The 42074-nt window shown below is 67.9% G+C and carries 80 protein-coding genes (1 of these 80 cut by a window edge); 77 read left to right on the top strand and 3 right to left on the bottom strand.

Going from position 1 to position 42074, the window contains the following annotated elements; genetic code table 11:
• Positions 1 to 1117 precede the first annotated feature (1117 nt).
• From AB0F72_RS09510 to AB0F72_RS09500, 3 genes are read left to right on the top strand one after another with little or no spacing between them, the layout of a single operon-like run.
• Positions 1118 to 1531, top strand: coding sequence for a hypothetical protein (locus AB0F72_RS09510; RefSeq protein WP_360427932.1), 414 nt, complete (start codon positions 1118 to 1120; stop codon positions 1529 to 1531).
• A gap of 33 nt (positions 1532 to 1564) precedes the next feature.
• Positions 1565 to 2464 carry an oligopeptide:H+ symporter gene (locus tag AB0F72_RS09505; RefSeq protein WP_360427930.1) on the top strand — a complete coding sequence of 300 codons (900 nt, stop codon included), beginning with the start codon at positions 1565 to 1567 and terminating at the stop codon, positions 2462 to 2464.
• Positions 2465 to 2496: 32 nt separating this feature from the next.
• Positions 2497 to 4023 carry a recombinase family protein gene (locus AB0F72_RS09500; protein ID WP_360427927.1) on the top strand — a complete coding sequence of 509 codons (1527 nt, stop codon included), beginning with the start codon at positions 2497 to 2499 and terminating at the stop codon, positions 4021 to 4023.
• Here AB0F72_RS09500 and AB0F72_RS09495 read toward each other — a convergent pair.
• The gene (locus tag AB0F72_RS09495) at positions 4003 to 4413 is read right to left on the bottom strand and encodes a helix-turn-helix transcriptional regulator (RefSeq protein WP_360427924.1); all 411 of its coding nucleotides are present in this window, start codon (positions 4411 to 4413) and stop codon (positions 4003 to 4005) included. The two genes, AB0F72_RS09500 and AB0F72_RS09495, sit on opposite strands and share 21 nt — an antisense overlap.
• Before the next feature lie 218 nt (positions 4414 to 4631).
• Between AB0F72_RS09495 and AB0F72_RS09490 the strand changes: the two genes are divergently transcribed.
• From AB0F72_RS09490 to AB0F72_RS09440, 11 genes are all read left to right on the top strand, one after another.
• Complete coding sequence (locus AB0F72_RS09490) at positions 4632 to 4904, top strand: helix-turn-helix transcriptional regulator (protein ID WP_360427921.1); 273 nt, start codon at positions 4632 to 4634, stop codon at positions 4902 to 4904.
• Positions 4901 to 5077 (top strand): hypothetical protein, encoded by a 177-nt coding sequence (locus tag AB0F72_RS09485; protein WP_360427919.1) that lies wholly within the window; start codon positions 4901 to 4903, stop codon positions 5075 to 5077. The genes AB0F72_RS09490 and AB0F72_RS09485 overlap by 4 nt, the downstream gene beginning before the upstream one ends.
• Positions 5074 to 5385, top strand: a complete 312-nt coding sequence (locus AB0F72_RS09480) for a hypothetical protein (protein WP_360427916.1) — start codon at positions 5074 to 5076, stop codon at positions 5383 to 5385. The genes AB0F72_RS09485 and AB0F72_RS09480 overlap by 4 nt, the downstream gene beginning before the upstream one ends.
• Positions 5382 to 5585, top strand: coding sequence for a hypothetical protein (locus AB0F72_RS09475; RefSeq protein WP_360427913.1), 204 nt, complete (start codon positions 5382 to 5384; stop codon positions 5583 to 5585). The genes AB0F72_RS09480 and AB0F72_RS09475 overlap by 4 nt, the downstream gene beginning before the upstream one ends.
• Positions 5586 to 5863: 278 nt before the next feature.
• Entirely contained in the window at positions 5864 to 6811 is a 948-nt protein-coding gene (locus AB0F72_RS09470) for a hypothetical protein (RefSeq protein WP_360427911.1), read from the top strand.
• Positions 6808 to 6939: a hypothetical protein gene (locus AB0F72_RS09465; protein ID WP_360427908.1), complete on the top strand. Its 132-nt coding sequence runs from the start codon at positions 6808 to 6810 to the stop codon at positions 6937 to 6939. Before AB0F72_RS09470 ends, AB0F72_RS09465 begins: the two co-directional genes overlap by 4 nt.
• Positions 6936 to 7181, top strand: a complete 246-nt coding sequence (locus tag AB0F72_RS09460) for a hypothetical protein (protein ID WP_360427905.1) — start codon at positions 6936 to 6938, stop codon at positions 7179 to 7181. Before AB0F72_RS09465 ends, AB0F72_RS09460 begins: the two co-directional genes overlap by 4 nt.
• Positions 7182 to 7244: 63 nt before the next feature.
• Positions 7245 to 7454, top strand: a complete 210-nt coding sequence (locus AB0F72_RS09455; protein WP_360427903.1) for a hypothetical protein — start codon at positions 7245 to 7247, stop codon at positions 7452 to 7454.
• Positions 7451 to 7987, top strand: a complete 537-nt coding sequence (locus AB0F72_RS09450) for a hypothetical protein (RefSeq protein ID WP_360427900.1) — start codon at positions 7451 to 7453, stop codon at positions 7985 to 7987. Before AB0F72_RS09455 ends, AB0F72_RS09450 begins: the two co-directional genes overlap by 4 nt.
• A complete protein-coding gene (locus tag AB0F72_RS09445; protein WP_360427897.1) occupies positions 7980 to 8216 on the top strand; it encodes a hypothetical protein in 237 nt (78 codons plus the stop codon). The genes AB0F72_RS09450 and AB0F72_RS09445 overlap by 8 nt, the downstream gene beginning before the upstream one ends.
• Entirely contained in the window at positions 8213 to 8512 is a 300-nt protein-coding gene (locus tag AB0F72_RS09440; RefSeq protein ID WP_360427894.1) for a hypothetical protein, read from the top strand. The genes AB0F72_RS09445 and AB0F72_RS09440 overlap by 4 nt, the downstream gene beginning before the upstream one ends.
• Before the next feature lie 4 nt (positions 8513 to 8516).
• Here the strand turns inward: AB0F72_RS09440 and AB0F72_RS09435 are convergent, their stop codons facing one another.
• Positions 8517 to 8816, bottom strand: a complete 300-nt coding sequence (locus AB0F72_RS09435; protein ID WP_360427891.1) for a hypothetical protein — start codon at positions 8814 to 8816, stop codon at positions 8517 to 8519.
• A gap of 120 nt (positions 8817 to 8936) precedes the next feature.
• On the opposite strand from AB0F72_RS09435, the gene AB0F72_RS09430 reads away from it, so the two are divergent.
• The 22 genes from AB0F72_RS09430 (at position 8937) to AB0F72_RS09325 (ending at position 18376) form a co-directional block, all read left to right on the top strand.
• Positions 8937 to 9674 carry a BRO family protein gene (locus AB0F72_RS09430; RefSeq protein ID WP_360427888.1) on the top strand — a complete coding sequence of 246 codons (738 nt, stop codon included), beginning with the start codon at positions 8937 to 8939 and terminating at the stop codon, positions 9672 to 9674.
• Positions 9671 to 9886, top strand: a complete 216-nt coding sequence (locus AB0F72_RS09425) for a hypothetical protein (RefSeq protein WP_360427886.1) — start codon at positions 9671 to 9673, stop codon at positions 9884 to 9886. The genes AB0F72_RS09430 and AB0F72_RS09425 overlap by 4 nt, the downstream gene beginning before the upstream one ends.
• A complete protein-coding gene (locus tag AB0F72_RS09420) occupies positions 9883 to 10194 on the top strand; it encodes a hypothetical protein (RefSeq protein WP_360427884.1) in 312 nt (103 codons plus the stop codon). Before AB0F72_RS09425 ends, AB0F72_RS09420 begins: the two co-directional genes overlap by 4 nt.
• A complete protein-coding gene (locus AB0F72_RS09415) occupies positions 10191 to 10418 on the top strand; it encodes a hypothetical protein (RefSeq protein ID WP_360427881.1) in 228 nt (75 codons plus the stop codon). Before AB0F72_RS09420 ends, AB0F72_RS09415 begins: the two co-directional genes overlap by 4 nt.
• Entirely contained in the window at positions 10415 to 10735 is a 321-nt protein-coding gene (locus AB0F72_RS09410; protein ID WP_360427878.1) for a hypothetical protein, read from the top strand. The genes AB0F72_RS09415 and AB0F72_RS09410 overlap by 4 nt, the downstream gene beginning before the upstream one ends.
• The gene (locus AB0F72_RS09405) at positions 10732 to 10914 is read left to right on the top strand and encodes a hypothetical protein (protein WP_360427875.1); all 183 of its coding nucleotides are present in this window, start codon (positions 10732 to 10734) and stop codon (positions 10912 to 10914) included. Before AB0F72_RS09410 ends, AB0F72_RS09405 begins: the two co-directional genes overlap by 4 nt.
• 41 nt (positions 10915 to 10955) lie before the next feature.
• On the top strand, positions 10956 to 12005 hold the full coding sequence (locus AB0F72_RS09400; protein WP_360427872.1) for a hypothetical protein: 1050 nt from the start codon (positions 10956 to 10958) through the stop codon (positions 12003 to 12005).
• 8 nt (positions 12006 to 12013) lie between these two features.
• Positions 12014 to 12481 (top strand): hypothetical protein, encoded by a 468-nt coding sequence (locus AB0F72_RS09395; RefSeq protein WP_360427869.1) that lies wholly within the window; start codon positions 12014 to 12016, stop codon positions 12479 to 12481.
• Positions 12478 to 12849, top strand: coding sequence for a hypothetical protein (locus AB0F72_RS09390; RefSeq protein WP_360427866.1), 372 nt, complete (start codon positions 12478 to 12480; stop codon positions 12847 to 12849). Before AB0F72_RS09395 ends, AB0F72_RS09390 begins: the two co-directional genes overlap by 4 nt.
• A complete protein-coding gene (locus tag AB0F72_RS09385) occupies positions 12846 to 13325 on the top strand; it encodes a hypothetical protein (protein WP_360427863.1) in 480 nt (159 codons plus the stop codon). Before AB0F72_RS09390 ends, AB0F72_RS09385 begins: the two co-directional genes overlap by 4 nt.
• Positions 13322 to 13570, top strand: a complete 249-nt coding sequence (locus tag AB0F72_RS09380; protein WP_360427860.1) for a hypothetical protein — start codon at positions 13322 to 13324, stop codon at positions 13568 to 13570. The genes AB0F72_RS09385 and AB0F72_RS09380 overlap by 4 nt, the downstream gene beginning before the upstream one ends.
• A complete protein-coding gene (locus AB0F72_RS09375; RefSeq protein ID WP_360427857.1) occupies positions 13567 to 13710 on the top strand; it encodes a hypothetical protein in 144 nt (47 codons plus the stop codon). Before AB0F72_RS09380 ends, AB0F72_RS09375 begins: the two co-directional genes overlap by 4 nt.
• Before the next feature lie 196 nt (positions 13711 to 13906).
• Positions 13907 to 14203: a hypothetical protein gene (locus AB0F72_RS09370; RefSeq protein ID WP_360427854.1), complete on the top strand. Its 297-nt coding sequence runs from the start codon at positions 13907 to 13909 to the stop codon at positions 14201 to 14203.
• A 5-nt stretch (positions 14204 to 14208) separates the two neighbouring features.
• Positions 14209 to 14829: a hypothetical protein gene (locus AB0F72_RS09365; protein ID WP_360427851.1), complete on the top strand. Its 621-nt coding sequence runs from the start codon at positions 14209 to 14211 to the stop codon at positions 14827 to 14829.
• Between the two features lie 225 nt (positions 14830 to 15054).
• On the top strand, positions 15055 to 15696 hold the full coding sequence (locus AB0F72_RS09360; protein WP_360427848.1) for a helix-turn-helix domain-containing protein: 642 nt from the start codon (positions 15055 to 15057) through the stop codon (positions 15694 to 15696).
• Positions 15693 to 15890 (top strand): hypothetical protein, encoded by a 198-nt coding sequence (locus AB0F72_RS09355; RefSeq protein ID WP_360427846.1) that lies wholly within the window; start codon positions 15693 to 15695, stop codon positions 15888 to 15890. Before AB0F72_RS09360 ends, AB0F72_RS09355 begins: the two co-directional genes overlap by 4 nt.
• Complete coding sequence (locus tag AB0F72_RS09350) at positions 15890 to 16411, top strand: single-stranded DNA-binding protein (RefSeq protein ID WP_360427843.1); 522 nt, start codon at positions 15890 to 15892, stop codon at positions 16409 to 16411. Before AB0F72_RS09355 ends, AB0F72_RS09350 begins: the two co-directional genes overlap by 1 nt.
• Before the next feature lie 3 nt (positions 16412 to 16414).
• Positions 16415 to 16624 (top strand): hypothetical protein, encoded by a 210-nt coding sequence (locus AB0F72_RS09345; RefSeq protein WP_360427840.1) that lies wholly within the window; start codon positions 16415 to 16417, stop codon positions 16622 to 16624.
• A complete protein-coding gene (locus AB0F72_RS09340) occupies positions 16621 to 17124 on the top strand; it encodes a hypothetical protein (protein WP_360427837.1) in 504 nt (167 codons plus the stop codon). Before AB0F72_RS09345 ends, AB0F72_RS09340 begins: the two co-directional genes overlap by 4 nt.
• Before the next feature lie 31 nt (positions 17125 to 17155).
• The gene (locus AB0F72_RS09335; protein WP_360427834.1) at positions 17156 to 17707 is read left to right on the top strand and encodes a hypothetical protein; all 552 of its coding nucleotides are present in this window, start codon (positions 17156 to 17158) and stop codon (positions 17705 to 17707) included.
• A gap of 54 nt (positions 17708 to 17761) precedes the next feature.
• A complete protein-coding gene (locus AB0F72_RS09330; protein WP_360427831.1) occupies positions 17762 to 18019 on the top strand; it encodes a MarR family transcriptional regulator in 258 nt (85 codons plus the stop codon).
• Positions 18020 to 18073: 54 nt separating this feature from the next.
• Complete coding sequence (locus AB0F72_RS09325; protein ID WP_360427828.1) at positions 18074 to 18376, top strand: hypothetical protein; 303 nt, start codon at positions 18074 to 18076, stop codon at positions 18374 to 18376.
• Here AB0F72_RS09325 and AB0F72_RS09320 read toward each other — a convergent pair.
• Complete coding sequence (locus AB0F72_RS09320) at positions 18373 to 18618, bottom strand: hypothetical protein (RefSeq protein WP_360427825.1); 246 nt, start codon at positions 18616 to 18618, stop codon at positions 18373 to 18375. The two genes, AB0F72_RS09325 and AB0F72_RS09320, sit on opposite strands and share 4 nt — an antisense overlap.
• An 87-nt stretch (positions 18619 to 18705) precedes the next feature.
• On the opposite strand from AB0F72_RS09320, the gene AB0F72_RS09315 reads away from it, so the two are divergent.
• The 41 genes from AB0F72_RS09315 to AB0F72_RS09115 form a co-directional block, all read left to right on the top strand.
• On the top strand, positions 18706 to 19281 hold the full coding sequence (locus tag AB0F72_RS09315; RefSeq protein ID WP_360427822.1) for an endonuclease domain-containing protein: 576 nt from the start codon (positions 18706 to 18708) through the stop codon (positions 19279 to 19281).
• A gap of 16 nt (positions 19282 to 19297) precedes the next feature.
• Entirely contained in the window at positions 19298 to 19621 is a 324-nt protein-coding gene (locus AB0F72_RS09310; protein WP_360427819.1) for a hypothetical protein, read from the top strand.
• On the top strand, positions 19618 to 20139 hold the full coding sequence (locus AB0F72_RS09305) for a hypothetical protein (RefSeq protein ID WP_360427816.1): 522 nt from the start codon (positions 19618 to 19620) through the stop codon (positions 20137 to 20139). Before AB0F72_RS09310 ends, AB0F72_RS09305 begins: the two co-directional genes overlap by 4 nt.
• Positions 20139 to 21110 (top strand): phage Gp37/Gp68 family protein, encoded by a 972-nt coding sequence (locus AB0F72_RS09300; protein WP_360427813.1) that lies wholly within the window; start codon positions 20139 to 20141, stop codon positions 21108 to 21110. Before AB0F72_RS09305 ends, AB0F72_RS09300 begins: the two co-directional genes overlap by 1 nt.
• Complete coding sequence (locus AB0F72_RS09295) at positions 21107 to 21394, top strand: hypothetical protein (RefSeq protein WP_360427810.1); 288 nt, start codon at positions 21107 to 21109, stop codon at positions 21392 to 21394. The genes AB0F72_RS09300 and AB0F72_RS09295 overlap by 4 nt, the downstream gene beginning before the upstream one ends.
• Positions 21391 to 21606, top strand: coding sequence for a hypothetical protein (locus AB0F72_RS09290; protein ID WP_360427806.1), 216 nt, complete (start codon positions 21391 to 21393; stop codon positions 21604 to 21606). Before AB0F72_RS09295 ends, AB0F72_RS09290 begins: the two co-directional genes overlap by 4 nt.
• Positions 21603 to 21812, top strand: coding sequence for a hypothetical protein (locus AB0F72_RS09285; RefSeq protein WP_360427803.1), 210 nt, complete (start codon positions 21603 to 21605; stop codon positions 21810 to 21812). Before AB0F72_RS09290 ends, AB0F72_RS09285 begins: the two co-directional genes overlap by 4 nt.
• Positions 21812 to 22060, top strand: coding sequence for a hypothetical protein (locus tag AB0F72_RS09280; RefSeq protein ID WP_360427800.1), 249 nt, complete (start codon positions 21812 to 21814; stop codon positions 22058 to 22060). The genes AB0F72_RS09285 and AB0F72_RS09280 overlap by 1 nt, the downstream gene beginning before the upstream one ends.
• Positions 22057 to 22485 carry a hypothetical protein gene (locus AB0F72_RS09275; protein ID WP_360427797.1) on the top strand — a complete coding sequence of 143 codons (429 nt, stop codon included), beginning with the start codon at positions 22057 to 22059 and terminating at the stop codon, positions 22483 to 22485. Before AB0F72_RS09280 ends, AB0F72_RS09275 begins: the two co-directional genes overlap by 4 nt.
• A complete protein-coding gene (locus tag AB0F72_RS09270) occupies positions 22482 to 22892 on the top strand; it encodes a hypothetical protein (protein WP_360427794.1) in 411 nt (136 codons plus the stop codon). The genes AB0F72_RS09275 and AB0F72_RS09270 overlap by 4 nt, the downstream gene beginning before the upstream one ends.
• A complete protein-coding gene (locus AB0F72_RS09265; protein WP_360427791.1) occupies positions 22892 to 23377 on the top strand; it encodes a DUF4326 domain-containing protein in 486 nt (161 codons plus the stop codon). The genes AB0F72_RS09270 and AB0F72_RS09265 overlap by 1 nt, the downstream gene beginning before the upstream one ends.
• Positions 23374 to 23691, top strand: coding sequence for a hypothetical protein (locus AB0F72_RS09260; RefSeq protein ID WP_360427788.1), 318 nt, complete (start codon positions 23374 to 23376; stop codon positions 23689 to 23691). Before AB0F72_RS09265 ends, AB0F72_RS09260 begins: the two co-directional genes overlap by 4 nt.
• Positions 23688 to 24008 (top strand): hypothetical protein, encoded by a 321-nt coding sequence (locus AB0F72_RS09255; protein WP_360427785.1) that lies wholly within the window; start codon positions 23688 to 23690, stop codon positions 24006 to 24008. Before AB0F72_RS09260 ends, AB0F72_RS09255 begins: the two co-directional genes overlap by 4 nt.
• Positions 24005 to 24238: a helix-turn-helix transcriptional regulator gene (locus tag AB0F72_RS09250; RefSeq protein ID WP_360427782.1), complete on the top strand. Its 234-nt coding sequence runs from the start codon at positions 24005 to 24007 to the stop codon at positions 24236 to 24238. Before AB0F72_RS09255 ends, AB0F72_RS09250 begins: the two co-directional genes overlap by 4 nt.
• Positions 24235 to 24519, top strand: a complete 285-nt coding sequence (locus tag AB0F72_RS09245; protein WP_360427779.1) for a hypothetical protein — start codon at positions 24235 to 24237, stop codon at positions 24517 to 24519. The genes AB0F72_RS09250 and AB0F72_RS09245 overlap by 4 nt, the downstream gene beginning before the upstream one ends.
• Positions 24516 to 24863 (top strand): hypothetical protein, encoded by a 348-nt coding sequence (locus AB0F72_RS09240; RefSeq protein WP_360427776.1) that lies wholly within the window; start codon positions 24516 to 24518, stop codon positions 24861 to 24863. Before AB0F72_RS09245 ends, AB0F72_RS09240 begins: the two co-directional genes overlap by 4 nt.
• Entirely contained in the window at positions 24860 to 25051 is a 192-nt protein-coding gene (locus tag AB0F72_RS09235) for a hypothetical protein (RefSeq protein ID WP_360427773.1), read from the top strand. Before AB0F72_RS09240 ends, AB0F72_RS09235 begins: the two co-directional genes overlap by 4 nt.
• Positions 25052 to 25358: 307 nt before the next feature.
• Positions 25359 to 26417, top strand: coding sequence for a GIY-YIG nuclease family protein (locus tag AB0F72_RS09230; RefSeq protein WP_360427770.1), 1059 nt, complete (start codon positions 25359 to 25361; stop codon positions 26415 to 26417).
• Between the two features lie 14 nt (positions 26418 to 26431).
• Complete coding sequence (locus AB0F72_RS09225) at positions 26432 to 27430, top strand: hypothetical protein (protein WP_360427767.1); 999 nt, start codon at positions 26432 to 26434, stop codon at positions 27428 to 27430.
• Positions 27417 to 27860: a hypothetical protein gene (locus tag AB0F72_RS09220; RefSeq protein WP_360427764.1), complete on the top strand. Its 444-nt coding sequence runs from the start codon at positions 27417 to 27419 to the stop codon at positions 27858 to 27860. The genes AB0F72_RS09225 and AB0F72_RS09220 overlap by 14 nt, the downstream gene beginning before the upstream one ends.
• A complete protein-coding gene (gene dnaB, locus AB0F72_RS09215; protein ID WP_360427761.1) occupies positions 27857 to 29185 on the top strand; it encodes a replicative DNA helicase in 1329 nt (442 codons plus the stop codon). Before AB0F72_RS09220 ends, dnaB begins: the two co-directional genes overlap by 4 nt.
• A gap of 75 nt (positions 29186 to 29260) precedes the next feature.
• A complete protein-coding gene (locus tag AB0F72_RS09210; protein ID WP_360427758.1) occupies positions 29261 to 29689 on the top strand; it encodes a hypothetical protein in 429 nt (142 codons plus the stop codon).
• Entirely contained in the window at positions 29686 to 30633 is a 948-nt protein-coding gene (locus AB0F72_RS09205) for a hypothetical protein (protein WP_360427755.1), read from the top strand. Before AB0F72_RS09210 ends, AB0F72_RS09205 begins: the two co-directional genes overlap by 4 nt.
• Positions 30630 to 31034 carry a hypothetical protein gene (locus AB0F72_RS09200; RefSeq protein ID WP_360427752.1) on the top strand — a complete coding sequence of 135 codons (405 nt, stop codon included), beginning with the start codon at positions 30630 to 30632 and terminating at the stop codon, positions 31032 to 31034. The genes AB0F72_RS09205 and AB0F72_RS09200 overlap by 4 nt, the downstream gene beginning before the upstream one ends.
• Positions 31031 to 31363, top strand: a complete 333-nt coding sequence (locus tag AB0F72_RS09195) for a hypothetical protein (protein WP_360427749.1) — start codon at positions 31031 to 31033, stop codon at positions 31361 to 31363. Before AB0F72_RS09200 ends, AB0F72_RS09195 begins: the two co-directional genes overlap by 4 nt.
• Entirely contained in the window at positions 31360 to 31551 is a 192-nt protein-coding gene (locus AB0F72_RS09190) for a hypothetical protein (protein ID WP_360427746.1), read from the top strand. The genes AB0F72_RS09195 and AB0F72_RS09190 overlap by 4 nt, the downstream gene beginning before the upstream one ends.
• Complete coding sequence (locus AB0F72_RS09185) at positions 31548 to 31706, top strand: hypothetical protein (protein WP_360427743.1); 159 nt, start codon at positions 31548 to 31550, stop codon at positions 31704 to 31706. The genes AB0F72_RS09190 and AB0F72_RS09185 overlap by 4 nt, the downstream gene beginning before the upstream one ends.
• Positions 31703 to 32023 (top strand): hypothetical protein, encoded by a 321-nt coding sequence (locus AB0F72_RS09180; protein ID WP_360427740.1) that lies wholly within the window; start codon positions 31703 to 31705, stop codon positions 32021 to 32023. The genes AB0F72_RS09185 and AB0F72_RS09180 overlap by 4 nt, the downstream gene beginning before the upstream one ends.
• A complete protein-coding gene (locus AB0F72_RS09175; RefSeq protein WP_360427737.1) occupies positions 32020 to 32307 on the top strand; it encodes a hypothetical protein in 288 nt (95 codons plus the stop codon). The genes AB0F72_RS09180 and AB0F72_RS09175 overlap by 4 nt, the downstream gene beginning before the upstream one ends.
• A complete protein-coding gene (locus AB0F72_RS09170) occupies positions 32304 to 32876 on the top strand; it encodes a hypothetical protein (protein ID WP_360427734.1) in 573 nt (190 codons plus the stop codon). Before AB0F72_RS09175 ends, AB0F72_RS09170 begins: the two co-directional genes overlap by 4 nt.
• Complete coding sequence (locus tag AB0F72_RS09165) at positions 32873 to 33100, top strand: hypothetical protein (protein WP_360427731.1); 228 nt, start codon at positions 32873 to 32875, stop codon at positions 33098 to 33100. The genes AB0F72_RS09170 and AB0F72_RS09165 overlap by 4 nt, the downstream gene beginning before the upstream one ends.
• Before the next feature lie 264 nt (positions 33101 to 33364).
• Positions 33365 to 33553, top strand: coding sequence for a DUF397 domain-containing protein (locus AB0F72_RS09160; RefSeq protein ID WP_360427728.1), 189 nt, complete (start codon positions 33365 to 33367; stop codon positions 33551 to 33553).
• Positions 33554 to 33960: 407 nt separating this feature from the next.
• On the top strand, positions 33961 to 34914 hold the full coding sequence (locus tag AB0F72_RS09155) for a hypothetical protein (RefSeq protein ID WP_360427725.1): 954 nt from the start codon (positions 33961 to 33963) through the stop codon (positions 34912 to 34914).
• A 79-nt stretch (positions 34915 to 34993) separates the two neighbouring features.
• The gene (locus AB0F72_RS09150; protein ID WP_360427722.1) at positions 34994 to 35263 is read left to right on the top strand and encodes a hypothetical protein; all 270 of its coding nucleotides are present in this window, start codon (positions 34994 to 34996) and stop codon (positions 35261 to 35263) included.
• Complete coding sequence (locus AB0F72_RS09145) at positions 35263 to 35499, top strand: hypothetical protein (RefSeq protein ID WP_360427719.1); 237 nt, start codon at positions 35263 to 35265, stop codon at positions 35497 to 35499. Before AB0F72_RS09150 ends, AB0F72_RS09145 begins: the two co-directional genes overlap by 1 nt.
• A gap of 196 nt (positions 35500 to 35695) precedes the next feature.
• Positions 35696 to 35968 carry a hypothetical protein gene (locus tag AB0F72_RS09140; protein WP_360427717.1) on the top strand — a complete coding sequence of 91 codons (273 nt, stop codon included), beginning with the start codon at positions 35696 to 35698 and terminating at the stop codon, positions 35966 to 35968.
• Between the two features lie 107 nt (positions 35969 to 36075).
• A complete protein-coding gene (locus AB0F72_RS09135; RefSeq protein ID WP_360427714.1) occupies positions 36076 to 36702 on the top strand; it encodes an HIRAN domain-containing protein in 627 nt (208 codons plus the stop codon).
• Positions 36703 to 36728: 26 nt separating this feature from the next.
• Complete coding sequence (locus AB0F72_RS09130; RefSeq protein ID WP_360427711.1) at positions 36729 to 37253, top strand: hypothetical protein; 525 nt, start codon at positions 36729 to 36731, stop codon at positions 37251 to 37253.
• Positions 37253 to 38782: a phage terminase large subunit gene (terL, locus tag AB0F72_RS09125; RefSeq protein WP_360427707.1), complete on the top strand. Its 1530-nt coding sequence runs from the start codon at positions 37253 to 37255 to the stop codon at positions 38780 to 38782. The genes AB0F72_RS09130 and terL overlap by 1 nt, the downstream gene beginning before the upstream one ends.
• A gap of 18 nt (positions 38783 to 38800) precedes the next feature.
• Entirely contained in the window at positions 38801 to 40876 is a 2076-nt protein-coding gene (locus AB0F72_RS09120) for a DUF935 family protein (RefSeq protein ID WP_360427704.1), read from the top strand.
• A 42-nt stretch (positions 40877 to 40918) separates the two neighbouring features.
• On the top strand, positions 40919 to 42074 hold the 5' portion of the coding sequence (locus AB0F72_RS09115) for a head maturation protease, ClpP-related (protein ID WP_360427701.1). 167 nt of this gene lie beyond the right edge of the window; the window shows 1156 of its 1323 coding nt (coding positions 1-1156); its start codon is at positions 40919 to 40921; its stop codon lies off the right edge, out of view.

The raw sequence follows: 42074 nt of genomic DNA, 5'->3' as shown, positions 1-42074 counted from the left end.
GGCTGGTGGTCAGTGCTCCCGGACGCGTCAACGTTCCCCTGGGTCGGGTCATCGACGCTGCGGGGGCCAGCCGACGACCAGGGCCGGGCCGCCGCGTCAGCGCGAACCGTCGTCACCCAGCGTGCCGGCATCCGCGGTCAACGTCGCGCTTCTCGGAAACCCGCGGACGCCCCAGGCCCCGCAGAATGACGCAGACCCCATAGCGCTCCACGGTCACCGGCAACCGACCGTGACACGGTCGCATCGGCGCACTACCGGGCGGCGGCTCAGCCAGCAGGGTCAGCGCTGCGCCGACAGCACTGACCCTGCTGGCTGATTAAGGAAGTCGTTCACCGGCGGAAACGTGGGTGGGGCTTGATCACACGCTTGAGCTACGGCCGGGTGGCGCCGGCCGTAGGCCAGAGCGGTTACCCGGGCTTGATCACACGCTTGAGCTACGGCCGGGCGATGCCGGCCGTAGGCCAGAGCGGTTACCCGAGCTTGATCACATGTGTGGGCTACGGCCGGGGCGGCGGGTTCCAAGATCGGCAAGGCGGGAGGTGCCAGGTGCGAGGTGCCAGATCGAGGTGCCAGCCGCAGGACGCCAGCGCGGGGCCGGCGGGGCACGCGGGGGCGCGGGGCCGGCGGGGCACGCGGGGGCGCGCGGTCGAGGCCGAATACCTGCTGGTAGCGGGACTTTCCTAATTAGCCAGCGAGGTCAGCACTGACGACCAGCTGGTCCGGCCGGTCGTCAGCGCTGTAAGGAGGGTTGCCGGCAGCACTGAGCGCCAGCTCGTCCCGCTCGGCTGGCTGCCGGTGCTCGTGGGTGCCCGTTTTGTGAACACTGAGCGCCAGCCGGCGTCGCCGTTTCCACGATCCAGCACTGCGGGACGATGCGGAACCGCGGAACCGCCGGGCGGTGAGCGCACGCACATGGTCCGGCTGGTTCGCCGGAGCTGGGAGTCGTGCTGCGCAACCATGCACCCGTCGCCGTAGGCCGCGCAGCGGCCGGGAGTGGGCACCCAGGTCGCGCGGTAGCCACGGGACTCAGCGACGACCGTACAAAGAAGGGGTTTTGAAGGATGATCCGACACTCCATGATGGAAGGTGGCAGCGTCGCCCACCTCCAGGAGTGCCCGTGGATCTCGTCGACATCCGTGCCGGTGATCTTTTCGCACAGGGGTTTCCGGCTCTCGCGCAGGGGGTGACCTGCGTCGGCGTCATGGATCACGATTTCCGGGTGCGGTGGCCGGCGATGTACGACCGCTATCGGGCACGCTGCCGGGCCGGGATGCTGCGGCTCGGCGGGCTGATGTCGTGGAAGGCGCCGGACGGGCTGCTCGTCTACAACCTGGTGGTCGCCCAGCGGGCCGGCACGCCGCCGGACACGACCGCGTTGCGCAGTGCGCTGGCGGCGGCGCTGGACGACGCGGAGCGGCGGGAGATCCGGTCGATCGGGCTGCCGCAGCTCGGCGACTGGGACGAGGTCGGACCCGTGGTGCGCGAGGTGGCCGCCGGCAGCAATGTGCGCATTGTGGTGATGCGTTCCTGATTCACCGGCCGCGCAGGGGGTAGCTCTCCGGCCATGTCGTCGACGTTCTTCGGTCAGCCTCGCGCGCTCGCGAACCTCTTCGGGGTGGAGCTCTGGGAGCGGTTCTCGTTCTACGGCATGCAGGGCATCCTGCTGATCTACCTGTACTACTCGGCGGCCGACGGCGGGCTCGGCATCGATCAGGACACCGCGACGAGCATCGTCGGCGCGTACGGCGGCGCCGTCTACCTCTCCACGATCCTCGGCGCCTGGGTGGCCGACCGGCTGCTCGGCTCGGAACGGGTGCTGTTCCTCAGCGCGGTGCTGGTGATGCTCGGGCACATCGCCCTGGCCCTGCTGCCCGGACTGGCCGGCGTCGGCGTCGGCCTGGTGCTGATCGCGGTCGGCAGCGGCGGGGTGAAGGCCAACGCCACCTCGCTGGTCGGCAGCCTCTACGACGAGCACGACGAACGCCGCGACGCCGGGTTCTCCCTGTTCTACCTCGGCATCAACCTCGGCGCGCTGGCCGGGCCGCTGCTCACCGGCCTGCTGCAGACCAACGCCGGCTTCCACTGGGGGTTCGGGCTCGCCGCGGTCGGCATGGCGATCGGACTCGTGCAGTACACACTGGCCCGCAAGCGGATGCCGGCGGCCGGGCGGGAGGTGCCGAACCCGCTGCCCGCCCGCGGCCGTCCGATCGCCGCCGTGGCGTTCGCCGCGGCCGCCGCGATCGTGGTGCTGGCCGCCGTCACCGGGCTGCTCTCCGCCGACCGGCTGTCGAACGTGGTCGTCGCGCTCAGCGTCATCGCCGCGGTCGCCTACTTCGTGGTCATCCTCAGCAGCCGCCGGATCACCGGTGTGGAACGGCTGCGGGTGGTCGCGTTCATTCCGATGTTCCTGGCCAGCGCCGCGTTCTGGTCGCTCTACCAGCAGCAGTTCACGGTCGTGACTTAACACATCGCAGTGTTTGGGCTACGGTCCGAATCATGGATGCCACGCCACCGGTAGCTGACCTCTACGCGCGCAAAAGCAACAAGGACGGCGGGCGATCCGTAGCCCGCCAGGAACGTTCCTGGCGGATCGACTGCGCCCAGGAGGGCATCACGCCCGGCCGTGTCTTCGTCGACCCGCACTTCTCGGCGAGCCGATACGCCCGGAAGTCCCGGCCCGACTACAAAGAGCTGCTCGCCCACATCGAGTCCGCGAGCTGCCAGATGGTGTCGCTGTTCGAGTCGGCCCGCGGTGCCCGGCAGATGGGTGAATGGGTGTACTTCCTCGACCGGTGCCGCGACTTCGGTGTGCTGATCCGGGTGTACGGCGAGGACGAGCCGGTCACCTACGATCCGCGTCGGCAGCGCGACCGTGACGCGCTGATGAAGGACGGGATGGCGGCCGAGGGCGAGTCGGAACGCCTAAGTGTCCGCACGAGGGCCGGGATCACCCACTCCGCGCATCAGGGCCGGCCGCACGGGAAGGTCCCGGACGGGTACAAGCGGCTGTACACGGTGCCCGTCGCGGATGAGGACGACCTTGATGCGGAGTCCGGCAAGCTTCACATCGACCAGGTGATCGACGAGCCGCGCGCCGAGATCTACCGGGCCGCCGCCGAGGGGATTCTGAACGGGGTTCCCGTTGACTTCATTGCCCGGGTTCTGACCGCCTGGGAGGTTCCGACGCCGCGCGGGGGGAAACGCTGGTCCGGTGGCGCCCTGTACAACTCGCTGATCAGGCCGAGCATGGAGGGGCACCGGGAGCTCAACGGTGCGGTCATCACACGTAATGCCTGGCCGCCGATTCTGTCCAGCGACACGGTTAACCGGCTTCGCCGGCTCAGGGAGGCACCGCGGCCGTCACGCAGCCACAACGACACCCGGCTGAAATACATGCTGTCGGGGGCGGTCCTGTGTGGTCTTTGCCGGAAGCCGATGTCGGGTCTGGCGGACCGGCGCACCCGGCAGAACCGCTATGAATGTCAGGCCAGCCGCGGGGGCTGCTGCCGGGTTTCGGTGCTGCTGGATCCGGTTGACGATGTGGTGAACGCGATGATTGCGGCCCGCTTGCGGGAACCTGACGCGCTGGCCGTCTTTGAGGCGTCGTCGGTTGCCGATCAGCGGATCGTGGCGGCTCAGGCGAAGTTGGACGGGCTGAAGGATCGGCACAACGAGTTGACTGCTTCGGCTGCGCGGCCTGGTGGCCCGAGCATGTCGCTGGTGGCTGCCGCTGAGCGTGAGTTGCTGCCGCAGATTGAGGCGGCGTCGCGGCAGTTGCGGCAGTTGCGTACTCCGCCGGCACTGCAGGGTTTTGATCCGGCTGATCTGGCGCGGCGGTGGCTGGAGTATCCGGTGGGTGAGCGGCGGCTGGTGGCGAACACGTTGGCGGAGGTGGTGGTGTCGCCGGTTGGCCGGGGCGGCAAGTGGTCGCCGTGGCGTCTGGAGCAGTCGCGTTGGCGAAGCCAGGATCGCACGTGGGGTGACATCTGGCGGGAGCGTGGCCTAGCCGGCGTCGGTGCGTGACTGGTTTTTGCCGCGCAGGTACATGAGGTAGTCGATCCAGCTTTCGGCTTCGGCGGGGTCGAGCCGGGGGTCTTGGAGGACGTCGAGGACTTCTTGCAGTTTTGACGGCAGGGGTTTGACGGGCTGGATTTCGTCGAGGGTGAGGTAGCCGAGGCTGACGGCTGCCTCTCTCGGGTCGATGCCGGTTGCGGCGCAGAGGGCCCTGACCTGGGCGGGTTCGGGTGTGCCGGTGAGGTCGCGTTCGTAGCGGCTGATGGTTTCGCGGCTGACGCCGGATTCGGCTTCGAGGCGTTCTTGTGACCAGCCGAGGGTTTTGCGGGCGCGGCGGAGTTGTGCGCCGAACGTCTCGCCAGCCTCGATGTCGGGTTTGCCGGACCCTGCGTCATGCATGACGCAACCATAGTCCAGGGCTAGCAGGCGTGTTTGCATGTGACCACCCCGTGCAAGTGTTGACGCAACGCGGCCCCAACTGGACGCAGAGTCAAGTTACCAGGTTACGGCCGACATGGGCGCGCCAATCTATCGATCAATGAGAATGCGCTGGTCACGAACGTGGCGACATTTGCGGAAGGGTTGACGCAACGGCCCGCCTGGGCGAGACTTGCGGCATGACTGACGCAATCCAGAAGGGCGAGCGCGGCAAAGTTTCCGCGACCCCTCGGGTCGACGTCAACAGGAGCCTCTTCCTGTACGCCCTGCGCGCCAACGGCGCGATCACAGGCGAAGACCAAGCCCGAATCCTCGGAACTTCCCGCCGCAACGTCGACCACTACCTGGCCGGCACCGTGGAACCCAAACTCACCACCGCGCGCCGCATCGCCGCAGCGCTCGGCTGCCAGGTTGACGACCTGTGGCCCACCGACACCAAGGCCGCCGCATGATGGCCGACCTCGACCCCGAAACTCAGCGCCTGGTTGAGGCTGCCGTGGACGCCGCGCCCGCGCTGACCAGCGACCAGATCACTGAACTGCGGCGGGTGCTCAAGCCGGAGGCCCGCCTTCGGGTGCTGCCGCAGCGGACTACGCCGGTCGTGCAGCAGAGGCGGGCCGCATGAGCCGCTTCACCACGGGCAACCCGATCCCGGCGTCGGCCGTAGACGAACTGGTCCGCCTGGCCGCCGAACCCGGCGCAGAGTTCCGCTGCTTCCCGATCGACAAGGCGGCCGTCCTGTGCGGTGTCAGCCCCGAACTCCTCGAACTTGCCTGCGACGGCCTGGTGGTGGAGCACATCAACTTCCACGGCCAGCGCAGCATGACCATCGAGCAGATCCACCAGCTGCTACAGCGGCTCACCAGTGGAGACCTGCAAGGCAACGCACTGGCCGTGGCCTGCCGGCGGCACCTTGGCGTGGTGCCCTCATGAGCGCAGCCACGATCACTCCGTTGCCCGGCGGTAAGGCCCTGTTCGTGTGGCGCGGTATCGAGCATGTGTTCGCTGACGTGTTCGAGGCCCAGCGCGAGGCGCGTGCCCGTGGCATCCCGGTTGCTGACTGCCCGGTGACGCCGTTCGCGGCTACTCCGGTGACGGTCATCGCGACCAGCCCGGCTCTCGCTGCCCCCTGACATGCGAAAACGGCCCCCAATGCCCTGGGAGCCGTCCCGATCTTTACACCTCTGTCCGAGAGAGGCGTTATGTCTGTCGATGTTAGCGAGCCGGTGACGGTCTCGCACAGTGACCCCCGCGACAATGGCACGCCCGCTGGCACATGCGCGGACGGCCACCCGAACTGCCCCACCCCTGCCGACTGTTACCGGAGCCGGCATTCTTCCGAGACGACGTGGATCCGAGACGCCCGCAGGCGCTGCCGGTGGATCCTTGCCAACGGCCAGGTGCTCGCCTGATGTCGGCCACGGATTCGACCCGGCCGCACGGATACGCCCGGTATCGGCTCGACGGCTGCCGTTGCCTGACATGCGCGGTCGCCGTCTCCACCTACGACCGCAAGCGGGCCATGGCGATCACTGCGGGCACGTGGAAGCCGTTCACCGATGCAGCGCCTGTAAAGGAGCACCTTGCGGCACTGGCTGCGGTCGGTGTGCACCGTAAGCGCATCGAGGCACTCACGGGCGTCAGCCGGGAGACGATCGCCTCAATTCAGGGTTTGCGTAGCCGCCCGGCCACCAAGGTTCGCACCGAGACCGCCGAACTGATCCTCAGCTTGGACCCACAGCAGACCGCACCCGCCGCTGGCACGCTGATCGACGCGACGGGCAGCCATCGCCGAATTCAGGCGCTGTGCTGCATCGGCTGGACAGTCCTGGATCAGGAGCGTCTCGCTGGCCGCGCGAAAGGCAGCCTTCAGCAGGTGCTCGGGCAGGACCGGGTAACGGCAGCGATGGCGCAGGCAATCACCGCCCTGTACGACCGGCTGTCGATGACTCCGGCGCCTGCCGGGCGATCGAGCACGGGGGCGAAGCAGCGAGCCGCCGAGCGCGGCTGGGTTCCGCCGCTGGAGTGGGATGACGACACGATCGATAGCCCGGTTGCTGTCTCTGCGTCGGAGGGCGAGGCTGCCGCGCTGCAGCGCTTCGCTGAGGCGTTCCTGTCTGCCGAGGCGGAGGGTCTTTCCCGGCCGCAGATGGCAGCCCGGTTTGGGATGTCCGTGCATGCGATCAAGCGGCGGGTGACCGACGTTCGAGCGCTCGGCTTGCTGCCGGCTGTCGAGTTGTCTCCTTGCGGGACGCGTGCGGCCTATGTGCGGCATCTGCGGCGCGGCGAGTTGGCGGATGAGGCCTGTCGTCGGGCGAACGCCGAGTACCAGACGACCAGCCAGGCGGTGGCCGCATGAGCCCCCGCATGTGGCTGCGCGCCCTCCGCATCCGCCGCAACCGCAAGCATGTCGCCCCGTACAGCCCGGCGGATCTCCGCGAGCTGCGTGACGAGTCGCCGCGCCCGTTCGGACAGGACGGACGGTGACCGCCGCGCTGCTGGCCGGTTGGGCTGGCCTTCTGCTGTCGCTGCTGGTCCGTACTGGCTGGGCGTACCGCCGTGGCCTGCTGGCCGGTCAGCGCCAGGCGGAGCTCACCCACGGCTGGCATCAGCACGTTCCCGGCGATCCGAATCCGTCTGAGGTCCCCAAGCCCCGGCGCCGTTCCCCGAACCGTCAGGTGAAGCGCGAGCCGGCCCCCCCGCCGCGTCCGGTGTTCCACGACCGCTGACCGCCGGTCTTCCCCTCCCCCATCCCTCGCGTCCTTATCCGCTTCCTGTCCTTGGGGGCTGTTGTGCAAATTGTTGAAGATCGCCGGTATGAGGGCCGCCATCGCGCCCCGGTCGGCGAGGAGACGGCGAAGCTGCTGGTCAAGTACCCGGTGAGTCCCGGCGATGTCGAGTTCCGGTCGAAGTCGCTGGCGGACGATCACGCCCCGACCCGTGTAATCCGGTTCCCTCGCGCCCTGCTCTCCCAGGTGCGCGCCCTGTGGGGTGCCCAGTGACCGCGCTGGTGGACTGGCCGGACGGCATGACCGTGTGGGATCTGGTCGAGCTGGCCGCCGCGGATCCGGGGTCGGCGCTGCTGGGGGTCGTGTCGGCGGCTTTCTGGCTGGTGGTGCTCGGGGCGGCGGTGTCAATCGCCGGCTACCTGATCGGCGTCTGCCGTCGAGCGCCGAAGTCCGATGCCGTGATCGCGCGTGACCCGAGTGACCTGACCGCCGTCGCCGATGCGGTGGCTGAGGGGCCTGTCGCTGACGCCGGCGTGGTGGTGCAGGACGGCCCGGACTTCGTGCGGCGTCCGCGTCCGGTGAATGAGCGGCGCGACAGCCGCTGGGCGGCGCGGAACGGCAACCGGGGCGACTACTTCACTGAGGCGTCGCTGAGCTCGACCGCCCAAAACGCTGACTGGATCACGCGGCGGCAGCAGGAGCAGGAAGCGCAGCTTGGTATCGCCAAGCTTGAGCGGCTTCTGGCGGCGAAGGCTGCGGAGACTGAGACCACGCAGGAGATCAAGCGGGGTGATCCCGGTGAGTGACTGGCTGCGTGGCGCAGGGTTTGGGCTGTTGGCGATGTACGCCCTGGCTGCGGGCTCTTTGGTGGCCAGTGTTGTCGCTGCGCTATGGGCTGGTCGGCCCGGTCGTGGTCGGCGGCGAGTGCGGACCGCCGTCAAGCAGGAGATGGCGCAGCACCGGGTGATCCCTTTGCAGCGGGATCCGTTCTGGCACGAGTTCATCGATTCGCGGCCGGGCGGTGATGAGCGGTGACCGCGCACGCCGAGGTCAACGCGATGCTGGTCGAGCTCCAGGGCGAGCCGGTGTGGCGGTTCCTGTCGGACGGCACGTGCCGCCACCTCCTGCCCCGTGATGGCGCGCCGATTGCTGCGTGCGGGCACAGGTCGTGGGCGGCCTGGGAGTGGCTGGGCACGTCGGACGCTGAGCGGCAGGCGATGCGCCGGCTGCGGCCTTGTCTGGGCTGTGTGCGGATGTCCGGGTGCCCGCATGTGGTGCGCCGGTCGGCTGGGCGGGCGGAGATGCCGTGGTCGTGGGGGCGAGTGGCGTGAGCGCCTACGACGTTCGCATGGCGGGCGGCTGGCCCGGCTTGCGGGGCTTCGGCCGCATGCCCGGCTTGATGCCCGGCTTTGCTGGCTCAATGCCGTGGTCGCGAGCGATCTTTCGAACATACGCGGCGGTGAATCCGCTGGTGGTGGCTACGACGGTGGGCGGCACGCCTGCTCGTAGAGCCGTGACGACTGTTCCGATGACGTCTTCGCGGGCCTTCTCAAAAGCCGTCTCGGCGTGGGCGTATGTGGTCCGGGCTTCGGTGAGCCGGGCGAGTGCCTCCTCTGGGGTGGCGGTTTCTGACATGCGGTCAAGGTACCGCAACTCTGTTGCGCTTGTCAGGTGCGGTGCGCTAGTCTATTGCGCAGAAGCAAAGCGCATCTTCATTGCGCATTCAATGATCGCTTCGTTGAAAGAGGTAGAGCGTTGACGCTCCCCCGCACCCTTCCAGCCCGCCAAGGCAGCAGCCCATTCGACGCGATCCGCAACATCACCGCCGAAGGCGTCGAATGGTGGTCCGCTCGCCAACTCATGCCCCTGCTCGGATACACGAAGTGGGAACGCTTCGAGGACGCCATATCGAGGGCACGCCTCGCCGCCAAGAACTCCGGCTTCGACCCCGATATCGAAGCTTCCCGGCTCCGGGAACCTTTCGGGAGCACCAATCAGGTTGGCACCAACTACCGACTGAGCCGGTACGGCGCTTACCTCGTGGCCATGAACGGTGATCCGCGCAAGCCCGAGATCGCCCACGCGCAGACCTACTTCGCGGTGAAGACCCGCGAGGCCGAGGTCGCGGCCCGCGTCCCGACCCAGGCACCCGCACAGATGGACGACCTCGACCTTGCGGAGATGATCCTGCGGTCACTGCGCGTCCAGCGGCAGCAGCTCGCCGAGGTCCAGGAGAACCAGCGGGAACTCACCGCCCGGATGGACGGCATCGAGGGCCTGCACGACTGGTTCAGCGCCCTGGCCTACGCCAAGATGAACTTCCTCTCGACCGAGCGCGGATACCTCCAGAGGCTCGGCACTGCCGCAGGCCGTATCACCCGGCACATGGGCTACGAGCCCAAGAAGACCCAGCACGGCCTGTACGGCACGGTGAACATGTACCCGCTCGCCGCCCTTGATGGCGCGGTTGAGGCGCTGGGTGGTGCGTCGTGACCGCCGCCGAGCCGTTCGAGGCGACCCGGCTTCCCGAGCTTCCGATCGACGACGTCACCCGCGAAGCCTTCTCCGACCTGATGACCGCCGTGGCTGGCTTCCCGTACCCCGGCGACAAGTCGAACGCCCTCGCCTACGGGCTGCGCTGGCTGCGCGCCAACCCCGACCGGGCCGACGTGCTGCTCGGCCGCACGAACGGAGCCACCGCATGACCTACGCCGTGATTCTCCAGTACCCCGGTGACGGGCAACTCGAAGAGAGCCGGGCCGAGTTCTTCACCAGCCTCGACGACGCGGTCGCCTGGCGCGACCGACAGAAAGAGAACTGGCTCAAGGTCTTCCGCGTCGAGGAGATCTCCGAATCGGCGCACTGGGACTGGGGCATCACCGTTCCCGATTCCGACAAAGACCCGCTGGTCTACGTCAGCGAGTCCGCCGCCCGCAACAGTCTGTCCGGCTGCTGGGTCCTGGTGAAGCGCCGCCGGGGCACCTCGACGTGGGTTTCCGGTGATGCCGCGTGACCGCCGCTCTGGACGCGATCACCCGCTCCGACTTCGGTGAGCCGCTGCCCGGTGACGCCGAAATCGCCGCCGTGTTCGAGCTGCACTGCCAGTGGGCGGACGCCGACTACCTGGCCCGCCGTGACGCCGAGACTTTGGCGGACTGGCTGGCCGAGCAGTGCCCCGCCCACGAGGACGGCGGCACCGGCGACGTCTGCGACGAGTGCGCGGAGCTGGCCGCATGACCGCCGTCGACCCGCTGCACATGGTGCGGCTGCACACCGGGGCTGTAGCGCCTGCCGGGGCGGTCACCGCCACGTTCACGACGCTGAAGCGGATGCTCGACGACCCGAAGCTGTACATCCCGCTGATCGAGCTGCGGGAGCTCGCCGACGACCCGGCGTATGTGCCGTTCGGTTCCGCCGTGCCGCCGCTGATCGGCTTCGGGCTGCTCGGCGGGAACGGCCGGCTGCACGCCCACATCCGCGACATCGTCCGGGCGGCGCTGGTCTGGGACGACGGCACCCTCGAAGTGATCGACCCGGTGCGGGGTGCCGCATGACCGTCCCCGACCTTGAGGCCATCACCGCCGAGTTCCTGCCCGTCTGCGGCCCCTGCGACCTGGGTGTGCCCGCCAAGTGCGTGTGTTCGCAACGCGACCACCGGCCCGTGATGCTCCAACTCGTTCGCGAGATCGAACGCCTCCGCGCCGTCGTTGCCGAGCCATACCCCAACCCCTGACTTCCCGCTCAGCCCTATTTATTCCACGAGGGAGAACACTCATGGCTTTCAAGCTTCAGACCCGCCAGCCGACCGGCCGCGTCCCCTGGCCCCTCGTCCTCGTCGAAGGCCCGGAGAAGTCCGGCAAGAGCTACGGCATCGCCGTCCTGTCCGCCTCCGAGAAGGTCGGACAGACCTACTGGATCGACCTCGCCGAGGGATCCGCCGACGAGTACGGCGCCATCGACGGCGCGCGGTACGTGGTCGTCGAGCACGACGGCACCTGGGCCACCATCTTCGGCTCCGTCGAAGCCATCTACGCCGAGGCGCAGCGGGCCAGCGACGCCGGCGAACCGCCCGTCGTGCTGGCGATCGACTCAATGACCGCCGAGTGGAACATGCTGAAGGACTGGGCATCCAACCGGGCGCGCGGATCGAACAGCAACAAGCGCAAGCTTGCCGCCGACCCGCAGGCCGAAATCACCGTTCCGGCGAACTACTGGAACGACGCGAACTCCCGGCACGCGAAGTTGATGCGGCTGCTCATGACGTTCCCCGGCATTGCGGTCATCACTGCCCGCGGCAAGTGGGTGGCGGCGATCGGCGAGAACGGCCAGCCGGTCGAGGGCAAGAAGGAATACAAGGTCGAGGGGCAGAAGAACCTCGCCTTCGACGCGTCCTGCTGGGTGCGGTTGGACCGCGAGGAGCCGGCCAAGGTGATCGGCCTTCGGTCGGTGCACGCCGGTGTCCGTCCCGGCAGGGACGAGCCGAAGGAGTTGCCGGATGACTGGACGCTGGAATGGCTGGTATTCGAGGCGTTGCGCTGCGACCCGCACGGCACCCACGCCCGGCAGTTGACGGAGTTGCAGCCGGGCGATGAGGCCCCGGAGTCGCCCCGTTTCGCCGAGATCGCAACGGCGATCGCTGACGCGAAGACGCTCGACGACCTGAAAGCGGCGTGGGATCTGATCCAGCCGGCGCTCAACGGTGAGGAGATCCGCGCGGACGAGGCCGATGTTGCGTCGGCGGCGGTGAAGGCCCGCAAGGTGGAGATCGAGGCGCTGGGTGCCGCCGACTCCGATCAGGGCGAGCCGGTGGGGGCTTCGGCCTGATGGGTGACATGAAGCAGGCTGCGCGGTCGGCTCTGGCCGCGCAGCTCGTCTCCAAGCTGGTCGACGAGCACGGTGCCGGGTTCAAGCATTCCCTGCGTGCGGCGATGGCGGATACGGGTGCTGAGCGGGTGCGGGTCCTCGACGACGACGGCACTGACCTTGGTGCGGTGTCGATGTCGTCGGGCAGGGTTGCGGCGAAGGTTACCGACCCGGCTGCGTTCCTGGCGTGGGTGGCTGACCGGTATCCGTCGGAGCTTGTCCAGGCAGTCCGGGAGTCGTTCACCCGTAAGGTGCTCGACCACGCGGTTGCGGTCGGGGATCCGGTGGACGCCGGTACGGGCGAGGTCATTCCGGGTGTCGAGATCTCGACGGGCGAATCATTCCTGACGGTCCGTCCGACTGCTGAGGCTCGGGTGCGGATGCGGGAGACGCTGCGTGCGTCGGGCCTGCTGTCGCTGTCGGCAGGTGCCGAATGAGTGACCTGACGCACGCCCAGATCGAGAGCAAACTGCGTCACCTGGTGAATGACCTGACGTTGGCGCAGTCCAGTCTGCGAGCGGCGCGTGACGCCGAGGTGGATGCGAAGCACGCCTACGAGTCGGCTCACCGGCGGGCGCTGCTGTCGGAGGAGTGCCCGAAGGTCACGCGTGGCGGTTTCACGACGGCGGAGCGGGATGCGTGGGTGGCGGAGCAGGCCGCCGAGTTGGAACGGGTTTTCGATCTGGCGGAGGCGAACAGGAAGGCGGCCGAGGACTATCTGCGGACGGTCCGGGACCAGGCGATGATCGTGATGGCTCTCGGTAAGTCGGTGCAGAGTGCCTTCTCGCTGGCTGGTGTCGCATGAAGCGCACCGCTCTGCCCCGGAAGACGCCGCTGCGTCGCACCGCCTTGCAGCTGGCCTCCCCGAGGCACACCCGCACTGCTGTCCCGAAGCGCCGCACCGGCTCGATTGTCCCGCCGAAGGTGCGCGCCGCGCTCAAGCAGCGTTCGGGTGGCGTGTGCGAGATCCAGACGCCGGGCTGTGGCGGCCTGGCCACCGATGACAGCCACCGGCTGAAGGTAGGGATGGGCGGGCGGCGGGGTGCTGCCGCGGCCCGGCATCACGTGCTGTCTCAGCTTCTCCACTCTTGCCGTTCCTGTCATCGCGGTCTTCACGAGGCCCCGGCTGCCGCGTACTGGCAGGGCCGAATGCTGCGCGAGGGCGAGGACCCGCGCGAGGTCCCGGTGCTCTACCGGCAGCACTGGGTGCTGCTCGACGACCTGGGCGGCGTGACGCCCACCAACAAGACCACCGCCGAGGAGGCGACGAGATGTCCGTGAACGACCGTTTGTTCGACGAGCTGCTGCGGCCGGTTGTCGACGACTACTACGAGACGGCGGAGACGGTCGCCGTGCTGGTGTCGCAGCCCGCCAAGAAGGACGGGATCAAGGCGCTGACGTTGCAGGAGCGGATGCGGACCTTGCAGGAGGTCGGTGACCGGGTGGCCCGCGTCCTGGAGGTCGCCGAGCCGCTGTGGGAGGACATGCGTGCCCTGGCGGGCCTGCCGGAGTGGGTGGCGTCATGACGGACCTGTGGACGCCTGACGACGAGCACCGTGACGCGGAGATCGCCCAGCTGGAGGCCGCGTTCGCCCTGGATTCCCCTGACGACGAGCGGCCCGCGTTCGACGGCCACGACGACGACTACGACCGGGAGGCGTCGTGAATCTGCGCTGCAACGCCGGCGGCACTTTCGAGGAGACGGAATCCCAAGCCGCCGTGTTCCGGCCCAGCTGTGTGCACCCGCCGACTCACCGGTTCCGCAAGGCCGGCAGCACTGAGCCGTGGGGATTTCGGTGCACGGAGCATGTGCGCTGGCTGGACGTCCACTACTGCGAGATCGAGCCGCTGGCGGTGCCCCGGTGATGCGCTGGTGGCGTGCCCTGGTCGCCTGGCTCCGCGATCGGCGCGCGAAGCGGGACCGGCACGACGACCTGCGGGTGCTGCGGGCGCTCACCATGCACCGCACATCCAGCGGCGAGATGGTCCCGGCGACCGATGGGATTGTGGCCTGGTTTGCGGGCATCCCGCTGCACCGCGCTGTTGGGTCACTATCGCGGCTGGTGGCGGACGGGCAGGTGCTGCGGATCTGGGATGACCGTGACGGCCGCCTGCGGTACCGGATCACCGGGTCCCGGCTCATGGGGGTCGAGCGGTGAGCGTCATGACCGAAGCCCGCACGTGGACGCTGACGATTCCCGCGCCGGACAAGATGCTGTCCGCGAACACCCGGCTGCACTGGCGCACCCTGCGCCGCGTCGCGAAAGCGTGGCGCGAGGCGTCCTACACGTACGCCCAGCAGGCGAAGTTGCCCGTCGGCCTGGACCGGGTGCGGATCGACATCACCCTGCACCACACCGTGAACCGGGATCGGGACGACGCGAACTGGTATCCGTACCTCGGGAAGCCGATTACCGATGGACTCGGGGCGCAGCGGACCGTGCAGCAGAAGGACGGCGCCACCCGCGTCGAGGTCGGCTACGGGCTGGTCCCGGACGACAGCCCTGCCCACGTGGATGGGCCGTTCATGCATCTCGGCGACAAGGTGTCCCGCAAGGAGTACCCGCTCGGGCTTGCCGTCGTGACGATCGTGGACCTGTCTGGTGAGCCGAGCAGTGTGTTCCAGACGGAACGGCGAGTCACGTCGGCGACCACGGTGTGGACGTTCCGTTGCCCGGCGCGGCATCAGGTGACGGTGACGCTGCGCCACGGTGAGGCCGAGGTGCAGGACGAGTACCGGGCGCTGTTCGAGGCTCAGCATGTCGGCTGCGAGGCCGCGTCGTGACCGCCGAGCTGATCCGGCTGCCTCGCCGCGCCCCTGAGGCTCCCGCTGATGTGCCGAGCAAATGCCGCAGCGAGGAAGCCCCCGGCAGCCCCGCCCGGCCGTGCACCAAGCCGGGTTCTCTGCCGCGCTGCCTGCTGTGCCCGGACTCGCCGACCTACTGGCGGAGGGCGGCCTGACATGGCACCGAAGAAGATGCGGGCCATCTGCCTGCGCCACAGCCGGTACATGATCGGCTGCGACGACTGCCGCACCACATCAGCGGCCCGGAACCGCAACCGGACCCGGCTCATCGCCTACGGCCAATGGCAAGGGCTGGTCGACATCGAGCCGGTACGCCAGCACTTGAAATCCCTGACCAGCGGCACCGCCGGGCGCACCATGCGCGACATCGCCCGGACGGCGAACGTCAGCCCGAGCGTCGTCGACCGCATCCTCACCGGCAAACAGCCGACCCTGCGATCCGCGACCGCAAAGGCATTGCTTGGTGTGCCCCTCACGCCCACACCGTCGTCGCGGGTCTCCTCGCTCGGCACTGCCCGCCGGCTGCAAGCACTCATGGCTGCGGGCTGGGATGCGCAGCCCCTCGCGGACCGGCTCGGCGTGAACGTGCAACAGGTCCGCAAGTGGCGGTACCGCTACCAGGAACGGATCACCTACCTGCGGCACCAGGCCATCGCAGCCCTGTACCGAGAGCTTGAATGCCGCACCGGGCCGTCTGAGCCCGCCCGCATTCAGGCCCGGACGCTCGGCTACGCACCACCGGTCTGCTGGGACGACGACGGCGACCTCGACGACGTGCGCGGTCGCCCGAAGAGCTTCAAGAAGCGCCACAACCACCCCACCCCGATCAAGGAGAAGGCAGCATGACCGACCCCCACAAGCAGCACCCCGACGACTTCGACGACACCAAGACCGCCGCGTACGGCGCGTTCATCGGCCACACGGCCGGGCACGGCGAGGAACTGCCGCCGTTCACCCGAGTGCAGGGCCAGGCGTTCGACGTCGCCATCACAGAGGCGTTCGACGCCGGCTGGCGGGCGCGGGCGGAGGTGACGGTCTGATGGCACAGGGAGACATCAACATCACGGTGATCGGCAATCTCACCGCCGATCCTGATCTTCGTTTTACGCCGTCTGGTGCTGGGGTCGCCCAGTTCACGGTCGCTTCGACGCCGCGCCAGCTCGACAAGCAGTCGGGTGAGTGGAAGGACGGGACGCCGACGTTCCTGGACTGCAAGGTGTGGCGCGACGCCGCAGAGCATGTCGCCGAGAGCCTGGCCCGTGGCGCGCGGGTGATCGTGACCGGCCGTCTCCGGCAGGAGAACTGGGAGGACAAGCAGTCCGGCCAGAAGCGCTCCAAGTTGGTGCTCGACGTCGACGAGATCGGCCCGTCGCTGCGCTACGCCACGGCGAAGGTGCAGAAGATGCAGCGCTCGGGCGGCTCCGGTGGCGGCCGTCAGGAGTCGAGCGGCGGTGGCCGCGGTGACACCTACAACGACCCGTGGGCGACGACGGCGGCATCTGGCGGGCAGTCGGGTGGCGGCGGCAAGTCGTCGTTCGAAGACGACAGCCCGCCGTTCTAGATCATGACCGCCTCGACCACGGACCGGGTAGACACGCTTGCCGCCGCCTTGCACGACACGTACTGCCTGCTCGGTGCCCGCTCGGGCCACACGTATTCACGCGGGCACATCGAAGGCGACGCCCGCTGGGCGGCGCATCTGATGGCCCGTCTCGCGAAGGACGGCCTGACCGTCTCCCCCATTCCTGATCACCAACCTGAAGGAGCACCGTGACCAACCGACTCGACCGTGAGCAGCTTCGCCAGGACGTCCGCGACGCCAACTATGCGGGCCGTCGCACCGCGCCGTCCGCCATCGCCTGGATCGCCGCGCTCGTCGGTGTCGTCGCCGTGATCGCCCTGGTCGCCTACGGGGTGAAGGTTGCGTTCGCGCCGGCGAAGGGTGCCGGTGACACGGTCCGGCAGAACGAGGACGTCAACAACCGGGTCGCTCAGCAGCGGGCGTTCGTGAACCTGCATGAGGGCGTGCAGGCCGACGACCTGAAGATTCAGGTGCTCGCCGATGCCGCTGCTGCGAACCCGGCGGACCCGAAAGCGAAGACCGACCTGCAGGGCACGCAGCTGATCTGCCTGGGCCGGGTCGCGGACTACAACGCCAAGGTGCAGGAGACCCTCGCCGCCAAATGGCTGCCTGCTGATCTGCCGGCCCGTCTGGGCGCGGATCCGTCGACTGACTGCAAGCCGAACACCGTTCCGTCCCCCGCCGCGTCCTGACCCCCCCAAATCTCGAAGGAGACCGATCTTCATGATTCGCATTCGCAGCATTAGCGCCGTACTCGTCGCGATGGTCACCACGTTCGCCTTGGCCGGGTGTGTCAGCGACGGCCCCGACAAGGATTCGGCGCAGGGCAAGAAGCAGATCGCCATGGAGGAGTCGCAGGCGCAGGCGGAGAAGCTGGTGCCGTATCCGGCGAAGGAGATGGCGTTCCCGCTGACCCGCCAGAACCTGTCGGAGCGGCTGAAGCGGATGAACGACCCGAACCACATCTCGTACGTGTATCAGCTGTCGTACACGGGTGAACCGATCAACTACATGGTCATCAAGGGTCAGCTCACGTACGGCGGGCAGCAGCTCAACCCCTCGGATGCGGTCATCGACGCCTGCTCGAACGCCTCCGAGTACTGCCCTCAGCTGGTGGAGGGCCCCGGCGACGACAACGTGTACGGGCCGGGCGGGGACTACTGGTTCGGGTTCACGGCGAACAACGTGATGGTGACGTTCACCGGCCAGTTCCTGCAGTCGGATGCACCGCTGACGCTGGCGAAGCCGGTCCCGGATCTCACCCCGAAGAAGTAGCCGTCCGGGCGCGGCTCGTCGCGGGCCGCGCCCCTTCCCCTTTTGGAGGTTCCGATGACGGCTGACTCTGTGACCGCCGAGGTGGTTCCGCTGCTCACCCCGACGCAGCGCCAGATCTTGGAGTTCATTCGCGGGTTCTTCGCCGTGCACCGCTATCCGCCGACGATCCGGGAGATCGGGGACGGTGTGCACCTGTCGCCGTCGGCGATCCACTACCAGGTCGGGCAGCTGCTGGAGAAGGGCTGGATTCGGCGCGTGCCGGGCCTGCCGCGCACGATCGAAGTGCTGGATCCGGCGACGGGCGGCGAGTGATGGTCCGCACGCTGGACGAGATCCGCGCTGAGCGTCCGCCGCTCGGGGACTGCCGTGCCTGACATCGAGTACGGCTATGCCCGTGACCAGCAGTGGGAGGTGTGCGCGCATGTTGAGGGCGCGGACCGGATGGTGTGTGGCCGGCTCAAGGGCGTGATCCTGGTGTCGATCGAGGATCCGGGTGCTGACCTGCACTCAAAGTGCCGGGACCTGCTGGCGGCGGGCGTGTACGAGTCGCCGCCGCGCCGGAGAGGGCCGCGCTGCCGGGTGTGCGGGGAGATCGTGGCGCTGGTCGGCGGGCTGGCTGGACCGCACGGCGGCTGCGTTGGCGTGAACCTGCCGCCGAGGGGTGGCTAGCGGTCGGTGGGCTCGCCCATCGCTTCACGGGCCTTGCGGTACCAGGCCATCGGGACGAAGACGCCGAGATCCTTGCCGTGCTTTTGCACGACGATATGCGCCTCTTCCTCGGTGGCCTGCTGGATCTCGGGCCCGAGTGTTTTGCGGAGGGCTTCTACTCCCATCGGCTTCATGCGCACGTCGTGATCGTACAGCGAACCGTACGGAGTTCCTTGAGCCTGCCCCGTCACGATGATCGACATATTGCACTCCTTAAGCTTGCCCTTGGTACTTCCTTAAGGAATACGGTACGGTGGGTGGGACCGCTCAGTCAACGCATGGGAGCGAACATGCAGATCACTGCACCGCCTCGTCTCAACAACGGACGGGTTGCATGGTGGGTCGTAGGCAATGACGGCGCGCGCACGCTGCCCGCCCACATCGACTGCACGCATCGGCGGTACCGGCTGACATGCGCAGGTTACGAAGAGCTGATCCAACGGTCCGGCGCTCGCTGCGAGGCATGCAAAAAGCCCGCCCACGCCGAGGACAACGGACGTCGACAGATTCCCGGACGTCTACAAATCGACCACGACCACGAGCTCGGCATGTGGGCCGTTCGTGGCCTGCTATGTCAACGCTGCAACAGCACGATCGACCGGGAAGGCGTCGGACCCCGGTTAGCGCCGTATGCGGCCAAAGCCTTCTACCTCCTCATCCTTGCCCGTCACGGCATCACGAATCTTGCGCCAGCCGAACCACCTTTCGGCGCAAAAGTTCTGGATTTCGCTCACCGCCCGTGGCGACGCACGCCCCATGGCTGGGTCGCCGAACACAACCAGGCGTGGCACCTCGAATCCGTCGTGACCTGGAACTTCTTGGTCCGAAACTCCGGGCCTCACAACCTTCACCCCATTCCGGCATAGCCCGAGAGGAACGCCAATGACCGACACCACCTGGCCGCCGCCGTGGACGCTCAAGCCCGTCCACGCCGAGCCCCACATCGTCCAGGAGTCCGACGAGGACGAGCAGCCGCTACCCGAGTTCATCCACTGGCCGATCGGGTGGGGGTTCGCCCTCAACGTCGGCCAGTGCGACGGCGAGCACGGCGGCCCGCTCACGATCGGCGCGCACTTCGGTGACGCCGACCTGGCTCGCGGCTTCGTCAAGCGTGAGACCACCCCGGAGCAGCTGGAGGAGTTCGCCCGGCTGCTGCTCAACCTCGCCGCCAACCACCGCAAGCGTGCCGCCGAGGAGGCTTCATGAGCGACAACACCGCCATCGAGTGGGCAGACCGCACGCCGCTGCGAGTGCGCGCAACGGCAGCGGCTCGGATCGGCATCACGTTGGCCGAGTACGACTTCAACTTGGCCGCCGGCGAAAAGTGGTGTGGCGGTTGCCGGACATGGGAGCCGCGCTCCGCATTCGCCGCAGACAAGTCGAGGGGCGACGGCCTGATGAGCCGCTGCCGCGATTCACGGAACAACGCGGCGAGGAAGTCATACGTGCCGACGCCACGGCCCGCAACGGGACGACGATACGTCGAAGCTCGCGACGGTGACCAGCTTCAAGCGCGGCGGCGAGTGAACTACCTCGTTGAGGCCGCGTTGCTTCCCGCGCCCAACACGTTGCCCTGCGCCGATTGCGGCCACATCTGGGACGAAGGCGAGCGACGCCACGAATACGACCACCACCTTGGCTATGCCGCCGAAAATCACGAAGCCGTTGAGGCTGTCTGCACCACCTGTCACCACAGCCGCGAAGACAACCGGAGGGCAGCCTGATGTCGAGTAAGACAAGCATCGAATGGACCCGCGGTGAGGACGGCAGCGCCGGGCGCACCTGGAATCCCCTGCTCGGCTGCGAGCGCGTTTCCCCCGGTTGCGACGGCTGCTATGCGATCACCACGGCCACCATCCGGGCCGGGAACCCGCATCCGAAGGTCGCCGCCGCATTCGCCGGCCTCACCGAACGCCGCGACGGTCGCCTCGACTGGACTGGGCGCATCAACCTGCTGCCCGACCGGTTGACGCAGCCGTTGTCGTGGCGCAAGCCGTCGAAGGTGTTCGTGAACAGCCAGTCCGACCTGTTCCACAAGGACGTGCCCGACGAGTTCATCGCCAAGGTGTTCGCCGTCATGGCCGCCACCCCGCAGCACTCCTACCAGCTGCTCACCAAGCGGCACGGGCGGATGCGGTCGCTGCTCAACAACGCCGAGTGGCGCTCGTCTGTTTTCCTCCGCGAAAGCCTCACAGGACGGGCGGAGAACAGGCCGCTGCCCGCCTGGCCGCTACCTAATGTCTGGCTGGGCGTGTCCGTCGAAGACCAGGCCCGTGCCAAGCTGCGCGTTCCGGCACTCCTGCACACGCCTGCGGCGGTGCGATGGCTGTCGTGTGAGCCACTGCTCGGCCCGGTCAGCTTGATCCCGTGGCTCAACGGCGGGGTCGGCACCGTGGCACCCGCTGATCTGGACTGGGTCGTAGTCGGCGGAGAGTCAGGTCCCCGCGCCCGGCCGGTGCATCCCGACTGGGCGCGGGCACTGCGCGATGAGTGCATCGCTGCCGGGGTGCCGTACTTCTTCAAGCAGTGGGGCGAGTGGGCTCCGCTGGTGCCCGGCGTGAACCCCGGCAAGGAGATCCGCGCTTACCCCGGCGCGCTGATTCAGCGGGTGGGCAAGAAAGCTGCGGGCCGCGAACTGGACGGGCGCACGTGGGACGAGTACCCGACGGCTCGGACCGAGGCGGCGGCACGGTGACCGATCAGCGCGTCTCCACCCTGGAGAACCCAATCCCATACCCGGTGCGCTCCCCCAGCGGCCTGCCGTGCACCAAGACCATTCACCCCGGCTGGACGGTTGAGGAAGGCCACGACGGCGGCCACTTCTGGGTCAGCGACCTCCTGAGCCGCATCTTTGCCGGCGGTCACTACGACGCGACCGCCGCACTGGCCGGGCTGCCGTTTGACGGGCACCTGCCCGAGGACTGCCCCGGCGCCACCTGCCCGCACAGCGCTTCCGCTAACCAAGGAGGTGCCCGGTGACCGACCTCAACCTAACCGCCGTTCAGCACTGGTCAGAGCACACGTACGCGTGGATCGACGACAACGCCCCCGCCGACACCCTGCCCGACTTCGTGGTCCGGCATTTCGTCGAACACGTGCCCGCCCTGGTCGTACGCATCCAACACCTCACCGCCGAACTCGCGGCAGCCAGCCAGATGCTCGACGTTCTCACCGCCGAGGAGACCCGATGACCATCACTCAGCTTCCGAACATCGAACCCGGCGACCTGGTCACCCTCGACGGCAGGCCCGGCGAGTTCCCCGTGGTCGGCGTTTCCCACGGCGGCGAATGCGTTGCTGTCACCACAGGCGACCCGCACGAATGCCGGTGCGGCTGCGGGACGTGGGTGGACGCCTACACCGTCACGTCCGTCCGCAAGGCCAGCGAGGAGACCTGATGAACCCTGAAGACGGCCCCACCGTCCAGATCTGCCAGCCCCACCAGGTTGCTGACACGTCGAAGGCGCTCGGTCTTCCCGTGGTCGGCGCCGACCGGGACGGCCCGCACGACGTTCGCTGCGGTGGCTGCGGCGGCGAGAAAACCGACCAGGACTGTCCGTACTCGGTGCGTATGCGGGCGTACGTCGACAGCCTGCCGTGGCCGCCGAGTCAGGGCGGGCCGACCAGCACGGAGGTGCCCGCATGACCGCCATCACTACTCGCACCGAACCGTGCTGGATCGTCACCCTCGCCGATGGCAGCCCCAGCGGATTCGAAGACTCCGAGCCCCACTACGACAACCAGGGCGAAGCAGAGAAGGCTGCCACCGCCATAACGCACGCCGACGAACTGCCGCCGATCGTCAAGCGGCTCGACGGTCTCTGCTCGTCCGCCACGACGGCCTGCGGCTACCGCTACGACGAAGACGACGAGGGCATCCAGCACTGGCCCGACAGCGCCGAGGAGTTCCGCAAGTTCCTCGTTTTCACCATGGAATACCGCTCCGGTGAGCGCGGCGACCTGCTGTGCCCTGCCGATCGGGGCTGCGACGAATGCGACGCCCTCGCAGCCGATCTGGAGACGGCCGAGGTTCGCGGCCAGATGCCGCTGATCCCTGAGGAGACCCGATGACCCCGATCGACTATCTGAACCGCGCCCACACCATGGCCCCCACCCCCGGCGAGCACGGCACCCGCGAGGAGTGGATGCGCCACTACGCCGCGCAGGCCCTGGCTGCGTTCGCCGGCTTCTACGTGGTCACCCACGAGCCGCGCACCGGCGGCGACCGGCCGGAGATCGGCTACCTGGCGCTGATCGGTCACACCTCCGTCGCCGCCGTCCTCGGCCTCAACGCATCCCCGGATCACCTGCCCCGCCTGCTGTGGCAGTTCGAGCCCGAAGGTGACGCGCTCAACGGTGAGTGGGAGGACTACATCGTCTCCGTGCTGGACCGGCTTGGCATCAACCCGGCCGACCTGGACGAGCGATACGCGGCAGACGAATTCGGCAGCCCCAGCCGTGCGGCGGAGGTGGCGTGATGCCGAAGCGTATTCAGCGTCGGCGTACAGCCGGATGGCGAATGCCCGAAACGGCGGTCTACGTCGGTCGGCCCACGATCTACGGCAATCCGTTCCGGGCCGGTGTCGACTTCTGCGGCCCGACAATCGAATGCCTTTACACCCCCGCCGGACTGGTCGCGAAGTTCCGGACCTGGCTTGCCGCCACCGAACTGCACCCGCTGTTCTGGGACTCCAATCTCATCACGGCACACATTGCTCTCAAGGCGGCGCTGAAACGGGGCGATCTGACTGGCCGGGATCTGGCGTGCTGGTGTCCGCCCGGTCAGCCGTGCCACGCCGACGTGCTGCTGGAGGTCGCCAACCCGAAAGCGGATTTCGCCCTGGTTGGCAACTGCATCGGCTGCCGCCACGACCTGAGAGCCGGTCCGTGTGGTGGCTGCGGAGCGGTGGCCGGGGACCCTTTGGTGGCTACTGGTTCGAAGCCTTCGGATGGTGCGCCATGACCAGCGAATCCAACTACCTGATCTGGTCGAATAAGCAGAACGCCTGGTGGGGTCCTGGCGGCAAGTACTACGTGCAGGACATGTGGGAAGCCGGCCGCATCCCCCTCGACTACGCCGAAGCGCTGTGCCGGATCCGCACCTGGAAGCCCGGCGCCGGGACACCGCCGCCCGAGGTGGCCGTGCAGGCTCCCGAGTCGTACCTGCCGCTCGAAACGTACGAGCAGATCGAGGCTGCAGAGGTTCAGACGCGGGTGCTCGTCGAGCAGCTAACCCGCAAGGGCATGCAGGACCGGGTCGTGGAGGCGGCCCGGTGAATGACGACCTGACGCGCGTAACTACCTACGGACGCCCCGTCTTCGCAGGGCCTGGCCCCGGCGCGCTGTGGCAGCACGTGTGCGGCAACCTCGCCACCGTCGACCTGCTCGGCGACGGTTTCACCTGGGAGCTGAACTGCGACCGTTGCAGCCGCCGTGACGGCTGGGTGCCGCTGTTCGCCTACACCGGGCGGCTGTGCGACCAGTGCATGGGCAACGGCTGGGTGCCGATCGGCGGCAAGGTCAGCAGCGCTCCCTACGGCTTCTCGACGGTCACCGAGTGCACCGCATGCGAGGCCTCGGGGGTCGGGTCGTGACCGACTTCCACACCACCGACATCCTGCCCTGCCACATCGCCCTCACCGGCCGCGAAGTCGAGGTGCTGCAACTCATCGCCGCCGGGCACACCAACGCGCAGATCGGCCGGCAGCTGTACATCGGCGTGAACACGGTGAAAACCCACGTGAAGCACCTGTTCCGCAAACTCGGCGCTGAGGATCGGGCGGGCGCGGTCGGGAATGCGTTCCGGGCGGGGCTGCTGTCGTGACCGCGCCCGAACCGGCCCGCCTAGACGGTCGTCTTCTCGCCCAAGAAGAGATCCGCGAGTTCCTCGGCTTCGTCCGGGAGGCCAGGTTCCAACCGGACCCGCTGTACGCGGCCGTCCTGGCACTCCCCCGCACCAGCGAGGAACTGTTCGCCTGGCTGCGGGATCGCGGCCTCGGGGTTGGCGCCGGGGCGGGCGTGGTGCTGCTCACCGTCCGCCGGGACCTGTGGCAGGCGGGCGGACTCGACGACAAGGATCCACCGGCCGAGGACGGCGTGTCGTGATCCCGCGCTCCGGTGACATCGTGCGGATCGGGGCGTCGTGCGGCGCAATGTTCCGGATCTACAAGCCGTTCATGCGGTTCCGTGTCGCCGGCGCCACCCGGTATCCGAGCACCCCCGACGACATGCTCTACCTGTCCGGCTATCACATCGACATGCACGGTGTGGCCTTGGAGCACCGGCCTGAACTGCTGGTCATCCACGTCAACCTGATCCTCGAACCGCGGCCGGCTACGGAACGGCGTCCCCGCAACGACGGTGTGGTGCGGGTTCCGGCGCAGCGTGGCGGTAACGAATCCGGTCAGGTGCGGCGGCCGAACCAGGGTGCGCGGGGAGGGCGGCGGTGACCGGCCTGTGCCGCACCGGGAAAACGGCCTGGCCCGACCAGGAAGCCGCCGAACTGGCGCTTGCGGACATTCGCGCCGTCGACGAGCTGATGGCACCGGGCCGGAAGGTTCCGCGCCGGGCGTACAACTGCGAGTTCTGCTCCGAATGGCATCTCACGAGTAAGCCCGCACGAAGGAAAGGGGCGTGAATCCGATGGGCAAACGCAACGGTATTACCGCCGGAAAATTGCCATTGTGACGGATTGTTTTTAGTCCGCTACAGCGCATAAGAAATAGCGTAGATCGACACCCGAAAGATAGGCGCGCAAAGGCCGTGGAATCGAACGCTTGGACTAAGATAGAAAGACGCGCGGCCAAGGTATCTGACACCCTGACCGCGCTTGCAAGATCCCATTCCGAGACGACCGGAAAGGACCGTGCCGTGATGAAGCTTAAGGCTCCACTGTACGACACGCAGAGCAACACCACCATCCACAGCGCGGCGGTGAACGCCTGATGCCACGCATCACCCTCGGCCGCGCCGAACTCGACACCCGGCCGCACATCCTCTACCGGTTCTACGACCGCACCGGCGTCCTGCTGTACATCGGTATCACCGTGGACCTCGGTGTCCGCATGAAGGACCACGCCAAAGACAAGCCGTGGTGGCCGCAGGTCGACCGCGCAGCAACCCGCATCGAGTACTACGACGGCCGGCGCGCCGCCCTCGATGCCGAACGTGAGGCCATCAAGGCAGAGAAGCCACTGGAGAACGACCAGCACAACGAGTGGGTCGAGTCGAATGACGAAGAAGACGACTCTTGGTCTCGGAAGGACTTCGTTGACTACCTCCTTGCGGAGGCGGAGGACGCGGAGCGCGATGCAGCCCTAGCAAGTTCCGCCGCCGACTGGGAAGGCAACGCACGGACGGTGGAAGCGCAGCGGATCGAGGCTGCGTTCTCGATCATGCTCCGCCTCAGGAACGACCGGATCGATGCACAGAATGCCATGGATGACCTCATCAACCTTTCCGTGCAGATTGACGGAGGCAAGAAATGGCGTCCATTCATCAGGGAGATCAGGAGAGAGCGAGAGAAGCGCTCGGGTCCGGTGAACCACTTTCAGAAACAGGTTGGTTTCCTTCGCGCGTTCTCTGCGTCAATGTCAGCGGAATACCTCTCAAGACTGCCTGATGCCGAGCAGGCGGGATGGCGCGAGTGCGCCAAGACAATGGGGTCAATCGCCGTTGTAGACGTTGAAATTCGTGCCGCAGATTATGCGAGCGCATATAAGAAGCAGGCGTGGATCATGGACGGCATGTGCGCAGGCCCGGACCGCTCAGGCGCGCGATGCCCAAACCGCGTCAGCCACATCACCACCTTCGAGGTGTGTGGAGAATGCGATCCGGGGGTGCCCTGCAGCGGACATGCTCGGTGGTGCGAGACGCACACTATGCAGGCGCAGAACGGCGGCTTTGAGCTACTTGTGGATGACCCCAGCGCAGCCTTCCAGGTCAAAGAAGTCGTCCTGATCCCTCAGGAAAAGGATCAGGACCCATGGGAGGTGCCGCTCTGATGGCGTGGGGACGCATGGACGACGGGTTCGACGACCACCCCAAGGTCGTTGCGCTCCTCGATGAGGACGACCTCACGATGGCGGGCGTCGCAATCGGCCTATGGACACTGTGCTGGTCGTGGGCGCACCGCAACACACGCAAGCGCGGCAAGACACCCGGCCTGGTTCCGCCAGGGCTCCCGCGCCGCTTCCTCGGCCCGGCCGGCAAGGAAGCGGCGCAGTTCCTGGTGAAGCACCGGCTGTGGGATGAGCACGAGAGCGGCGGTTGGCTGTTCCACGATTTCGGCGACTATCTGCCCACCGAGGAAACCCGTGAGGCTCGCGCGGAGGCTGGGCGTCGTGGTGCTGCCGCGCGCTGGGCGGGCCACCAAAAGGCCACGGATGAGGGTGAATCGGACGCCGAGGATGGCAATTTGCCATCGGCTTGCCATGAGGCCGCTAGCAAGACGGTGGCAAACGATGGCTCGCGCGCGCCCGCGCCCTGGGATCCCACTCCCGCTCCCACTCCCGGAGAACCTACAGATCTCCCTCCGGTCGATCTGTTCGGCGATGCCAACGAATCGAAGCCTGAGAAGCCGTCGGGGAAGCCCGCCAAGCGCCCGGCGAAGGTAGCGACTCGCATCCCCGACGACTTCGCCGTTGACGACGCCATGAGGAAGTGGGCGGCCGAGAAGGCCAAGTCCGTGGCGTTGCCGTCGGAGACCGAGAACTTCATCGACTACTGGCAGGCCCGCGCCAAAGACGACACCAAGAAGGACTGGGTGGCTGCTTGGCGGACGTGGATGCGCAACGCACAGAGCCGGCTCGAAGAACGTGGCATCACCCGAGCCTGGACACCCGACGGCGCGGTCATGCCCTACAACTCTCCGCACCGCGGTTCAAGCGTCAGCTATACCGAGCAGGCCGCGCCACCTCGGCAATCCCGCTCCCCCGCTGATCAGCGGGTGGCCGAGAACCAAGACCTTTACCGGAAGTACCGCGACCTTGAGGAGGCGCAACGTGGACAGAGCTGAGGTGGTGCTGCTGCTGACCCTGGCCGGCACCTTCGACTACCGGCGGGTTGGTGACGCCGACGTGGAGGCCTGGCATCTGGCCCTCGACGACATCGACCTGGACGACGCGAAGGCCGCGGTGGTGCGCCACTACCGGGAGTCGACAGACCGGATGATGCCCGCCCACGTCCGCGCCGGGGTTAAGGCGATCCGCGCGGAGCGGCGCCGCAACGAGCCGTCGGAGGCGTTGGCGCTGCCGTCGAAGTTCGAGCAGGACATGAACCGGCAGGTGCGCATGGAGGCCGGGGCCGCGCAGGTCCGTGACGTCCTGGCGGCGATCGGAGCGCATCTGGAGACACAGTCCCCGCCGCCGGTGTCGGCGATGGAACAACTGCGGGCAATCACCGCAGGTCCGGATTGGGAGACCGACGAGCAGGAGGCCAGCCGATGAGCGACCGGACACCGCCGCACGACATGGAGGCGGAGCAGGCCACCCTCGGCGGGATGATGCTCGCCTCCCAGGCCATCGACGACGTGATCGAGATCGTGGCTGTCGGCGACTTCTACCGGCCCGTCCACCAGACGGTGTTCGAGACGATCGTTGCCCTTCACGGGCGGGGCGAGCCGGCCGACGCCAACACTGTTGCCGCCGCCTTGTATGACTCCGGTGATTTGCAGCGAATCGGCGGTGTGCCCTACCTGCACACGCTGATCGAGCAGGTGCCGACCGCGGCGAACGCCGGGTATTACGCGCGGATCGTGCAGCAGCGGGCCGTGTCCCGGCGGCTGGTGGAGGCGGCGATCCGGATCGCGCAGCTCGGCTACGGGTCCGCGAATGCTGCTGGTGTTGAGCTCGGCGACATCGTGGACTTGGCGCAGCAGGCCGTCTACGACATCACGGTGGAGCGCGGTGCCGGGGAGACGGTTCGGGCCGGTGAGGTGTTCACGCCGGTGATGGACGACATCGAATCGGCGGGGTCGAAGGACGACAGCATGCTCGGGGTGCCGACCGGGTTCAAGGATCTGGACCGGCTGCTGAACGGGTTGCAGGCAGGTCAGGTCATCATCGTCGCGGGGCGGCCGGGGCTCGGGAAGTCCACGGTCGGTTTGGACATCGCCCGGCATGCGGCGATCCAGGCGGGCATGCCGTCGGCGTTCTTCACACTGGAGATGTCGAAGGTGGAGATGGTGACCCGGCTGTTGTCGGCCGAGTCCAGGGTGCCGCTGCACGTGCTCCGGTCGGGGCAACTGTCGGATGACGACTGGGCGCGGATGGCGAAGCGCATGGCAGAGATCTCTGATGCGCCGATCTTCGTGGACGACACACCGAGCATGGGCCTGTCGGAGATCCGGTCGAAGGCGCGGAGCTTGAAGAAGAAGCACGGCCTGCGGCTGCTCGTCGTGGATTACCTGCAGCTGATGTCGTCGCCGAAGCGCTCCGAGTCCCGGCAGCAGGAGGTCTCCGAACTCAGCCGTGGCTTGAAGCTGCTGGGCAAGGAAATCGAGTGCCCGATCATCGTGGTGTCGCAGCTGAATCGGGGGCCTGAGCAGCGCCAGGACAAGCGCCCGCAGCTGTCTGATTTACGCGAGTCTGGTTCGATCGAGCAGGATAGCGACGTTGTGATCCTTTTGCACCGGGATGACCACTACGACAAGGAGTCGCCGCGCGCCGGCGAGGCCGATTTCATCGTGGCCAAGCACCGTAACGGCCCGACGGACACGATCACCGTGGCGGCGCAGCTGCACCTGTCGCGCTTCGTCGACATGGCGATCTAACGCTGGACGGGACCGGAATGCCACTAACACTCCGGTCCCACCCACATCCTGCCCCAGCCCTCCGGAAAGAGTGCCATGACCATTGAGAACATCCCGCTGCCGGGGATGCCCGAACCCGTCTGGACCGTGAACACCGTCCTGGACCTGCCCGCCGGCATCGTCCAGAGCCCTCAACCGTGCTGGCACCTGGTTGACGCGGCCGACGCACCGTACGTGCCCGGCGACACGATGCCGCACTACGACACCCAGGTTGACGCGGCGTCGGTCGCTGAAGGCCTGACCGAACACGACGATGCTCCGTTTGTTCCGGCGGCGTTCCCCCACGGCTGCTGGACTGCGGTCGCTGCGTGCGGGCTCGTGCTGGACAGCGAGGAAGGCGGCAGTGCGCACTTCGACGGCCCGGACCTTGCCCTGAGCGAGGCGGCCGAAGCCGCCTGGACGGTGGTCGGCGGGGTGCTGCGCTGCGAGGACGGCGAGGACTGCAAGCCAAAGGGGGCAGCATGACCCGCCGCTGGGAGCCCGGCACCTACGACCGGGAGGCGATTCGAGAGGTCTACACCGAGGTCCGCAGAGGGATGCAGGTTGAGCGGGTCCGCTACCGCAAGATCCCGCACGTCGGCGAACTGATTGCCTGGGTGGACCGCAAGGCCTACCGTGTCGTCGCCGTCGAGGAACGCGAGCAGGCGAACTGGCACGAGCAGACCATGCGCGCCTGGGAGCAGGCAGGCAGCCCCGACCCGTGCACGTGGGAAGGCCGCGAACGAGCCGTGCGGCTGCGGCCGGCGAACGACCCTGCCGCGAAGGGGCGCGGCTACGGCCTTTACCCGTGGGCGACGAACGACCGCTGGTGGCCGCTGCGCGAGCAGTACCCGGTGTGCTGTGACTGCAAGCTGATCTGGCCGTGCCCGTGCGACGAGCAGACCACTGAGGCCCGCGCCGCGATGAGGGAGTTCAACCGCCTGGCGGGCATCATGCCGGGCTGCTGCTGGGCGTGCGGGGAGCCGGTGACGGGCCGCCACCATTCCATCGTCTTCGACGGCGACAACCTGCTGATGCCTGGCGCTGGCCCGGCAGTGTTCCACACGTCGCATTCACGGAAGGCGAAGCAAGGCACCTGCCGCAGCCAGGCCGAGGACTACGAGCAGCAGTGGGTGTCCGCTGACCCGGATTGCCGGGCGGTGCGGCTGCGCTGTTCCGGCATGCTGTACCGGCACATCGGGGCCAGCGAGTGCACGCACGGCGACACCTGCCCTGGCGCGGAGGCGAGTCACAGCAACTATGCGCACTGCACGACCGCCTCGTATTCGGGGTGGACTCCGGAGGGCGGAGCGGTCGAGCAGCCGCGCCCGGTGTCGAACTGCGGCACGCGTGGCTGTCGCGGGCCGAAAGCGCCTGCGGCGGTGCAGTCGCTCCGTGATGTGCCCCGCGAGCCGAAGGAGCGGCCGTGACCGAGCAGCGCAGCATCCTCAACGTCGTCTCGGACCTGCTGGCCGGACTGCCCGACTCGGTCCGCCGCGAACTCCACGTCTCCGAGCAGGTGCATAGGTTCCTCCGGGACACGTATGCGAAAGCGGTCGACCCGAAGCACGCCGCAACGATGGGGGCCATGCCCATCGTGGTCGACGGCGATCTGTCCGGCGGGCAGTGGCAGCTGCGCGAGAACGGCGAGACCGTCCAGGCCGGGGACATGGCGCCGGCACCGGACGGCATGGAGGTCATTTATTCGCCGCACGCTGGGTGGGTTGCCGTGAACAGCGAACTACTCAATCAGGTCGTTGCTGGCCCTGCTTCGCGGACATGGCCCAGCTTATTGCGCGGCCCCCATTGCGGGATGGGTTGGATGCGATGACCGAGCCGATGAGCATTGCCAGCCGCGTCCACGCCCTGATCTTCAACGGCATCACCCGCGCATCCTCGACCGCTACCGACGAGCGCGACTGGATTCGGCTCAGCGAGCGCGAGCGAATTGCCGAGGCCGTCTATGCCGAGCTGCGCGCCGGCAACATCGAGTTCCGGCTTGGTCCGCTTGCCCTGCTGGCCGAAGCCGTGGAGGCCGAGCGCAAAGGCGCTGACCAGCGCGATCCGTTGCCCGCCGATGAGCACCACTACGACGTGTCGGGCGGTCATCGCCCTGATTGCCGGATTCCATCGCACCATGCGATGGAGGATCTGACGTGACCGCCGACCACGAGAACATCGCTACCGCCCGCGCCATGTACGTCGAGGCTCGCGGCAACCTGGCCGACGCCCTACTTGAGGAATGCCCCGGCCCGCACCGATACGTCCAGCCCGGCGGCTGGCAGATCGAGCGGTGCTATGCCTGCGGGTACACCGAGGACGGCACTCGGACCGAGGAGCCTCAGTGAGCATCTACCGCACCGGCAACCACTGGGGGACCAAGATCATCCGCTTCGGCGCCGGCGTACCGGACGAGCACGGCCGTTGCGGCGACGACGAGGCCGTGGTCACCACTCGCTCCGGACGGCCGACGTTGGTCTTGCACGGGGGAGGATGGCGATGAGCGAGGCCCTCTTGCCTTGGGACAAGGTCGTTGCCGATTCGACAGCAGAACTCCTTGCCATCGAAGCCAAACGAGCAGCGCTCACTGAGAGGGAGGGCCAACTGTCGGCGCTGCAACACTCGCAGGAGGACGGCTACCAGCGGGCCGTCGCGGTCCTGCGTGGTGTTGCGGCCCGCAGCGACAGCCCCGCTGCGAAGTGGGCGGCCGAATACCTGATTGCCGATCCGGACCGGTGGCGGCGCGCTGAACGGTGCTGGCACAGCGCGGAGTGCACCGGTAGTGGACCCGACTGCGAACCCGAGCGGGGGTCGCGGTGAACGACGGCATGGGCGGCGAGGTGGACGCCGACGTGGCCGGGCGGATCATGTCGCTGATGCTGGACTGCGCCGACCCCAGCAACGACGCCGACCGGCGTGATGACGCGTTCGAGCAGGCCATGGACCTCAACCCGATCGTGACGGCGGTTGTCGCGGCCGGGTATCTGTGGGTGATCCTCAACGGGTTGCATGTGCAGTTCGGGCCTGCCGCGTCAGCGCACCTGGTGTCGCATCTGGCCGAAGGGTCCGTGCGGCTGCTCGACCCCGACGAGGAGGATGCGTGACCGCCGACTTCGTCCTTGCGGGCACCGGCTCCCGCAGCCTCCGCGTTGCCCCGCGCGACGTGCAGGTGGAGGCGATGGACCTGTGCATGGAACGGGTGGCGCAGCGGGTCCTGGAGCACGGCTCCCGGCTCGTCGTGATAAGTGGCCTCGCTGAAGGCTTTGACGAATGCCTTGCGCGGGCCGCTCTGCGGCTCGGTGTGCGCCTGTGGTGCGCGATCCCCTCCCGGTCCTACCTCGGCCACTACTGGGGCCGCACGTCGCTTCTGAGGCGGGACAGGCTGGCGAAGGCCGAGGAGATCGTCGGGCAGGCATGGAAGGTGACGTACGTGGCCGAGCAGATCCTGGGCACCGCCGCACTGAAAGTCGACGGCCTGCACATCAACTTCCACCGCAATCTGTTCATGACCGAGCAGGCGGATGACTTTGTGGTGTGGGATCCGACCTCACGCGGCACCGCTCACTGCGTGAAAGCAATCCGGCAGGCCGGGAAATGGCGCGACGACATGGTGCTCGGGCCAACCGTGCAACCCATGCTGGGCGGAACGAGCGCAGGGAGGATTCACCGGTGACCCCCGAACGCGCCAAGAAGCTTGCTGGCCGATGGTTCATTGCCGCCCTCATCGCACTCGCAATCCGGGTCGGCCTGGACCTCCTCGGCCTCGGTGACGAATTCACGCAGCTGCTGTACACCGGCGCCAGCATCCTCTTCCTGATGGTCTCGATGCGCCGTCTCGGCTGGTCCGACGGCTACCGCGCCCGCGATGCAGAGGTGGCCCGCAATGAGCCGACCTGAACCCCGAAAGCCGGATGCCATCCCAGGGCTCAGCAGTAGCCTCCTGAAGCCGCTAAGGCGCCCTGGGAGGCTGCCGATCGGTACCGTTGGCGGGACGCCCGAGCCGGCGGAAGCCATGGACCGCTCAAGGTGATGTCCACCCACGGCCGGGCGCCCTCGCGCTTTGAGGGCAGCCGCGTCCTGTCACCGGCCCCAAAGCCGCGCCAAAGCCGTCACCCCATCGGACGGCAGCGCCGCCAGGCCGCTACATGGCACACTGCGCCCGTGACCACTGAACCCGCCTGGCGTAAGTCCAGCCGCTGCGGCACCTCCACCTGCATCGAGGTCGCGAAAGTCGACGGGCACTACCTGATCCGCGACTCCAAGAACCCGGATGTGGCACCGCTCCAGTTCAACGAGGCAGAGTGGACGGCGTTCTGCGCTGGCATTACCGCCGGAGAGTTCCGCTTCTGAGGAGGGCAGCACGCGTGTCAGGGATTCTCGACCGGATCGACAACTCGATTGCTGGCGGCATCTGCCCGTGCGGCGCTGAGCCCCGCGACGGATCCCCGTACTGCTCGGCCGACTGCGAACCCACCCACGTCGGCCCGCACACCGGCGCCTGCGCCATGCGGTGGCAGCCCACCACGATTGCCCGCACCCGGATCTCACCGGGCGACGTTGAGGCAATCCGGGCTGCCTTCGTAAACCTGAACCGCGGCCCGCAGCAGCGCCAGCGACCGCCCAGGCGACTCGGCCCCTGAAACGGGAACGGCACCGGAGGGCAATTCCGGTGCCGCGCATCCCGACGAAGAACCAACCAGCCAACACGTGATCCACCGGCACGGTACCCGAACCTGCGACCGGAACGGATCACCCCGATGTGCGACTGCTCCTGCCACGGAAACCTCTACGCCGCGTGCGATCAGCCCGGCGGCTGCGGCACCAACCACACCGGCAACAGCCGCGACTGTGTGCTCTGCGCCCTGTTCCGCCCAGACAGCGAACCACGGCTGCCGCACCGGCCACCGGTCTGCGACGGCGACCGCACCCTGCTCGACCGGATCCTGATCGACGTCGCCAACCTGCACGCCGACCTCGTCAACCCCGAACCGGCCATCGTTGACCAGCGCACCTACCAGCGCACCGGCATCGAATACGGCAAGAACGGCCAGCGCCGCCCAGTCAACCTCGGCACCGCCTGGGCCGACCCGACCGCCCCGCTGGGTGGTGTCGCCCCCATCAACTCCCGCAGCCGGCAGCCCTCCGTCGCAGGATCCAAAGAGCGGCCAATCCCCATCAACGCCGCCGCCCACGACCTGAAAACGCGGCTGCGGCCCCGCAACCAAGCCGAACCGTTCCGCGGCGACCCCGACGACCAGATCGGCCGGCTGCCCGCCGCCGTCATCCTTGCCGAATGGGTGCGCGACATCCGCGACACGCTCTACGTGGGCCAGCACCTGCCGAAGCCGGGCGTCGACGACCTGGTGCTGTGGCTGCGAACCCGCATCGAAGACATCTGCGACCGGCATCCCGCCATCGTTGACATGGCCACCGAACTGCGGGACCTGCGCGGCGCACTGCGTGCCGCCGCCGGGCAGGCCGAACCGCGACCCGAGCCGTGCATCGGGGTCCCGTGCCGCCGCTGCGACCTGCTCACCCTGTTCAAGCAGCCCGGCGGTGACGTCGAATGCGTCAACCCCGACTGCCAGGCCGTCCTTCGCGCAGAGGAATACGCGGAGTGGACGAAGGCCCTCGCCCCGGACGCGCCGATCCGACACGCCAACAAGGTGGCCCGCTCGTACCCCGCTGACGTGCCCGCGCGTGGTATATAAGAAGCGCACGTCCGCTTTAGCCTGCACGAAAATGAAGCCCCGGCCACCCAGTGGTTCGGGGCTTCAACCGTTTCCGGAGGTGACCGTGCCCGCCGGACTCGACGCCCACCTGTCCCGGCAAGACGCCGCCCACGCCGCCCAAGTCGACCCGCACGTCATCTCCCTGTGGGCATCGCAGGGCTGGCGCGACCCCGCCACCGGGGAACGCCGCCGCCTCGACGTGGTTCACCGGGACTGGCGCGGCCGGCCCTACTACCGGTACGGCGACGTCGTGGCCGCGGAAGCCGCCACCCGGCAGAACAAGCGCGGCAGGCCCCGCACCCGGCCGCCGGTCACCCAAGCCGCCTGATGCGTCGCAAGGTGTGGATCCACCGTGGCGCCACCATCGTCTGTGCGCTGCTCGCCATTCCCGCCGTGCTGTGGTGGTCCGACAGCGTGCTGTTCGTGATCCTGCTCAGCCTCACCACACAGGCCTGGACCAGTTGGGGTAGCGCCGAAGCCGCCGATGACCGCGAGCTCAGCACCCGCCTCGACCGCATCGAACAACTCCTGCGGCAGCGAGGTGACGATGACCCACCCAGCTGATGCGGACGAGATGCCGTTTTCGCTGGACTGGCTGGCGGGTGCCGCAGGACGCATCCGGGCCGTAGGCGTGTGCCGCGACGGGCACCTGGTCGTGAACGGAAACTCCCATTGGGCTCCGCGCGCCCTGTCCCGAGATTTGCGGGCCCTGATCTGCCGGCTCGTCGAAGACCACACCGGCCCCGCCTAGGAGGCCACCGTGCGCACCTGGATCCGCGCCTTTCTCGGCATCACCAACCTGGAGGACATCATGGCCACCGCCGCAGAGCAGCTCACCGAACTGAAGGACGCGTTCACGGACTTCCGGGACGACGTCAACGCCAAGCTCGACCAGCTCGCCGCCGCCCAGGGCAACCTCAACCCGGAAGCCCAGACCGTGTTCGACGAGCTGAAGCAGGCCGTCGCGGACGCGGACGCGCAGGTCGGCGACGCCGACGGCTCCGAGACCCCGACCGAGCCCGTCGAGAGCTGACCGGCCGCTGAGACGTGGCCCGCGGCACCCCAACCCGCGGGCCACCACAGCCAAAATGCACGAATGGCTGGTCGACAGGGGGCACGCGCGCTTGGGAACCTTGCGCGATGGGCTTGATCGATCGAATCCTTGGCCGCCCCAACGCAGTGCCGGACAACGAGCCATCGCAGCAGGCAGCCGCAGAACCGGCCGAGCCGCCGCAAAGTTCCTACGTCCCCAAAGACGACCCCAACAGGTTCATTCACCCGAGCGGGCGTCCGCCTCTGCACCTGGTGCCCTACCGCGACATGATGCGTGAAGATGTTCTGCGGCTCTGTGAAGACAGCACCGGACTCCTCGTCAGTCCGAGCGACCAGCGGCTACCGAAGATCGGCATCTTCGTGTCGCAGCTTCGCGGCGAGGCGTACCACCAGGACGCCTGCAGAACTGGCGACTTCCGACCCGGCAGCACCGTCGTGCTTCGCCGCGAGCCTGACAACGAGTACGACAAGAACGCCGTCGCTGTATATGACCACACCGGGCGGCACCTTGCTGCCTACGTGAACAAGCAAAAAGCTCGCATGCTCGCGAAGCTGTTGGACTCCGGTCAGCCCATTACTGCGATCTCACTTAGAGGGACCGGGCCCGGCGTGCCATGCGAACAGGTCGCCGTCCTCGCTGGCGCACCCGATGTGGTTGCCCAACTGCTGGAGCCCCGACCCAACCACTTGCCACCGCCCGTTCAGCCTCGCTGACGACACAGCTGGGGCGGTGAATTAGCGTGCCGCCTCGCATCCCCGACGACAAGCGCGCTGCGATCCTCGCCGACATTCAGGCCGGGCAACTCGGCAACCGGGAGATAGCACGGGCGCACGGCGTCTCCCCGTCCACCGTTACGAAGCTTGCCAAAGATGCGGGTGCGAACAGCGCCTTTGAACGTTCGCAGACAGAAAAAGCCACCAAGGCCGCCGCCGAGGATGCCGCTGTTGAGCGGGCGGAGACGATCCGCAAACTCCACCGGCTTGGTGTGCGCGCCCTCGAAAAGCTGGAAGGCAGCATCGACGAACTGACGCCGATGCAGCTTGTCACCGTCATGGGTGTCTCGTTTGACAAAGAGAACGCCATGGCGAAGGTCGTTGAAGCCGACGACGAAACCCGGCGTGAAGCCGCCGCCCGGCACGCCCAGCAGTTGGCTGCCGCGCTGCGGCTGGCCGCGCACCGCCTCAAACTCACCCCCGAGCAGGAGGAGGCGCTGGCACCCGCACTGCGGGACGCGGTCACCGCGCTCACCGGTGAGGCGTCCTGATGGTGCTGTTCGCCTCCCACGACCTTGACGTGTGGGAGCCGGCGCTCGAAGCGATCAAACCCCGGCAGCGGCGCCGGTGGGCGTCGCCGCTGGACATGGCTGCCGCGCTGGACAAGACGATCGTTCGCACGCCTGCCCTGAATCTCATCAACGACGCGCTGGTGCATCTTGCGGAGGGCCGCGAAGACCGGTTAATGATTTCGATGCCGCCGCAGGAGGCGAAGTCATCCACGGTGGCGTACCGGTTCCCGACCTGGCTGCTCGCGGACCTCGACCCCGACCAGCGGATCATCATCATCAGCTACAGCGACGATGTTGCCCGCCGCTGGGGTGCCGATATCAAACGCGACTTCGAAACGTTCGACGGCACCGACGATGCCATCGACCTCGGGGTGCGGCTGCGCGCGGATTCACGGGCGGCGGGCCGCTGGCAGGTTGAAGGCGCTCGCGGCGGGGTGTTCGCATCCGGCGTGGCGGGCAGCGTTACCGGCCGCCCAGCGGACCTGATCCTGATCGACGACCCGATCAAGGATCTTGAGCAGGCGCAGTCCGCCATCTACCGGGAACGCTTTCAGCGGTTCTGGCAGGGTGTCGCCGTTCCTCGCCTCGGCCCCGGCGCGAAGGTGTGCTTGATCCAAACCCGCTGGCATGAAGAGGACGCCGCCGGCTGGCTGCTGCAACACGAAGGTGACCGGGCCAAGGGTGGGCGCTGGAAAGTCATCAACATCCCCGCGCAGTGTGAGGACGAGGACACCGACCCGCTGGGTCGCTGCAAAGGCGAGTACATGATCTCGGCGCGCGGCAACCGCGACTGGGATGCCGTGAAGAAGTCGGTCGGCTCGTATGTGTGGGCCGCGCTGTACCAAGGTCGGCCGGCGCCGGCCGAAGGCGGCCTGTTCAAGCGAATCCACTGGCGGTACCACACCATCGTCGGCAGCCGGATCCATCTCGGTGGACGCGAGTTCGACCTGCGGGACTGCTGGCGGTTCGCCACCGTCGACCTGGCCGCCTCGACACGGACAAGCGCCGACTACACGGTCATTGCCGCATGGGCGCGCACCATCTCCGGCGATCTTGTCCTGCTCGACCTGGTCCGGGCGCGGATCGGCGAGGAGCAGCACTTCGCGCAGGCTCGCCCGCTGGTGCAGCGCTGGAACCTGGACACCGTTTTCATTGAGGCCTCCCAGTACGGCACCACGCTAGTCCGGGAAGCCACCAACGATCACGTCCCGATCTCCCCGATTCAGGCGGAGCAGGACAAGTTCAGCCGTGCCCTGCCGTACAGCGCCTGGGTGTCGTCCGGGCGGGTGTGGCTGCCGTCCGGTAACCCGCACTGGCTCACCGACTTCCTCAACGAACACGCCTCATTCCCGGCTGCCGCCCACGACGACACCATCGACGTCGGGTCGCTTGCGGTCAGGGTCGCCGTCACCCAATGGCAGCCGTCGCCGGCAGCACCACGGCGCGCCCAGGCTGAGCCCAGCCCGTTCGGGGCTCCGGCCGCAGACCTGGCTTCGGCGCCGATGTAGCCAGGGACGGGGGCCGCAATGACCGCCCCCACCAGCACGCGCGGCTATGTCGACCCGTACCGGCTCGGCAACGACTCGTACGCCAGCCTGTACCTGGACGTGCTTGAGCACGTGCCGGATCTGTCGTTCCCGATGAGCGTGCCGGTGTATTCGAAGATGCGCCGCGACCCGAAACTCAGCTCGATCACGCAGGGCTGGGTCCTGAACCTGCTGCGCGCCCAGTGGCAGCTCGACCCGGCGGGCTGCCGCCCGGAGGTTGTCGCTGCGGTCGCTGACGGTCTCGGCCTGCCGATCAAAGGCACGGACGACAAGCCTGGCGCGGCGCGGCTGCGCGGGGTGTCGTGGGGTGACCATCTGCGTGCGGTGTTCCGGATGGTCCCGTTCGGGTTTTCGGCGTTCGAGTTGGAAGCGGAGATCGCCGACGGGCGGGCGCGGCTCGCCGGGCTGTGGGAGCGCCCGCAGTGGACGATCTCCCACATTCACACCGACGGGAAGACCGGGCTGCTGACCGGCGCCACCCAAGACCAGGCCGCCGACCTGAAGTCGCCGCAGATGCCGGCGAAGAACCTGGCCTGGTATGCACGGGACCGTGAGGGTTCGAACTGGGCGGGCACGTCGCTGCTTCGCCCTTCGTACGCTTCCTGGTTGATCAAGGAGGAGGTTCGGCGGGCGTTCGCGGTCGCCAACGTCCGCTGGTCCGCTGGTGTCCCCGTCCTCGAAGCGCTGCCGGGCACCAACCCGACGCAAGCGCAGATGGGTGAGGCCGCTGAGGTGGCGCAGGCCGCCCGTGCCGGTATTTCCGCCGGTGCTGCGACCCCGCCCGGCTTCGTCATGAAAATCCTCGGGATCACGGGGTCGCTGCCGCCGACACAAGAGTTCCTGCGCTGGCTCGACCAGCAGTGCGCCTCCTCGGCGCTCATGAACGCGTTCGAGCTCGGCGAGACACCGAACGGGTCGCGTGCCCTCGGGTCCGTGTTCGTGGACGCCCTGCTGCTCGCCCTTGAAGCCGAAGCCGAATTCGTGGCGGATGTCGCCACACGGCAGATCGCCGCCCGGATCGTCGACTGGAACTGGGGCGAGGGCGAACCAGTCCCCCGCGTCGTTGTGTCCGGAGTGGGGTCGCGGCGGGAAGTCACCGCCGACGCGTTGAAACTGCTGCTTGACTCCGGGGGGCTCGCGGCGGATCCCGCCCTCGAAGCGTGGATCCGCCGCGAGTGGCGGCTCCCGGAACGCGACGGCATGGCGCAGCCGAAGGCGACCGCACCCGGCGTGGACCTGCCCGAGCGGCCGGCCGAACTGCCTGCTGGACGTAAGCCGCGCGGCCGGCAGCGGCGCACCCCCGGTCAGATGGCGCTGTTCAATGCCGCCGACCCGGAACCTGACCATGCGGCGATTCAAGAGCAGTGGGAGCAGGCGAAAGCCGATCTGCTCAACGGCTGGCGCAAGACTGCGAAGCCCATGGTTGACGAACTCGCAGACCAGGCCGAGGAGGCCGCTGCCTCTGGTGATCTGGCCCAGTTCGCCAGCCTGGCCGTGTCCGCAGGGGTCATCGCCACTCTCTCGCTGCCGCTCGGCGACAAGGGCAGCAAGGTAGCCAAACAGGCCGCCGCACAGGTGATCGCCGAAGCCGCCGCCCAGGACGTCGACATCGACGCACCTGACGAGCCCGGTGCAGAGAGGGCGCGGCAGACCGCGGACGTGGTTGCATCGCTGATCGCATCCGGGTACGCGGCCGGAGCGAAACGGGCCGCACTGCTGAACGCCGGCGCTAACCCGGCAGAGGTTCGCGATGCCGTCCGTTCGCATCTCGACGAGCTCGCCGACAGCAGCAATGGGCTCGTCGGCGACCACATCGGTGGCCTGCTGTCCGCCGCGCAGAACGCAGGCCGGATCGCTGTGCTCGAACAGACTCCGGCCCGCCGGTACCGGGCGGTAGAGGTCAACGACACGAACCGGTGCGAGGCCTGCGCCGACGTGGACGGCACCGAGTTCCCCACCCTCGCCAAGGCCGTCGCCGCGTACCCGATCGCCGGTTTCGGCGAATGTGCGGGCGGCATGCGCTGCCGTGGTTTCCTCTTCCCCCTGTTCATGTAACTTCGCCACCGCACCGGTGGCCTCCCCTTGAAGGAGGTGCCGGTGCGCGCAAAAACAGCCCGGCCCATGGCGCGTGCCACCGACCAGCCGTGGTATCGGATCCATGCTGCCGCGGGTTCCCGCAAGGCAGAGATTCACATCCTCGATGAGATCGGCTTCTTCGGGGTGTCCGCCACGGACTTCGTCCGCGAGGTCAAAGCGCTGGACGTCGACCAGCTTGACGTTCACATCGCCTCGCCCGGCGGGGACGTGTTCGACGCCATCGCCATCTTCCAGGCGCTGCGGAACCATCCCGCTGCCATCACCACGTATGTGGACAGTCTCGCTGCGTCCGCCGCCTCGTTCATCGCCCTCGCCGGTGACAAGCGGGTCGTCGCGCCGTACGGCTCGCTGATGATCCACGACGCGTGGGGGATGGCGGTCGGGAACGCCGCCGACATGACGAAGATGGCCGCCGAACTGGAGAAGGTGTCGGCGACTCTCGCCCAGATTTACGCCGACCGGTCCGGCGGCAAGCCGGAGGCGTGGCGGGACTTGATGCGTGACGAAACCTGGTTCAACGCCGCCGAGGCGGTTGAGGCCGGGCTGATGCATCAGGTGCAGGAGGACGCCGCCAAGAGCGCACCGGAGGCGAAGAACCGCTGGGACCTGTCGGTGTTCGCGTATGCGGGCCGGGAGAACGCTCCGGCCCCTCGGATCGCCGCCCTGGCCCGCACTGCCGAACCGGCCGCCGAGTCAGGGCCTGACGCTGACGCCGAGCCGGAAACCGTGCCGACTGACACCACCGCCCTGCCGGATGTTCCGGCAACTGATCTCCCGGCCGCCGAGCCGGAGCCCAACACCGAACCGGAAGAGGAGGACCCTGTGTCCACCGATCTGAGCGAAATCCGCTCGCGGCTCGGCCTCGACGATGCCGCCGACGAGACCGCGATCGTCGCGGCCCTGGAAGCGCTGCAGGCGAAGGCCGACATCCCCGTCACCGACCCGGCCGTGGAAGCGGAGGTAGAGGCGGCGAAGGCCGAGAACGCCGACCTGCGCACCGAGGTCGAGAAGCTCGGCGCGATGGTCGAGAAGATGTCGGCGAAGCTCGCCGACACCGAGGCCGACGCTGCGGCGAAGACCAAGGCCGCCGTCCTCGATGAGGCGCAGCGGCTCGGAAAGTTCAAGGTCGCCGACCGCGCCGACTGGGAGCGCGACT

Source organism: Actinoplanes sp. NPDC023936 (assembly GCF_040639325.1).
GTDB lineage: Bacteria > Actinomycetota > Actinomycetes > Mycobacteriales > Micromonosporaceae > Actinoplanes.
This window is presented reverse-complemented; position numbering and strand designations above follow the sequence as displayed.

Excerpts from the sequence above, each read along its gene's own strand:
- AB0F72_RS09505 (WP_360427930.1), top strand. The coding sequence starts at position 1,565 with ATGTCGTCGACGTTCTTCGGTCAGCCTCGCGCGCTCGCGAACCTCTTC.
- AB0F72_RS09500 (WP_360427927.1), top strand. The coding sequence starts at position 2,497 with ATGGATGCCACGCCACCGGTAGCTGACCTCTACGCGCGCAAAAGCAAC.
- AB0F72_RS09495 (WP_360427924.1), bottom strand. The coding sequence starts at position 4,413 with ATGCATGACGCAGGGTCCGGCAAACCCGACATCGAGGCTGGCGAGACG.
- AB0F72_RS09490 (WP_360427921.1), top strand. The coding sequence starts at position 4,632 with ATGACTGACGCAATCCAGAAGGGCGAGCGCGGCAAAGTTTCCGCGACC.
- AB0F72_RS09485 (WP_360427919.1), top strand. The coding sequence starts at position 4,901 with ATGATGGCCGACCTCGACCCCGAAACTCAGCGCCTGGTTGAGGCTGCC.
- AB0F72_RS09480 (WP_360427916.1), top strand. The coding sequence starts at position 5,074 with ATGAGCCGCTTCACCACGGGCAACCCGATCCCGGCGTCGGCCGTAGAC.
- AB0F72_RS09475 (WP_360427913.1), top strand. The coding sequence starts at position 5,382 with ATGAGCGCAGCCACGATCACTCCGTTGCCCGGCGGTAAGGCCCTGTTC.
- AB0F72_RS09470 (WP_360427911.1), top strand. The coding sequence starts at position 5,864 with ATGTCGGCCACGGATTCGACCCGGCCGCACGGATACGCCCGGTATCGG.
- AB0F72_RS09465 (WP_360427908.1), top strand. The coding sequence starts at position 6,808 with ATGAGCCCCCGCATGTGGCTGCGCGCCCTCCGCATCCGCCGCAACCGC.
- AB0F72_RS09435 (WP_360427891.1), bottom strand. The coding sequence starts at position 8,816 with ATGTCAGAAACCGCCACCCCAGAGGAGGCACTCGCCCGGCTCACCGAA.
- AB0F72_RS09420 (WP_360427884.1), top strand. The coding sequence starts at position 9,883 with ATGACCTACGCCGTGATTCTCCAGTACCCCGGTGACGGGCAACTCGAA.
- AB0F72_RS09410 (WP_360427878.1), top strand. The coding sequence starts at position 10,415 with ATGACCGCCGTCGACCCGCTGCACATGGTGCGGCTGCACACCGGGGCT.
- AB0F72_RS09405 (WP_360427875.1), top strand. The coding sequence starts at position 10,732 with ATGACCGTCCCCGACCTTGAGGCCATCACCGCCGAGTTCCTGCCCGTC.
- AB0F72_RS09400 (WP_360427872.1), top strand. The coding sequence starts at position 10,956 with ATGGCTTTCAAGCTTCAGACCCGCCAGCCGACCGGCCGCGTCCCCTGG.
- AB0F72_RS09395 (WP_360427869.1), top strand. The coding sequence starts at position 12,014 with ATGAAGCAGGCTGCGCGGTCGGCTCTGGCCGCGCAGCTCGTCTCCAAG.
- AB0F72_RS09390 (WP_360427866.1), top strand. The coding sequence starts at position 12,478 with ATGAGTGACCTGACGCACGCCCAGATCGAGAGCAAACTGCGTCACCTG.
- AB0F72_RS09385 (WP_360427863.1), top strand. The coding sequence starts at position 12,846 with ATGAAGCGCACCGCTCTGCCCCGGAAGACGCCGCTGCGTCGCACCGCC.
- AB0F72_RS09375 (WP_360427857.1), top strand. The coding sequence starts at position 13,567 with ATGACGGACCTGTGGACGCCTGACGACGAGCACCGTGACGCGGAGATC.
- AB0F72_RS09365 (WP_360427851.1), top strand. The coding sequence starts at position 14,209 with ATGACCGAAGCCCGCACGTGGACGCTGACGATTCCCGCGCCGGACAAG.
- AB0F72_RS09360 (WP_360427848.1), top strand. The coding sequence starts at position 15,055 with ATGATCGGCTGCGACGACTGCCGCACCACATCAGCGGCCCGGAACCGC.
- AB0F72_RS09355 (WP_360427846.1), top strand. The coding sequence starts at position 15,693 with ATGACCGACCCCCACAAGCAGCACCCCGACGACTTCGACGACACCAAG.
- AB0F72_RS09350 (WP_360427843.1), top strand. The coding sequence starts at position 15,890 with ATGGCACAGGGAGACATCAACATCACGGTGATCGGCAATCTCACCGCC.
- AB0F72_RS09345 (WP_360427840.1), top strand. The coding sequence starts at position 16,415 with ATGACCGCCTCGACCACGGACCGGGTAGACACGCTTGCCGCCGCCTTG.
- AB0F72_RS09335 (WP_360427834.1), top strand. The coding sequence starts at position 17,156 with ATGATTCGCATTCGCAGCATTAGCGCCGTACTCGTCGCGATGGTCACC.
- AB0F72_RS09330 (WP_360427831.1), top strand. The coding sequence starts at position 17,762 with ATGACGGCTGACTCTGTGACCGCCGAGGTGGTTCCGCTGCTCACCCCG.
- AB0F72_RS09320 (WP_360427825.1), bottom strand. The coding sequence starts at position 18,618 with ATGTCGATCATCGTGACGGGGCAGGCTCAAGGAACTCCGTACGGTTCG.
- AB0F72_RS09315 (WP_360427822.1), top strand. The coding sequence starts at position 18,706 with ATGCAGATCACTGCACCGCCTCGTCTCAACAACGGACGGGTTGCATGG.
- AB0F72_RS09310 (WP_360427819.1), top strand. The coding sequence starts at position 19,298 with ATGACCGACACCACCTGGCCGCCGCCGTGGACGCTCAAGCCCGTCCAC.
- AB0F72_RS09305 (WP_360427816.1), top strand. The coding sequence starts at position 19,618 with ATGAGCGACAACACCGCCATCGAGTGGGCAGACCGCACGCCGCTGCGA.
- AB0F72_RS09300 (WP_360427813.1), top strand. The coding sequence starts at position 20,139 with ATGTCGAGTAAGACAAGCATCGAATGGACCCGCGGTGAGGACGGCAGC.
- AB0F72_RS09285 (WP_360427803.1), top strand. The coding sequence starts at position 21,603 with ATGACCATCACTCAGCTTCCGAACATCGAACCCGGCGACCTGGTCACC.
- AB0F72_RS09280 (WP_360427800.1), top strand. The coding sequence starts at position 21,812 with ATGAACCCTGAAGACGGCCCCACCGTCCAGATCTGCCAGCCCCACCAG.
- AB0F72_RS09275 (WP_360427797.1), top strand. The coding sequence starts at position 22,057 with ATGACCGCCATCACTACTCGCACCGAACCGTGCTGGATCGTCACCCTC.
- AB0F72_RS09270 (WP_360427794.1), top strand. The coding sequence starts at position 22,482 with ATGACCCCGATCGACTATCTGAACCGCGCCCACACCATGGCCCCCACC.
- AB0F72_RS09265 (WP_360427791.1), top strand. The coding sequence starts at position 22,892 with ATGCCGAAGCGTATTCAGCGTCGGCGTACAGCCGGATGGCGAATGCCC.
- AB0F72_RS09260 (WP_360427788.1), top strand. The coding sequence starts at position 23,374 with ATGACCAGCGAATCCAACTACCTGATCTGGTCGAATAAGCAGAACGCC.
- AB0F72_RS09230 (WP_360427770.1), top strand. The coding sequence starts at position 25,359 with ATGCCACGCATCACCCTCGGCCGCGCCGAACTCGACACCCGGCCGCAC.
- AB0F72_RS09225 (WP_360427767.1), top strand. The coding sequence starts at position 26,432 with ATGGACGACGGGTTCGACGACCACCCCAAGGTCGTTGCGCTCCTCGAT.
- dnaB (WP_360427761.1), top strand. The coding sequence starts at position 27,857 with ATGAGCGACCGGACACCGCCGCACGACATGGAGGCGGAGCAGGCCACC.
- AB0F72_RS09210 (WP_360427758.1), top strand. The coding sequence starts at position 29,261 with ATGACCATTGAGAACATCCCGCTGCCGGGGATGCCCGAACCCGTCTGG.
- AB0F72_RS09205 (WP_360427755.1), top strand. The coding sequence starts at position 29,686 with ATGACCCGCCGCTGGGAGCCCGGCACCTACGACCGGGAGGCGATTCGA.
- AB0F72_RS09195 (WP_360427749.1), top strand. The coding sequence starts at position 31,031 with ATGACCGAGCCGATGAGCATTGCCAGCCGCGTCCACGCCCTGATCTTC.
- AB0F72_RS09180 (WP_360427740.1), top strand. The coding sequence starts at position 31,703 with ATGAGCGAGGCCCTCTTGCCTTGGGACAAGGTCGTTGCCGATTCGACA.
- AB0F72_RS09155 (WP_360427725.1), top strand. The coding sequence starts at position 33,961 with ATGTGCGACTGCTCCTGCCACGGAAACCTCTACGCCGCGTGCGATCAG.
- AB0F72_RS09145 (WP_360427719.1), top strand. The coding sequence starts at position 35,263 with ATGCGTCGCAAGGTGTGGATCCACCGTGGCGCCACCATCGTCTGTGCG.
- AB0F72_RS09135 (WP_360427714.1), top strand. The coding sequence starts at position 36,076 with ATGGGCTTGATCGATCGAATCCTTGGCCGCCCCAACGCAGTGCCGGAC.
- terL (WP_360427707.1), top strand. The coding sequence starts at position 37,253 with ATGGTGCTGTTCGCCTCCCACGACCTTGACGTGTGGGAGCCGGCGCTC.
- AB0F72_RS09120 (WP_360427704.1), top strand. The coding sequence starts at position 38,801 with ATGACCGCCCCCACCAGCACGCGCGGCTATGTCGACCCGTACCGGCTC.